General features: G+C 71.4%; 57 protein-coding genes (2 of these 57 cut by a window edge). 22 read left to right on the forward strand and 35 right to left on the reverse strand.

Annotated features, from left to right (window positions below; all coding sequences use genetic code 11):
* Positions 1 to 592, forward strand: partial view of an AraC family transcriptional regulator gene (locus tag BA062_RS12290; protein ID WP_110336170.1) — the 3' portion only. Its footprint begins 347 nt before the window's first position; the window shows 592 of its 939 coding nt (coding positions 348–939); the start codon falls outside the window, past its left edge; its stop codon occupies positions 590 to 592.
* A 7-nt stretch (positions 593 to 599) separates the two neighbouring features.
* Here BA062_RS12290 and BA062_RS12295 read toward each other — a convergent pair whose 3' ends face one another.
* The 9 genes from BA062_RS12295 to BA062_RS12335 form a co-directional block, all read right to left on the reverse strand.
* Positions 600 to 797 carry an antitoxin gene (locus BA062_RS12295; RefSeq protein WP_110336171.1) on the reverse strand — a complete coding sequence of 66 codons (198 nt, stop codon included), beginning with the start codon at positions 795 to 797 and terminating at the stop codon, positions 600 to 602.
* Positions 798 to 922: 125 nt separating this feature from the next.
* The gene (locus tag BA062_RS12300) at positions 923 to 2446 is read right to left on the reverse strand and encodes a catalase (protein ID WP_110336172.1); all 1524 of its coding nucleotides are present in this window, start codon (positions 2444 to 2446) and stop codon (positions 923 to 925) included.
* Positions 2443 to 2901 carry a Fur family transcriptional regulator gene (locus tag BA062_RS12305; RefSeq protein ID WP_110336173.1) on the reverse strand — a complete coding sequence of 153 codons (459 nt, stop codon included), beginning with the start codon at positions 2899 to 2901 and terminating at the stop codon, positions 2443 to 2445. The genes BA062_RS12300 and BA062_RS12305 overlap by 4 nt, the downstream gene beginning before the upstream one ends.
* A 242-nt stretch (positions 2902 to 3143) precedes the next feature.
* Complete coding sequence (locus tag BA062_RS12310) at positions 3144 to 3761, reverse strand: GNAT family N-acetyltransferase (RefSeq protein WP_110336174.1); 618 nt, start codon at positions 3759 to 3761, stop codon at positions 3144 to 3146.
* A 75-nt stretch (positions 3762 to 3836) separates the two neighbouring features.
* Positions 3837 to 5750 (reverse strand): N-acetylmuramoyl-L-alanine amidase, encoded by a 1914-nt coding sequence (locus BA062_RS12315; RefSeq protein WP_110336175.1) that lies wholly within the window; start codon positions 5748 to 5750, stop codon positions 3837 to 3839.
* 152 nt (positions 5751 to 5902) lie between these two features.
* The gene (locus tag BA062_RS12320) at positions 5903 to 7411 is read right to left on the reverse strand and encodes an FAD-dependent oxidoreductase (protein WP_110336176.1); all 1509 of its coding nucleotides are present in this window, start codon (positions 7409 to 7411) and stop codon (positions 5903 to 5905) included.
* Positions 7412 to 7414: 3 nt separating this feature from the next.
* Positions 7415 to 8332 carry an AurF N-oxygenase family protein gene (locus BA062_RS12325; RefSeq protein ID WP_110336177.1) on the reverse strand — a complete coding sequence of 306 codons (918 nt, stop codon included), beginning with the start codon at positions 8330 to 8332 and terminating at the stop codon, positions 7415 to 7417.
* Between the two features lie 81 nt (positions 8333 to 8413).
* Positions 8414 to 9271 carry an SMP-30/gluconolactonase/LRE family protein gene (locus tag BA062_RS12330; RefSeq protein WP_110336178.1) on the reverse strand — a complete coding sequence of 286 codons (858 nt, stop codon included), beginning with the start codon at positions 9269 to 9271 and terminating at the stop codon, positions 8414 to 8416.
* 71 nt (positions 9272 to 9342) lie between these two features.
* On the reverse strand, positions 9343 to 9951 hold the full coding sequence (locus BA062_RS12335) for a TetR/AcrR family transcriptional regulator (RefSeq protein ID WP_110336179.1): 609 nt from the start codon (positions 9949 to 9951) through the stop codon (positions 9343 to 9345).
* A 96-nt stretch (positions 9952 to 10047) separates the two neighbouring features.
* Between BA062_RS12335 and BA062_RS12340 the strand changes: the two genes are divergently transcribed.
* On the forward strand, positions 10048 to 11562 hold the full coding sequence (locus BA062_RS12340; RefSeq protein ID WP_110336180.1) for an MFS transporter: 1515 nt from the start codon (positions 10048 to 10050) through the stop codon (positions 11560 to 11562).
* A gap of 8 nt (positions 11563 to 11570) precedes the next feature.
* Here the strand turns inward: BA062_RS12340 and BA062_RS12345 are convergent, their stop codons facing one another.
* On the reverse strand, positions 11571 to 12356 hold the full coding sequence (locus BA062_RS12345; protein WP_425452897.1) for an HD domain-containing protein: 786 nt from the start codon (positions 12354 to 12356) through the stop codon (positions 11571 to 11573).
* A 178-nt stretch (positions 12357 to 12534) separates the two neighbouring features.
* On the opposite strand from BA062_RS12345, the gene BA062_RS12350 reads away from it, so the two are divergent.
* Positions 12535 to 13416 carry a LysR family transcriptional regulator gene (locus BA062_RS12350; protein WP_110336182.1) on the forward strand — a complete coding sequence of 294 codons (882 nt, stop codon included), beginning with the start codon at positions 12535 to 12537 and terminating at the stop codon, positions 13414 to 13416.
* 1 nt (position 13417) lies between these two features.
* On the opposite strand, the gene BA062_RS12355 is transcribed toward BA062_RS12350, so the two are convergent.
* Positions 13418 to 14278: a helix-turn-helix domain-containing GNAT family N-acetyltransferase gene (locus BA062_RS12355; protein WP_110336183.1), complete on the reverse strand. Its 861-nt coding sequence runs from the start codon at positions 14276 to 14278 to the stop codon at positions 13418 to 13420.
* A 103-nt stretch (positions 14279 to 14381) separates the two neighbouring features.
* Here BA062_RS12355 and BA062_RS12360 point away from each other — a divergent pair, with 103 nt between their 5' ends.
* The gene (locus BA062_RS12360) at positions 14382 to 15707 is read left to right on the forward strand and encodes an NAD(P)-binding domain-containing protein (RefSeq protein WP_110336184.1); all 1326 of its coding nucleotides are present in this window, start codon (positions 14382 to 14384) and stop codon (positions 15705 to 15707) included.
* A gap of 192 nt (positions 15708 to 15899) precedes the next feature.
* Here the strand turns inward: BA062_RS12360 and BA062_RS12365 are convergent, their stop codons facing one another.
* From BA062_RS12365 to BA062_RS12415, 11 genes are all read right to left on the reverse strand, one after another.
* Complete coding sequence (locus BA062_RS12365; RefSeq protein WP_110336185.1) at positions 15900 to 16694, reverse strand: IclR family transcriptional regulator; 795 nt, start codon at positions 16692 to 16694, stop codon at positions 15900 to 15902.
* Positions 16695 to 16734: 40 nt separating this feature from the next.
* Entirely contained in the window at positions 16735 to 17724 is a 990-nt protein-coding gene (locus BA062_RS12370; protein ID WP_245959792.1) for an ABC transporter substrate-binding protein, read from the reverse strand.
* Between the two features lie 15 nt (positions 17725 to 17739).
* Entirely contained in the window at positions 17740 to 18441 is a 702-nt protein-coding gene (locus BA062_RS12375; RefSeq protein ID WP_110336186.1) for a class II aldolase/adducin family protein, read from the reverse strand.
* A gap of 30 nt (positions 18442 to 18471) precedes the next feature.
* Complete coding sequence (locus BA062_RS12380) at positions 18472 to 19824, reverse strand: SLC13 family permease (RefSeq protein WP_110336187.1); 1353 nt, start codon at positions 19822 to 19824, stop codon at positions 18472 to 18474.
* 98 nt (positions 19825 to 19922) lie between these two features.
* Complete coding sequence (gene phtC / locus BA062_RS12385; RefSeq protein WP_110336188.1) at positions 19923 to 20672, reverse strand: 3,4-dihydroxyphthalate decarboxylase; 750 nt, start codon at positions 20670 to 20672, stop codon at positions 19923 to 19925.
* Positions 20669 to 21907 carry an NAD(P)/FAD-dependent oxidoreductase gene (locus BA062_RS12390; protein ID WP_110336189.1) on the reverse strand — a complete coding sequence of 413 codons (1239 nt, stop codon included), beginning with the start codon at positions 21905 to 21907 and terminating at the stop codon, positions 20669 to 20671. The genes phtC and BA062_RS12390 overlap by 4 nt, the downstream gene beginning before the upstream one ends.
* Complete coding sequence (locus tag BA062_RS12395; protein ID WP_110336190.1) at positions 21904 to 22101, reverse strand: ferredoxin; 198 nt, start codon at positions 22099 to 22101, stop codon at positions 21904 to 21906. Before BA062_RS12395 ends, BA062_RS12390 begins: the two co-directional genes overlap by 4 nt.
* 38 nt (positions 22102 to 22139) lie before the next feature.
* On the reverse strand, positions 22140 to 22925 hold the full coding sequence (gene hcaB, locus BA062_RS12400) for a 3-(cis-5,6-dihydroxycyclohexa-1,3-dien-1-yl)propanoate dehydrogenase (RefSeq protein WP_110336191.1): 786 nt from the start codon (positions 22923 to 22925) through the stop codon (positions 22140 to 22142).
* A complete protein-coding gene (locus BA062_RS12405; protein WP_110336192.1) occupies positions 22922 to 23236 on the reverse strand; it encodes a hypothetical protein in 315 nt (104 codons plus the stop codon). The genes hcaB and BA062_RS12405 overlap by 4 nt, the downstream gene beginning before the upstream one ends.
* Positions 23233 to 23853, reverse strand: a complete 621-nt coding sequence (locus BA062_RS12410) for a 3-phenylpropionate/cinnamic acid dioxygenase subunit beta (RefSeq protein ID WP_110336193.1) — start codon at positions 23851 to 23853, stop codon at positions 23233 to 23235. The genes BA062_RS12405 and BA062_RS12410 overlap by 4 nt, the downstream gene beginning before the upstream one ends.
* Positions 23850 to 25250 (reverse strand): Rieske 2Fe-2S domain-containing protein, encoded by a 1401-nt coding sequence (locus BA062_RS12415; protein ID WP_110336194.1) that lies wholly within the window; start codon positions 25248 to 25250, stop codon positions 23850 to 23852. Before BA062_RS12415 ends, BA062_RS12410 begins: the two co-directional genes overlap by 4 nt.
* Positions 25251 to 25428: 178 nt before the next feature.
* Between BA062_RS12415 and BA062_RS12420 the strand changes: the two genes are divergently transcribed.
* The 4 genes from BA062_RS12420 to BA062_RS12435 all read left to right on the forward strand — a co-directional run bounded on the left by BA062_RS12420 (position 25429) and on the right by BA062_RS12435 (position 30029).
* Positions 25429 to 26913: an aldehyde dehydrogenase family protein gene (locus BA062_RS12420; protein WP_245959793.1), complete on the forward strand. Its 1485-nt coding sequence runs from the start codon at positions 25429 to 25431 to the stop codon at positions 26911 to 26913.
* The gene (locus tag BA062_RS12425; RefSeq protein ID WP_110336195.1) at positions 26903 to 28576 is read left to right on the forward strand and encodes a thiamine pyrophosphate-binding protein; all 1674 of its coding nucleotides are present in this window, start codon (positions 26903 to 26905) and stop codon (positions 28574 to 28576) included. The genes BA062_RS12420 and BA062_RS12425 overlap by 11 nt, the downstream gene beginning before the upstream one ends.
* On the forward strand, positions 28576 to 29103 hold the full coding sequence (locus BA062_RS12430; RefSeq protein WP_110336196.1) for a putative antibiotic biosynthesis monooxygenase: 528 nt from the start codon (positions 28576 to 28578) through the stop codon (positions 29101 to 29103). Before BA062_RS12425 ends, BA062_RS12430 begins: the two co-directional genes overlap by 1 nt.
* 92 nt (positions 29104 to 29195) lie before the next feature.
* On the forward strand, positions 29196 to 30029 hold the full coding sequence (locus BA062_RS12435) for an SAM-dependent methyltransferase (protein WP_110336197.1): 834 nt from the start codon (positions 29196 to 29198) through the stop codon (positions 30027 to 30029).
* Between the two features lie 5 nt (positions 30030 to 30034).
* Here BA062_RS12435 and BA062_RS12440 read toward each other — a convergent pair whose 3' ends face one another.
* Both BA062_RS12440 and BA062_RS12445 read right to left on the reverse strand, forming a co-directional pair.
* On the reverse strand, positions 30035 to 30304 hold the full coding sequence (locus tag BA062_RS12440; protein ID WP_110336198.1) for a DUF1876 domain-containing protein: 270 nt from the start codon (positions 30302 to 30304) through the stop codon (positions 30035 to 30037).
* Between the two features lie 37 nt (positions 30305 to 30341).
* A complete protein-coding gene (locus BA062_RS12445) occupies positions 30342 to 31733 on the reverse strand; it encodes a GntP family permease (RefSeq protein ID WP_110336199.1) in 1392 nt (463 codons plus the stop codon).
* A 120-nt stretch (positions 31734 to 31853) separates the two neighbouring features.
* Between BA062_RS12445 and BA062_RS12450 the strand changes: the two genes are divergently transcribed.
* From BA062_RS12450 to BA062_RS12470, 5 genes are all read left to right on the forward strand, one after another.
* Entirely contained in the window at positions 31854 to 32732 is an 879-nt protein-coding gene (locus BA062_RS12450) for a LysR family transcriptional regulator (protein WP_110336200.1), read from the forward strand.
* Positions 32733 to 32800: 68 nt separating this feature from the next.
* Entirely contained in the window at positions 32801 to 33859 is a 1059-nt protein-coding gene (locus tag BA062_RS12455) for a tartrate dehydrogenase (RefSeq protein ID WP_110337285.1), read from the forward strand.
* A gap of 106 nt (positions 33860 to 33965) precedes the next feature.
* Complete coding sequence (locus BA062_RS12460) at positions 33966 to 35315, forward strand: FAD-dependent oxidoreductase (protein WP_110336201.1); 1350 nt, start codon at positions 33966 to 33968, stop codon at positions 35313 to 35315.
* 177 nt (positions 35316 to 35492) lie between these two features.
* Positions 35493 to 36302 carry a hypothetical protein gene (locus tag BA062_RS12465; protein ID WP_110336202.1) on the forward strand — a complete coding sequence of 270 codons (810 nt, stop codon included), beginning with the start codon at positions 35493 to 35495 and terminating at the stop codon, positions 36300 to 36302.
* A complete protein-coding gene (locus BA062_RS12470) occupies positions 36302 to 37759 on the forward strand; it encodes a radical SAM/SPASM domain-containing protein (protein ID WP_110336203.1) in 1458 nt (485 codons plus the stop codon). The genes BA062_RS12465 and BA062_RS12470 overlap by 1 nt, the downstream gene beginning before the upstream one ends.
* A 41-nt stretch (positions 37760 to 37800) precedes the next feature.
* On the opposite strand, the gene BA062_RS12475 is transcribed toward BA062_RS12470, so the two are convergent.
* The 7 genes from BA062_RS12475 to BA062_RS12505 all read right to left on the reverse strand — a co-directional run bounded on the left by BA062_RS12475 (position 37801) and on the right by BA062_RS12505 (position 45186).
* Positions 37801 to 39126 carry an MFS transporter gene (locus BA062_RS12475; protein WP_110336204.1) on the reverse strand — a complete coding sequence of 442 codons (1326 nt, stop codon included), beginning with the start codon at positions 39124 to 39126 and terminating at the stop codon, positions 37801 to 37803.
* A 169-nt stretch (positions 39127 to 39295) separates the two neighbouring features.
* Positions 39296 to 39727, reverse strand: coding sequence for a Zn-ribbon domain-containing OB-fold protein (locus BA062_RS12480; RefSeq protein WP_110336205.1), 432 nt, complete (start codon positions 39725 to 39727; stop codon positions 39296 to 39298).
* Positions 39724 to 40908 (reverse strand): thiolase C-terminal domain-containing protein, encoded by a 1185-nt coding sequence (locus BA062_RS12485; RefSeq protein ID WP_110336206.1) that lies wholly within the window; start codon positions 40906 to 40908, stop codon positions 39724 to 39726. The genes BA062_RS12480 and BA062_RS12485 overlap by 4 nt, the downstream gene beginning before the upstream one ends.
* Positions 40905 to 42080, reverse strand: a complete 1176-nt coding sequence (locus BA062_RS12490) for a CaiB/BaiF CoA transferase family protein (RefSeq protein WP_110336207.1) — start codon at positions 42078 to 42080, stop codon at positions 40905 to 40907. The genes BA062_RS12485 and BA062_RS12490 overlap by 4 nt, the downstream gene beginning before the upstream one ends.
* Positions 42077 to 43363, reverse strand: coding sequence for a CaiB/BaiF CoA transferase family protein (locus tag BA062_RS12495; RefSeq protein WP_210406825.1), 1287 nt, complete (start codon positions 43361 to 43363; stop codon positions 42077 to 42079). The genes BA062_RS12490 and BA062_RS12495 overlap by 4 nt, the downstream gene beginning before the upstream one ends.
* Before the next feature lies 1 nt (position 43364).
* On the reverse strand, positions 43365 to 44396 hold the full coding sequence (locus tag BA062_RS12500) for an NADP-dependent oxidoreductase (RefSeq protein WP_110336208.1): 1032 nt from the start codon (positions 44394 to 44396) through the stop codon (positions 43365 to 43367).
* 148 nt (positions 44397 to 44544) lie between these two features.
* Complete coding sequence (locus BA062_RS12505) at positions 44545 to 45186, reverse strand: TetR/AcrR family transcriptional regulator (protein ID WP_110336209.1); 642 nt, start codon at positions 45184 to 45186, stop codon at positions 44545 to 44547.
* A gap of 174 nt (positions 45187 to 45360) precedes the next feature.
* Here BA062_RS12505 and BA062_RS12510 point away from each other — a divergent pair, with 174 nt between their 5' ends.
* Both BA062_RS12510 and BA062_RS12515 read left to right on the forward strand, forming a co-directional pair.
* On the forward strand, positions 45361 to 46254 hold the full coding sequence (locus BA062_RS12510; protein WP_110336210.1) for a TIGR03619 family F420-dependent LLM class oxidoreductase: 894 nt from the start codon (positions 45361 to 45363) through the stop codon (positions 46252 to 46254).
* A gap of 26 nt (positions 46255 to 46280) precedes the next feature.
* Positions 46281 to 47102 (forward strand): FadR/GntR family transcriptional regulator, encoded by an 822-nt coding sequence (locus BA062_RS12515; protein ID WP_110336211.1) that lies wholly within the window; start codon positions 46281 to 46283, stop codon positions 47100 to 47102.
* Positions 47103 to 47109: 7 nt separating this feature from the next.
* Here BA062_RS12515 and BA062_RS12520 read toward each other — a convergent pair whose 3' ends face one another.
* Entirely contained in the window at positions 47110 to 47895 is a 786-nt protein-coding gene (locus tag BA062_RS12520) for an SDR family NAD(P)-dependent oxidoreductase (protein WP_110336212.1), read from the reverse strand.
* A 177-nt stretch (positions 47896 to 48072) separates the two neighbouring features.
* Here BA062_RS12520 and BA062_RS12525 point away from each other — a divergent pair, with 177 nt between their 5' ends.
* Genes BA062_RS12525 through BA062_RS12540 form a run of 4 tightly spaced genes read left to right on the forward strand, consistent with a single transcriptional unit; the run spans position 48073 to position 50724 of the window.
* Positions 48073 to 48903 carry a mycofactocin-coupled SDR family oxidoreductase gene (locus BA062_RS12525; protein WP_110336213.1) on the forward strand — a complete coding sequence of 277 codons (831 nt, stop codon included), beginning with the start codon at positions 48073 to 48075 and terminating at the stop codon, positions 48901 to 48903.
* Positions 48904 to 48922: 19 nt separating this feature from the next.
* Positions 48923 to 49120, forward strand: a complete 198-nt coding sequence (locus BA062_RS12530) for a ferredoxin (RefSeq protein WP_110336214.1) — start codon at positions 48923 to 48925, stop codon at positions 49118 to 49120.
* Positions 49117 to 50334: a cytochrome P450 gene (locus tag BA062_RS12535; RefSeq protein ID WP_110336215.1), complete on the forward strand. Its 1218-nt coding sequence runs from the start codon at positions 49117 to 49119 to the stop codon at positions 50332 to 50334. Before BA062_RS12530 ends, BA062_RS12535 begins: the two co-directional genes overlap by 4 nt.
* 3 nt (positions 50335 to 50337) lie before the next feature.
* Positions 50338 to 50724, forward strand: coding sequence for a nuclear transport factor 2 family protein (locus BA062_RS12540; protein WP_110336216.1), 387 nt, complete (start codon positions 50338 to 50340; stop codon positions 50722 to 50724).
* A 29-nt stretch (positions 50725 to 50753) separates the two neighbouring features.
* Here BA062_RS12540 and BA062_RS12545 read toward each other — a convergent pair whose 3' ends face one another.
* Genes BA062_RS12545 through BA062_RS12555 form a run of 3 tightly spaced genes read right to left on the reverse strand, consistent with a single transcriptional unit; the run spans position 50754 to position 53753 of the window.
* Entirely contained in the window at positions 50754 to 51521 is a 768-nt protein-coding gene (locus BA062_RS12545; RefSeq protein WP_110336217.1) for an SDR family NAD(P)-dependent oxidoreductase, read from the reverse strand.
* Positions 51522 to 51531: 10 nt separating this feature from the next.
* A complete protein-coding gene (locus BA062_RS12550; protein WP_110336218.1) occupies positions 51532 to 52563 on the reverse strand; it encodes a phosphotransferase family protein in 1032 nt (343 codons plus the stop codon).
* A complete protein-coding gene (locus BA062_RS12555) occupies positions 52560 to 53753 on the reverse strand; it encodes an acyl-CoA dehydrogenase family protein (RefSeq protein ID WP_110336219.1) in 1194 nt (397 codons plus the stop codon). Before BA062_RS12555 ends, BA062_RS12550 begins: the two co-directional genes overlap by 4 nt.
* Before the next feature lie 116 nt (positions 53754 to 53869).
* Between BA062_RS12555 and BA062_RS12560 the strand changes: the two genes are divergently transcribed.
* From BA062_RS12560 to BA062_RS12570, 3 genes are all read left to right on the forward strand, one after another.
* Entirely contained in the window at positions 53870 to 54466 is a 597-nt protein-coding gene (locus BA062_RS12560; protein WP_110336220.1) for a TetR/AcrR family transcriptional regulator, read from the forward strand.
* A gap of 66 nt (positions 54467 to 54532) precedes the next feature.
* Entirely contained in the window at positions 54533 to 54736 is a 204-nt protein-coding gene (locus BA062_RS12565) for a hypothetical protein (protein WP_110336221.1), read from the forward strand.
* 110 nt (positions 54737 to 54846) lie between these two features.
* A protein-coding gene (locus BA062_RS12570) for an acyl-CoA dehydrogenase family protein (RefSeq protein WP_110336222.1) crosses the window boundary here: on the forward strand, positions 54847 to 55733 show its 5' portion. The gene runs 394 nt beyond the window's last position; the window shows 887 of its 1281 coding nt (coding positions 1–887); it begins with the start codon at positions 54847 to 54849; the stop codon falls past the right edge of the window.

Genomic DNA, 55733 nt, shown 5'->3' on the forward strand with positions numbered 1-55733 from the left:
GCTCGGGGTGAAGTTCGACTGCGGCTGGCTCGAACGCGAGGCCGAGCGCGTGCTCGGCGGCGATCGCGTGACCGTCCGCGGCGGCCTGCCCGACCAGCTGGACCTTGCCGACGGCCGGGGCCGCGCGTGGCGGCAGCTCATCGGGAGCCTCGCGACGCACCTGCACGATCCCCAGCTCTTCGGCGACTGCGACCTGGTGCGCGAGCAGCTCGCCGGCGCGGTGGCCGCCGGTTTCCTGCTCGCTGGCTGCCCCGACGCGGGCGCCGGCCCCGTGCCCGCGCCACGCGCGATCAGGCGCGTCGTGGACCAGCTGCACGACGATCCGGCGCGGCCGTGGACCGCGGGCGAGATGGCCACCGTGGCGGGCACCAGCGTGCGGCGGCTGCAGGAGGGCTTCCGCCAGTGGCTCGGCCGCAGCCCGACCGAGTACCTGGTGGGGGTCCGCCTGCAGCGCGCCGACGCGGACCTGCGCGCCGATCCGTCGCTGACGGTCAGCGACGTGGCGGCCAGGTGGGGTTTCTCCAGCGCCAGCCGGTTCGCCGCGGCGTACCGGCGGCGCTACGGCGTCGCGCCCTCGCAGGCGCGACGCTGACCGACGGCTACTGCTGTTCTTGCTGGCCCTGCTGGTCGCCTCCGCCGCCGCGCAGGTAGTCCTTCGCCTTGTCGGCGCCCTGGTCGATCTTGTCGGCGTGGTCGCCGAACTTGCCCTTCGCCGCGTCGGAGGCCTTGTCGATGCCCTGCTCGGCCTTGTCCGGGTTCTTACCGAGAGCTTCCTTGGCCTTGTCGAACATGTTCACGGCGAACCTCCTCGTTGACAGCGGCCGCTGCTCGGCCGTCCACGCGGAGGGTGCGTCCACACCCGAGGCCGCCAAACGGCAGCCGGGGCAAGGCCACGCGTTCGAGCGAACCCACCCGGGTGAGGTCAGGCCTTCTCCTGCATCGCCCGGCGCGCCGGGTTGCTCTGCTCGGCGGCCTTGGGGTCCTTCTCGTCCTGCTTGGCCCGCACGCCTTCCCGGATCCGGTCGCCGATGTTCTTGTCGATGTTGTGCCAGTACTCGAAGGCGCGCTCCAGCACGGGTTCCGACACGCCGTTGAGCAGGTGCCCCACCACGTTGTCGACGAGCCGGTCGCGGGCGGCGTCGTCCAGCACCTCACGGACCATCGTGCCGGGCTGGCCCCAGTCGTCGTCCTCGGCGTGGTCGACGTAGGCGGAGCGGACGATGTGGCCGTCGGTCTCCCAGGTGGGCGGGCTGCCGTACCGCTCGGTGTCGGCCGCCGGACCGCCCTTGGAGTTCGGCGCGTACACCGGGTCCGTCGTCGTGCGGTACGCCATCGCCCCGTCCTTCGAGTAGGTGTTCACCGGCACGACCGGCGCGTTGACCGGAAGCTGCTGGTAGTTCCCGCCGATCCGGTAGCGGTGCGCATCGGCGTAGGAGAACAGGCGGGCGAGCAGCATCCGGTCCGGACTGGGCCCGATGCCGGGCACGAGGTTGTTCGGCTGGAACGCGGCCTGCTCGATCTCGGCGTGGTTGTCCGTGGGGTTGCGGTCCAGCGTCATGCGGCCGACCTCGGTCAGCGGGTAGTCGCCGTGCGGCCACACCTTGGTCAGGTCGAACGGGTTGAAGCGGTAGTTCGCGGCGTCCTCGTACGGCATGATCTGCACGTAGAGTGTCCAGCTCGGGAAGTCGCCGTCGGCGATGTGCTCGAACAGGTCGCGGGTGTGGTAGTCGGTGTCCGCAGCGGCCATCTGGTCGGCCTCGTGCTGGGTGAAGAACTCGATGCCCTGGTCGGTCTTGAAGTGGTACTTCACCCAGAACCGCTCGCCGTCGGCGTTCACCCACATGTACGTGTGCGAGCTGTAGCCGTTCATGTGCCGCCAGGTGCGCGGGATGCCGCGGTCGCCCATCAGCCACGTCACCTGGTGCGCCGACTCCGGCGACAGCGTCCAGAAGTCCCACTGCATGTCGTGGTCGCGGAGGTTGTTGTCGGCGCGGCGCTTCTGCGACCGGATGAAGTGCTGGAACTTCATCGGGTCCTTGACGAAGAAGACCGGCGTGTTGTTGCCGACCATGTCGTAGTTGCCCTCGGAGGTGTAGAACTTCAGCGCGAAGCCGCGAGGATCCCGCCACGTGTCCGGGCTGCCGCGCTCCCCCGCGACGGTGGAGAACCGGGCGACCAGGTCGGTCTTCGCGCCGGGCTGGAACAAGGCCGCCTTGGTGTACCGGCTGACGTCGTTCGTGACCTCGAAGCGGCCGAACGCACCGCTGCCCTTGGCGTGCGGCTGGCGCTCCGGGATGCGCTCGCGGTTGAACTGGGCCATCTGCTCGATCAGGTAGGCGTCCTGGAGCAGGATCGGACCGGCGGGCCCGGCGGTCAGGGAATGCTCGTCGCTCTCGGCGGGAATGCCGGCGTCCGTGGTGGTGAACGGGCGAGTCCGCTCGGTCATCGCTGTCTCTCCTTCTCCTCGGTGCAGGCGGGGCAGAGCCCCCAGAACACGACCTCGGCCTCCTCGATCCCGAAACCGCGGTCGTCGGCGGGTGCCAGGCAGGGCGCGGCACCGGTGACGCAGTCGACGTCCTCCGTGCGGCCGCACCCGTGGCAGACCAGGTGGTGGTGGTTGTCGCCGACGCGGCGTTCGAACCGGGCCGGGTGCCCGGCAGGCTGGATCGAGCGCACCAGCCCGGCCGTGACGCAGGCGTGCAGCACGTCGTAGACGGTCTGGTGAGACACCGAGCCCAGCTCGTCGCGTACGCCGGCGAGGATCGCGTCGGCGGTGGCGTGCGGATGTCGCTCGAGCCAGGTCAGCACCGCTCGCCGGGGAGCGGTCACCCGCAGTCCCGCGGCTCGCAGCAGCCCCGCCACGTCGTCGGTGGGCGCGGCGGCCTCTCGTCGAGTCGGCATTCGCGCGGCCTACCCAGAATGGACTGGCTCAAAACAGCGCGAGTCGTGCGTTCCCGCACGCGAGTCGTGCATTCCCGCACGCGAGTCGTGCGTTCGGGCACGCGAGTCGTGCGTTCGGGACGGGGCGCCCGCCGACCGGAGCGCACAACTCGCCGACCGGAGCGCACAACTCGCCGACCGGAGCGCACAACTCGCCGACCGGAGCGCACGACTCGCGAACCGGAGCGCACGACTCGCGGGAGCTAGTCGATTTCGGCTTCGCGCGGGCGTTCCGGGAGGAGGCTGCCGCGCACGGCCTGGTCGAGATCGGCGGGGCGGAGCCGGAAAACCTGCAGCGTGAGCCCGAAGTACTTACCGGTCTCCCCGACCCACTGCATGCCGTTGCGGCGGACGGTCGCGGCAGCGCGCGTGTTGCCTGGGCGCACGACGGCGAAGATCTCGTCGATGTCGTGGCTGAACGCCCACCGCGCCAGCGCGTGGGTGGTCTCGCTCGCGTAGCCCTGCCCCCAGTGGTCGGGACGCAGCTGCCAGCCGATCTCGAAGTCCTCATTGCCCGGCGGCAACGGCAGCAGGATCGCGCCGCCCACCACCAGGCCGTCTTCCCGGCGCTGGATGGCCCAGCGGCCCGCGGGCGGCGGCATCCTGTCGGCCTCCGCGATCCAGTGCTGCAGCAGCAGCCGCATCGCGGCAAGGTCGGGCACCAGGTCCATCGCCGGGCTCAGCCAGCGCGCCACCGCGGCCTGACCATAGATGGACAGCGCCGCCGGCGCGTCGTCCATCTGCCAGCCGCGCAGGACCAACCGTTCGGTCTCCAGCGTCGGCCGCGCCGTCGACGGCTCCGGATCGGGACTCCACGCCATACCGATGCTCCCGTCCCCAGGCCGGGCGTCACCCCGCCCGGCACCGCCGATGGTACGCCCGCGCCGGCCGCGAGGTCAGTACGAGCGCGCCGTGGTCACGCCGGTCGCGGCGTTCCACGTGATGTAGCCGTGCTCGAAGTTGCTGCGACGGCCACCGGAGATGGCGAACTCGTCACTCGTCGGGTAGCCGAGGAACGACCGCTCCCAGCCGAGCTGCGCCCACTTCGTCTTGATGGCGCCGCGGATCTCGTGGGCGCCCGTCGCGGACGTCCAGTAGATCGAGCCGCCCTCGAAGTGGTTGTAGCGGCCCCGGCCGTCGGGCGTCTGCTGCTCGCTGGTCTTCGGGTAGCCGAGCGGGCCACGTTCCCACCCGAGCTGCGCCCACTTGGATTTGATCGCACCGTAGATCGCCTGTGCGCCGGTGCCGGACGTCCAGTAGATCGAGCCGTTCTGGAAGTGGTTGTAGCGGCCCCGGCCGTCGGGGGTGCCGCGTTCGTCGGTGGTCGGGTACTTCAGCGGCCCGCGCTCCCAGCCGAGCTGGCCCCACGCGGTCTTGATGGAGCCGCGGATCTCGTGGGCTCCGGTCGACGGCGTCCAGTAGATCGAGCCGCCCGCCCCGGCGAAGTGGTTGTAGCGGCCGACGTTGTCCGGGGTGGCGAGCTCGTCGGTCCTCGGGTAGCCGAGGTGCCCGGCCTCGCTGCCGTACGCGGCCCAGGTGTCGCGGATCGCGCCGCCGATGATGCGGGCACCGGTGCCCTCGGACCAGTACACCGAGCCGGCTCCGCTCGCGAACGTGGTCCGCAGCCCGCCGTTCGCGGCGGACCGCTCCAGCTCGTACACGCCGCCGAGCGCCCCGGCGTCGGCGCCCGCGGCCTGCCAGCGCTGGTACACCGGGCTGGTGTCCCAGCCGGCCATCAGCTCGGTGACCCGCTGCCGGACGGCGGGCAGCTGCTGGTAGCCGAGCTCCCCCGGGCACTCGGTGTAGCCGACGTCGCGGTGCCCGTAGATGGTCGGTAGCTCGACCTCGGTGCCCTCCGGGTACCTCGCGGTTCCGCCGCCGCCCGACACGAGCGTGACCGTCCCGTTCGGATCGCGGTAGCCGCGGGCGAGTTTCCATGCCAGGAACCGGGACACCGACTCCAGCTGCTCGGGCGTGGGCGCCACGTCGGTGAACGTGCCGAGCATCGACATGCCCACGGTGAACTTGTTGAAACCGCCGGCGTGCGCGCCCCAGACGGGCTTGTCGAGGCCGCCGAAGCGGCCCTCGAAGATCTGGCCGTACTTGTCGACGAGGACGTTGTAGCCGATGTCGCACCAGCCGAGGTCCTGCGCGTGGTAGGCGTAGATTCCGCGCACGATGCGCGCCGAGTCGGCCGCGGTGTAGTCGTTCGTGCCCGCCGTGTGGTGGATCGTGGCGGCCTTGACCGTGGGGCTGTACTCGACGCCGATTCCCTGCTGCGCGAAGCAGTTGGTGCGGATCGTCTCGTCGGCGCCCCATGCGGCGCGGTTGATCACGGGAGGCTGTGCGACGTCCGCGGCGGCGGCACGCGTGGCGACCGTGCCGCCGTCACCCGGATCGATGAGCACAATGGACAGTTCGGCGGCGTCGACGGGGGCACCGCCCCGTTCGGCGCGCACCCGAAGCGCGGTCGAGTCGCCGAGCCACACCGGTTCGCTCGCCCGCACGCCGCCGCGTCCGTCCACGGCCTCCAGCGTCACCCAGTCACCCCACGTGCCGTCTGTGGCCTGGGCGCGTACGTCGAGCACGTCGGGCGCGGCGCCGCTCCAGCGGGCCGCGGCCAGCGCGAACGGGTTCTCACTGCGCAGTTCCCGCACGTCGGCGGCCCGGGTGAGGCCGCGAGCGGACGACAACGGCACCGTCTCGATCTCCGGCGTCACCGGCGCGGGGGCAGGCGCGGCGGCGGACGGAACGGGAACGAGCGCGAGCGCAGGCGCGGCGACGACAGCGATCACCCATCTCGGGCGCATGAGAAGACCCCCAGTAGCGGCGAAAACCGTGCTGTCACACGGCCGGGTGATGCTAACCCAGTGCCCGAGGGCGCTGATCATCGCCTGGACCATCCCGTGTGGACACCACGGAATGTGCGTCAGGACGGAAAATCACCGCCGCCGCACGACGTTCAGCCGCGACGAAGGAGCCGGGCGAGCGGCGACGCCCGCCTGCGGGCCGGGCGCAACCTGCCGGCCACCACATCGTCGAGCAGCGTCCCCACGGTCTCGTTCGCGCACGCCTTGTTGGCGCCGATGCCCCCGGAGGGACCGCGCTTGATCCAGCCGACGACATAGGTTCCCGGCCGCCCCTCCACGCGCCCGCCGGAATGCGGGATCGTGCCGCTGCCGGTGTCGAAGGGCAGTCCGGGCACCGGCGTTCCCCGGTAGCCGACCGCCCGCACGACGTGTCCCGTCGCGATCTCCACGTCGTCGCCCGGTCCGGTGACGCGAAGCCCGCGCACCTGGGCGTCGCCGACGATCTCCATCGGGGCGGAGTGGAACCGGAACACGATGCGCCGCCGTCCGTCCGGCGGCGCGGCGGACCAGTCGACGGCCTCCCGCGTGGCCGCCCGCAGCAGGCCGGCCTTGCCGGAGGGCTCCGCCGCGTCGATCGCCTCCGCCGTGCGCGCGTCGTGGTCGTCGACGACGAGGTCGAGATCGTCCCGCTCGGTCAGCGCGAGCAGCTCCGGCCGGGTGAAAGCGGCCGCGTCGGGCCCCCTGCGCCCGAGCAGCACGACTTCACGGACCTTGCTCGACCGCAGCCGGTCCAGCGCCTCCGATGCGATCGAGGTGCCCGCCAGCTCGTCCGGGTCCGTGGTCAGTATCCGGGCCACGTCGAGCGCCACATTGCCGTTGCCGATCACCACGACGCGCTCGGCCGCGAGGTCGAGCACGTCCGGCGGCGCGTCGGGATGCCCGTTGTACCAGGCGACCACCGAGGTCGCCGCGACGCTGCCGGGGAGGTCCTCGCCGGGAAGGCCGAGGCTGCGCGCCGACGAGGCGCCCACGGCGTAGATCACCGCGTCGTGCCGCGAGGCCAGCTCGTCGGCGGTGACGTCCCTGCCCACCTCGACCCCGAGGCGCAGCCGCAGCCGCGGGTGCGGGTGGAACCGCGCGAAGGTCTCGCCGATCTTCTTCGTCGACGGATGGTCGGGCGCGACGCCGTACCGGATCAGGCCACCGGCGACGGGCAGGCGGTCGATCAGCGTCACGTGCGCGTTGGTGTGCAGCAGCAGGTCCTCGACGGCGTACATCCCCGCGGGCCCGGTGCCCACCACCGCGATGTCGAGCGGCGCCAGGTCGCTCGGGATGGTGCGGGTGAACACCCGCGGGTTCCACGCGTGGAAGTTCGGCGCCGGATCGGCGGCCTCGGCGACCGGGTGGCGGTCCGCATAGTAGCCGGCGTTGATCCCGGCGTACGCCGTGAACGGGCCGGTCAGCGCGTCCACCGGGAAGATCGCGTCGACCGGGCACGCGTCGGCACAGGCACCGCAGTCGATGCAGGCGCGCGGGTCGACGTACAGCATCTCGGTGTTGCCGAAGTCCGGCTCGTCCGGCGTCGGGTGGATGCAGTTGACGGGGCAGACCGCCACACACGAGGCGTCGTTGCAGCACGTCTGGGTGATCGCGAAGGCCATGATTCAGATGAGGTTGGCGCGCTGGTACCAGCGCATCGACGCCTTGGTGAGCAGCCCGGCGGAATCGAGGAACTCCATCAGCCCGGAGCAGCTCGACCGCAGCATCGACTTGTGGTGCTCGTTGGCCTTCGCCTCGCGCAGCGCCCGCTTCGTGTCGAGCCCCGCGTTGGCGTAGACCCTGGGATTCACCATGCTGCTGACGATGAAGTACGCGGCGATGGAGACCACGAGCGCGTTGTACTGCCTGCGCAGCCTGCCGACGCCCTTCAGCCGCTCGCGGGTCTCCTCGCGCGCGAACTTCATGTGCCGCGACTCCTCCACCACGTGGATGTTGTTGATGGTGCGCACGAACGGCACCACGCGCTCGTCACGCATCCAGTCGCGCTGCATGACGTCGAGGACCTCCTCCGCGACGAGGATCGCGGCGTAGGCGGCCTCTCCCGTGGCGGTGGTCTTGAAGAAGCGGCCGAGCTCCACGGCCAGGCGGCGCGGCCGGTAGGCGGGCGCGCGCAGCTTCGCGGCGCCGCGCGCGAACATGATCGAGTGGCGGCACTCGTCGGCGATCTCGGTGAGCGCCCACTGGAACGCGGGGTCGGTCGGGTCCTTCGCATAGAAGTCCCTGAGCACCATCTGCTGCAGGATCATCTCGAACCAGATGCCGGTGCTCGCCACCGACGCGGCCTCCTGGCGGGTGAGCTCACGCTGCTGCTCGGGCGTCATCTCCGCCCAGTAGGACGTGCCGTACAGCGTGCTCCACTCCGGGCTCGCGCCGTGGTAGCTCGTGTCGAGCGGGGTCTCCCAGTCGACCTCCGTCACGGGGTCGTAGGACAACGTCTCCGACGAGTCCAGCAACCGCCGGGCGACCGCCTGGCGGCCGGCGTCGGGCGTGTCGGCGTGCTGGGTGGTGTCGACGCTGGTCATCGTTGCTCCCTGGCGACGTTTTCCTGTTACCGCGATTTACAGTTACCAACGGTAACACGAACTTGGCCGGGGACGCGAGCGTCAGGGGTGCCCCGCGTGCGGCGCCGGCGCGCGGGCGGTGAGCACGCGGCCGGTCGCGGGGCCGGTGAGCAGCCGTTCGAGGTTCTCCTCGAACCCGTCGGTCATGCGCCAGTCCGCCGTGAGCACGAACAGCGTGCGACCGTCCTCGCCGCCGAGCGCGCACGCGAACCCGGCGTGTTCGAGCGGGACAGTCTCCAGCACCGCACCCCCTTCGGCGACCCGCACGCAGGCGGGTCCGCTCGCGCCCCAGCCCGGGGTCCAGATCGCCCCCTCGGCATCGAGCACCATGCCGTCACCGGGCACCGGGGCCCACACCCGCCGGTTCGCCAGTCCGCCGTCCTCGCCGATGTCGAACGCGGTCAGCGTGCCGGCGAAGGACTCCGCGATGACCAGCGTCCCGCCGTCCGGGGTGACCACCATCCCGTTGGGGAACGCGATCCCGTCGGCCACCTCGCGCACCTCCCCCTCCGGCGTGACCAGCGCGATGAACCCGGGCGCCTCGCCCTCCGCGGGGTGGAAGTCCGCGCCGCCGTTGACGTAGCCGCGGCCCCGGCCGTCCACGACGATCTCGTTGAGCCCGCCGGGAAGCCCGCTCAGATCGGCGTGGTCCACGAGCGAACCGTCCGGCTCCTGGCGCAGCAACCGCTGCTCGGGCCCGGCGACCACCAGCAGGCGCCCGTCGGGCAGCCAGTCGATCGAGAACGGCAGCGTGGTCGGCACCGTGGCCATCACCTCGGCCGCGCCGTCCAGGCCGACGGCCAGCACCTCGCCGGTGCCCCAGTTGGACAGCCACAGCCTGCCCTCGTGCCAGCGTGCCGACTCGCCGATCCGCAGGCCGCTCAGCAGTACCTCGGTCATCGTGTCCGCTCCTTCGGTATCGGGGAACCCCGTTCACCTCCGATACGAACGGGCACCGGCCGGATCGACACTCAGCCGTGATTCACAAGGAAATCGTCCACAAGGCGGGCGCAGAACGCCGGGTCGTTGGGCCGCCTGGTGATGAGCGTGTTGAACAACAGCGGGCCGACGAGCTGGGCGGCCGCGGCGTCGATCTCGTCGTCGTCCGGCCGGCCCCCGGCTCCGAGGCATGCGGTGAGCACCGTGTCGAACGGGCTGCGGTAGTTGGTCACGATGTGCTCGCGCAGCGCGGCGAGCCGCGTGCGCTCGGCGGCGTCGGCCGGCGTGTCGGCGGAAAGCCCGATCGTCGTCATCCACACCACGGCCGCGAGCGTCGGCGCCTGCTCGATCTGCCGGGCCTGCGCTCGCACGAGCCGCAGCAGGCGCTCGCGCGGGGATCCGTTCGCCGATGGCGGCCGCAGCGGGGGCAGCAGCTGCTGGAACGCCGCCGCGAGCAGCTCGGTGTTGTTCGGGAAGTGGCGGTACAGCGTGGACCGGGCGACGCCGCTGCGGGCCGTGACGGCGTCGATCGTCACCTGTCGCACCCCGCCCTCGGACAGCAGCGCCACGGCCGCGGCCAGGATCGCCGCGCGGGACCGGTCGAGCCGGGGGTCCCGGTGCTCGGTGTGGTGGGTGGTCACGGACGCATTCTCCTGGTAGTCACCGACGACGCTCTACAGAACCGCTGGTCCTGCTACGATACCGGCAGTTTCGTTTCTCGCCCGAAACGAGGTGCGATGACGGTAGGTACCGCCGGGGTTCCCGCACTGTCCGCCGGGCGCCGGGCATGGACGGTCGGCCTGATGTGCTCGGCCGTGGGCCTGGTCATCGCGATGGTCACGATCGTCAACACCGCGCTGCCCGCCCTCGCCGCCGACACCGGCGTGAGCCAGGCGCAGCAGACCTGGATCGTCGACGTCTACACGCTGGTGCTGGCGGCGCTCGTGCTCCCGGCGGGGGCGCTCGGCGACCGCTACGGCCGCCGGGGCGTGCTGATCATCGGCCTGGTCGTGTTCGCACTGGGTTGCGCCGCACCGCTGGTCGGCGACTCACCCGCGTGGCTGATCGCGGCCAGGGCCGTCACCGGGCTGGGCGCGGCGATGATCATGCCCGCGACGCTCTCGATCATCAACGCGAGCTTCCGGGCGGACCGCCGCGGGCGGGCCATCGGCATCTGGGCCGCCGTCGCGGGCATCGGCGGCCTCGGCGGGCTGATCGTCGCGGGCCTGCTGCTCCAGCACTTCTCGTGGCAGTCCGTATTCCTCGGGCCCGCGGTGCTGGCCGTGCTGATGGCGGTCGCGTCAGCCACGGTGCCGACGTCACGCGAGGAGGTCACGCACACCTTCGACACGGTCGGCGCCGTGCTCAGCGCCCTCGCGGTGGGGTCGCTGGTCTTCGGCATCCTGCGCGCGGCGGACCTCGGCTGGGCGCACGCCGAGGTGCACGTCGCCCTGGCGGCCGGGCTCCTGCTGGGGGTGCTGTTCGCGTGGTTCGAGACACGGCACCCAGCTCCGCTGCTGGACGTCAGGCTCTTCACCAACCGCGCCTTCGCCACCGGCTCGGTGTCGGTGACCGTGCAGTTCACGGCCGCGTTCGGCGCCCTGTTCGCGCTGGCGCAGTACCTGCAGCTCGTACAGGGCTACTCGCCGCTGGACTCGGGACTGGTGCTGTGGCCGATCGCGGTGTCGCTGTTCCCGCTGTCGCTCGCGTCGGCCCACCTGGCCCGCCGGTTCGGGCTGCTCGCCGTGACCTGCGTCGGGCTCTCGATCGTGGTCGCCGGGATGGTGCTGCTCGGCAGGCTCGGGCCGGACAGCGGCTACCCGGCACTGGCGGTGGCGGTGTGCGTGTTGGGCGGTGGTCTCGGGCTCACCGCACCGGCCGCCACGAGCGCGATCCTGGACAACGTGCCGCCCGGCAAGTACGGCGTGGCCTCGGCGGTGAACGACGCGACACGGGAGGTCGGCGCGGCGCTGGGCATCGCGCTCGCCGGGAGCGTGCTGTCGGCGACCTACACCTCGTCGGTGCGGCCGTCGACGGAGGCGCTGCCCGAGGCCGCGCGGCAGGCGGCGGACGGCTCGCTCGCGGGCGCGCTGGCCGTCGCGGAACGGTCCGGCCCGGAGGGCGGACGGCTCGTCGACGCCGCGCAGGAGGCGTTCTCCCACGGCATGTGGTTGAGCCTGCTCGCGCTGGGCGGGATCGTGGCGGCCGGCATCGTCGCCGTCGCGTGCCTCCGCGTGCCGCGCTCCGGGTGATCGAGGAGTTACGCCGGTACCGCGTAGCGGCTCAGCAGCTGCTCGGTCCTGCGCACCGCCGCCGCGCGCTCGGCGCCGTTGACGGCGAGCGCCCGCACCACCGGGTCCTCCGGGCCCCTGCGTCCACGCAACTCGGCCATCCGCTCGGCGAACGACACCCGCGCACCGTCCGGGCCCGTGGTCATGTCCGCGTACCACAGCGCGTCGCGCACCGGCCCCTGCTCGTCGTCGAACTCCGCGAGCCGCGGGCCCAGGCCCACGAGCTCAGCCACCGCGGCGGCTCCCGCGTGGTGCGCCACCAGTGCGCACACCCGCCGGGGCACTCCGTGCTCGGCCAGGAACCGGGCGCCGTCGAGCTGGTGGAACCCCAGCACGTTCAGCGCGCTCGCGTAGCCGATGTCATGCAGCCACGCCGACGCCACGAGCACGTCGGCCTCGTCGGAGGGCAGCACACGCGCGACCTCCTCGGCGCGTTCGGCAACGCCTTGCGTGTGGGCCCAGCGGCGGGGCAGCTCGACGGCGAGGATGTCCCTGGCAGTCCGCCGCGCCCAGACCGCGAGCCGTTCTCCCGAGGAAGCCCCCGGCGCGACAGCTCTGAACTCCGCGCGCACGGCTCGTTCGACCAGGATCGGCACGAACGTCAGGACACGGGCCCGCGCGAACCGCGCCCGCGCCCGTTCCACCCAGTCGTGCACCACCTGAGCGGGCACCCGGTCCTGTTCCCGCACCAGCCGCGCTTCCAGGTCCCGGATCTGCTGCTCGACCTGCGACTGCCGCAGGCGGCTCCCCCTCAACGCCTCCACCATGGCACCCGACCCGCTCCCTCCCCCCGGCGGCCACACGCGAAGCCCGAGTCTCGCGGCCCGCCCGGCCCGCCGCAAGGGCTGGAAGTCCCGAGAGAAAGACCTCACAGCCGCCACCCCGACGTCCGGCGTTCACCGGCTGCTCGCCCACCGGGGATACCGTGCGCGCGTGGAGTTGCGGCATCTGATCTCCTTCCTCGCTCTCGCCGAGGAACTGCACTTCGGCCGAGCCGCGGCCCGGCTGCACCTGGCGCAGCCCTCGCTGTCCCAGCACCTGCGCAGGCTTGAACGTTCCGTCGGCGCAGAGCTGGTGGCCCGCAACTCCCACGAGGTCCGCCTCACCCCCGCGGGCCACGCCTTCCTCGACCTCGCGCGGGACATCATCGCCAAGGTCGAGCAGGCGGGACAGGCAGCACGCGCCGCCGCCGCGGGCAGGGCGGGAACCCTGCGGGTCGGCTACAACTTCCCCGCCGGCCAGCGCGTCCTGCCCGCCGCGCTCGCCGAGCTGGACCGCCGCCATCCCGCGATCGACGTGGAGATGCGCGAGCTGCGCACCGGCCCGCAACTCGCCGCGCTCACGGAGGGCAGGCTCGACCTCGCCATGGTCTACGGCAAACCGAGCTCCACCTCGCTGCACAGCCGGAGGCTCCTGCGCGTGCCGCTGGTGGCGGTCGTCGGCCACCAGCACCGCTGGGCCGGCCGGGACCGGGTGCCGTTCAGCGAGCTGGCCGGGGAACCGTGTGTGCTGTTCCGCCGCGCGCAGTCGGCCGCGATGTACGACACGATCGTCACCGCCGCCCGGGCGAGCGGCATCCGGCTCACGATCGCCGAGGAGGTCGACGATCCGGGCGCCACCGCGATCCTCGCCGCGGTCAGGCCCGTCGTCGGGTTCGCCTCGGCGGCGCGGGGCGGACTCGGCGGGACGCGGACGACAGCGGTGGCCCTCTACGACCCGGTCCCCGTACTGGACGTCCACGCCGTGTGGTCCGACGAGGCCAACCCGCTTGTCGCCGCGTTCCTCGACTGCCTGCCGGCCACGTCCTCGGTCTGACTCAGGCGCAGTCCTCGCACCGGGCGACCGCTCCCGCGCGCCGCTCGAGCAGCACGGTGTCGTGCCAGGTGTCGCCGACCTTGGCGATGCGCTCGCGGATGCCCACCGTGCGATAGCCCGCGGAGTGGTGCAGCCCGATGCCGGTGCGGTTGTCCGCGAGGATCGACGCCTGCAGCGTCCACAGCCCCGCGTTGTCGGCTTCGATCACCTGCTGCCGCAGCAGTGCCTTGCCCACGCCGCGGCCCCGCTGTCCGGCCCCGACGTAGACGGAGCTCTCGGCGACCCCCGTGTAGCAGTCGCGCGCCGAAACGGGGCTCAGCGCCGCCCAGCCCGCGACCCGTCCGTCGAGCTCGGCGACCCAGCGGTGCCCGGGCAGCCAGCGCGCGTCGAGGGAGGCGCGGCTCGGCACGTTCGTCTCGAACGTCGCGACCCCCGTGGCGATGCCCTCGCCGTAGATGCGCCGGACGTCGGCCCAGTCCCCTGGCTCGAGCGCGCGCACGCGCACGTCGGCGGGCGGGTCCGCGGGACAGCACGGCGGCGCGGTGACGGTGCCCATCACGACGTCGGCGGCGTGTGGCAGTCCGGTGCAGCAGGCCTCGTTCACGACGACCTTGGTGGCGGTGCCTTCCTTGTGCAGCCGCACGAAACCGAGGTCGGCGAGCTTGCGCACGTGGTGGGAGCAGGTGGACTGGCTGATGCCGAGTCGCCCGGTCAGCGCGCCGACCGTGCTGCCGCCGGGCGTCGTGGCGACGGCGTGCAGGAGCCTCACTCGCGTCGGGTCGGCGAGGCAGGAGAACCAGTCCGCGTAGGTCGCGGCCTCCTGGTCGGCGAGCAGCCGCGGCACGGGCGCCGTGATCGTCATACCGCTGATTATCGGCGAGGCACGACTCTTGCGTCAATCGAGCTCCATCGATAGATTCCCTCACAACTTCATCGAGAGTCATCGATGGAAAGGGGATCCGGATATGAGTGGCACATTGCCGGTCGTGGTGGTCGGCGCCGGCCCGGTCGGGCTCGCCGCGGCAGCCGAGTTGCGGGAACGCGGCCTCGAACCGCTGGTGCTGGAACGGGGCCTCTCGGCGGGCGAGGCGGTCGCGGAGTGGCAGCACGTGCGGCTGTTCTCGCCGTGGCCGGAACTCCTCGCCCCCGCCGCCCTGAGACTGCTCGAGCCCACGGGCTGGCAGCGGCCGGACGGCACCTATCCGACCGGACGGGAGTGGGCCGAGCGGTACCTGCGCCCGCTGGCCGCGGCGCTCGGCGGGCGGGTGCGCTTCGGCACCGAGGTGACCGGCGTGGCACGGCGTGGCCGCGACCGCCTGGTCGACGCCGGGCGGGAGACCGAGCCGCTCACGGTCCACGTCCGCCGGTCCGACGGTCGCGAGCAGCGGATCACCGCGCGAGCCCTCGTCGACGCCTCGGGTACGTGGGGAAGCCCGAACCCGCTCGGCGGCGACGGATTGCCGGCGCTCGGCGAACGCGCCGCGGCAGGCCGGATCGCCTACCGCGTACCGGATCTCACCGACACGGCCCTGCGGGACCGCTACGCGGGCAGGCACGTCGTCGTGGCCGGAAGCGGGCATTCGGCGCTCACCGCGCTGGTCGCGTTCGCCGGGCTCGCCGGGGAGCACCCGGCCACACGGGTCAGCTGGGCGCTGCGGCGCGGCACGGTGGGCGACGCCTTCGGCGGCGGTGCGGCCGACCAGCTGCCCGCCCGCGGCGCGCTGGGCATGCGCGCCCGCGAGGCCGTGGCCGGCGGCGCGATCCGCGTGGTCACCGGCTTCCGCACCGCAGCCGTGGAGTCCGGTTCGGACGGCACACTCACGCTGGTCTCGGAGGCGGGTCACCGGATCGAGGCCGTCGACGAGGTGGTCGCGCTCACCGGCTTCCGCCCCGATCTGTCGTGGCTGTCGGAGCTGCGGCTCGACCTCGACGCGACGCTGCAGGCCCCGGTCGCGCTGGCTCCGCTGATCGACCCGAACGTGCATTCGTGCGGCACGGTGTACCCGCACGGTGTCAGGGAACTGGCGCAGCCCGAGCCCGGCGTGTACCTGGCCGGGATGAAGAGCTACGGCCGGGCGCCGACGTTCCTCGCGCTGACCGGGTACGAGCAGGTGCGCAGCATCGCCGCCGCGCTCGCGGGCGACCGGGAGGCCGCCGAACGCGTCGAGCTGGTGCTGCCGGAGACCGGGGTCTGCGGCGGCGCGGGCGTGTTCGACGAGCCGGCCGAGGAGGGCGGCTGCTGTGGCGCGCCCACGGGCGCGGAGCCGATCTCGCTGTCGGCCCGGTCCTGACGACCCGCGAGTCGTGCACTCAGGACCGCGAGTCGTGCACTCAGAACTGCGAGTCGTGCACTCGAGAGCACGACTCGCGGTCGGGAACGCACGACTCGCGGTCGGGAACGCACGACTCGCGAGCGCGGCGGCCGTCGAGCGCGGCGCTGCGGATCGTCGGCGTCCCGCTCGATGACTCCACTGTGGATGCTGCTAGTGCAGTAGTGCCGCCGCCCGGTCGACCGTGGACCGCATGAGCTCGGCGATACGCTTGATGTCGGCCCGCTTGACGCGGCTCACCGGCATCGCCGTGTTGAACGACAGCCGCAGCGCCGAATGCTCGGCGGGGAACGCCACGGACACCGACGACACGCCCTCCTCGCTCTCCTCGGAGCTCGTCGCGTAGCCGCGGCGCCGGATCCCGGCGATCTCACGCTCCAGCGCGGCCCTGCTGCGGATCGAGTGCTCGGTCAGGCCGGGCAACTCCTCCTCCGGGTAGAGCTGGTGCAGGCGCTCGGTGGACAGCGACGCCAGCATCGCCTTGCCCGTCGACGTGCAGTTGGCGGGCATCGACCTTCCCAGCCTCGAGGCGACACGCACCGCGCGGGGACTCTCGATGGCGTCGATGAACCGCACCGTGGTGCCGTCGAGCGTGGCGACGTGGACGGTCTCCCCGGTCTCGTCGCGGAGCTCCTCCAGGAACGGCCGGAGCGTCTGCCGCACGTCGAACTGCTGCAGGATCGAGAACGCGACCCCGGTCAGCGCGGTACCCGGCACGTACGCCTTGGAGCGGCGGTCCTGCCGGATGAAGCCACGGTAGTGCAGCATCGCGAGCAGCCGGTGGGCCGTCGACGAGGCGACGCCGAGGTACTCGGCGACCTCCGTGAGCCGTAGCTCACTGCGCTCCCCCAGCAGCAGCAATATCCTCAGCGCGTTGTCGACGGACTCGATGGGGTACTGGGGCCGCGGGCCCAGCACCACCGAGTCGGCCGCAGAAGAGTTCTTCACAGCAGAAAGCCTAGCCGACCCGGCGCCACATCCCCCACTGTCACACGATGACCTCCTCCAGTGTCTCCGGCGCGAACAGCTCCTCTGGTTCGTACCGGCGCTCGGCCAGCCCCTGCGCGTGGGAGTAGCGCAGGAACGTGTCCAGCGTGGCGCGGTTCGGCTCGAACCCGTACGGCCACCACTCCTCGCCCAGCGCCGCCCGGGTGCGCTCCACCTCTGCCCACAGCCACGGCAGCCCGTACCGCAGCGCCGCCGTCTCGCCGAGCCCGGACAGCGCTGCCGCCTTGGCCCGCTCACACGCCTTCACCAGCTCACGGGCCAGCCACCGGTGTCGTTCGTAGACGTCGCGCCGCAGCACGAGCGTGTGCATGATCGGGAAGATGCCCGTGCGGTCGTGGTAGCCGCGCTCGGCGGCCTCCGGATCCGGGAACAGCCGCCTGAGCCCGCCACCGTCGGGGGTGTTGAACGGTCCGGGGTTGCGGGCGCTGTAGACGGCGTCGAGCGCGCCGTCGAGCAGCAGCCGCGACAGCGTCTCCTTCTTGCCGATCGGCCGCACGTCGATCGCGGGCGGCAGGCTCAGCTCCAGCTTCTCCTCGCGACCGGGCGTATCAAGGCCGCCCGTGCGGTAGCGCACGGACTCCACCGGCAGCCCGTAGTGTTCCGCCAGGATGCCGCGCACCCACACCGCCGCGGTGATCTGGTACTCGGGAACGCCTACCGTGCCGCCCGCAAGGTCCGCCGGGTCGGTGATCGGCGAGTCTCTCCGGACGTACACGGCGCTGTGCCGGAACGCCCGCGAGGGGAAGACGGGCACCGCGACGAACGGTGCTCCCTTGGCCAGGGTCAGCACGTAGGTCGAGAGCGACATCTCGGCGATGTCGAACTCCGCGAACCTCAGCATCCGGAAGAACGTCTCCTCCACCGGCAGGTCGAGGAAGTTCAGCTGCGCACCAGCGACGCGGACCTCTCCGGTGCGCAGCGGCTCTATCCGGTCGTACGCCTGGCAGGCCATCGTGAACAGAGGCGGCACGGCGACGGGCTCCCTTCAGCGCGGTTCGAGGGCGGGCAGCTGCCGCACCAGGTACTCCCACACGGCCGAGACGGCCTTGTCGTGGTAGATGTGCTCTCGTTTGGCCCGCGACTCCTCCGGAGGGGACCAGGTCGGCCAGCCGCCCGCCGCGTGGGTCAGCAACTGTTGCTCGCACGCGCGTTCCAGCAGGATCGCCGCCACGGTCGCCTCCTCGACATCCCTGCCGACGGCCACGATGCCGTGGTTGACGAGGAATGCCGCGCTCGCGCTGCCGAGCACGCCGGCCAATGAGCGACCCAGCTCGGCGGTGAGCACGAGGTCGGCGGTGTCGGTGAAGCGGGGCACCTGCGGCGGAACGAAGTAGTTCGCCGCGTGGCTCACGGGCCGGAGCGAGTCGCCCGCCGCAGCCAGTGCGACGGCATGCGGCGGGTGCGTGTGCACCACCGCGCCGACGTCCGGCCGGGCGGCCATGATCTCGGTGTGGATGGGGTACTCGCTGTGCCGGGTACCGTCGCCGCTGCGAACCATGCCGTCGCCATCGACGAGGTGCACGCGCTCGGGGGTCACCTCGTCGAGGCCCCACTCCGCCGACTTCAGCCACACGCCCCTGCCCTCGGGGTCACGCGCCGACACGTGGCCCCAGATCAGGTCTCCGTGGCCGGAGGCCGCCAGCATCCGCGACGAGGTCGCCACGATCTCACGGACGTCACCGCTCATGTTTCTCGCTTTCCGTTCGGGAGGGGACTGTCAAGGTGCGGTCGGCAGGACGAAGATGAGCCACGTGAGCACGGGCGCGGTGAGGGCCATCGCGATGCCCCACGTGAGCATCGTGCGAAAGAGCGGCCTGCGCTCCGGCTCGGGCGCGTTGGCCAGTGTCAGTGCGCCGACGGACGAGAACGGCGTCGAGTCCACCACCGTGGCCGAGATCGCGAGCGCGATGATCATCGCGGTGGCGCCGACCTCGCCCTGCACCAGGAACGGCACCGCGAGCGGGATCAGCACGCCGAGCAGACCCGCGCTGGAACCGAACGCCGAGGTGAAGGCACCGACGAGGCAGAGCAGGAAGGCTGTCAGCAGCGGCGCGCCCAGGCTCGCGATGCCGTTGCCGACCGCGTCCACCGTGCCATAACGCTCCATCGCGCCGACGAGCGTCGTGACACCGCAGATCAACAGCACGACCGACCACACGATGCGCTTGTCGGCCTTGTCGAACCGCTTCGGGAACACGGCGTGCAGCGCCACGGCCGCGATGAGCGCGAGGAAGCCGATCTCGATGTCGAACACGAGCGCGCCGACGCCGACCCCGAGCATGACGGCGAGCGTGATCGTCTGGTCGGCACGCAGCGGTGTGGATCCACCGCGAGTCTCCGTGCGGTCGTGGTCCACTGTGGTCACGGCCGCACTGCCCGGCACCGGATCGGAAGCGCCCGTGGCCGTGGCACTCACGCTCGCGCCGACGGTCGCGGCGGCCGTCGCGACGCGCAGTCGCCGTTCCCGCAACAGGGTGCGGCCACCGAAGCAGAGGTAGATCACCACGGCGAGGCCGATGTTGTAGGCCGCGTTGCCGAAGAACAGCGCCGAGGAGGAGATCGAGACACCGCTCGCACCGGCGGCCTTCTGCACGATGATCGCGAGGCCGTTGAGGGGCGAGAAGTTGCCGAGGCAGGACCCGTGCATCACCATCAGCGCGGACATGCGCCGGTCGATGGCGTAGCGCTCACCCAGCCGCAGGCACAGCGGCGCGAGCATCGCCACACCCGCGGGACCGAGTGCTCCCGCCGTGGTCGGCACGGCGGAGAAGACGAAGATCAGCCAGGGCACGAGTGCGGGACGGTCACCGAACAACCGCACCGCCCTGTCGATGATCCATTCGATCGTGCCGTTCGAGGCGGCGAGACCGAACAGATAGGTCACACCGACAAGAAGGACGAACAAGTCGGGGGGAAAACCCGCCAGTACCTCGTCGGGCGTTTCGTTCGCGACCAGCGTTCCGATGAGGAACGTGGCCACGAGCGCGAGAGCACCGATGCTGACGGGCCTCGCGGTGCCGATGACGAACACCAGCACGAGTGCCACGACTCCGATGACGTGGATGGACACACCAATTCCTCTCCGCGCGCTTCGTTGGGCACGCCCACAGAGTGGGAGCAGGACCGTTCGGGACACTGTCTCTGCGATGCAGAATTACCTTCTTCTATTCACCCGTTCGTGTCAACTGCCGCGCGGGCGAGCTCATGCCGCCACGCCGTCGCGGTGTTGAACGCCGCCCCGAGATCGGGCAGCTCGGCCAGATCGGCCGCGGGCAGGTCGGTGAGCGTCCCGCCCGCACCCACGACGCGCAGGGACAACGTCGCCAGCCGGTCGACACCGACGGACTGGAGCACGGCCTGTTCCACGCTCGCCGCGGCGCTGGTCAGGCCGTGACCTCGCAGCACGACGACGGGCCGCTCCCCCATCGCGGCCACCATCTCACCCGCCAGGCGCCGGTCACGCACCAGCACGCCACGAAGGTAGACGGGCACCCCTCCGGCGGCGAGCCGCGTGCCGGGAATGTCGAAGGCGCCGACGATCGGCCGGATGGCGATGCCCGCGAGATCGGCCGCGACGACGGCGGGCGGATGTGCGTGCACCACAGCGTCCACATCGGACCGTCTGCGCAGGACCTCGGCGTGCAGGGGCAGCTCGTTCGGCGGGGAGTAGCCGCCGTCCAGCTCCCCTGCCGCGCCTGGTTCTCCCGACAGGTCCACGAGCCGGATGTCCGCGTCGGTGGTGAAGGCGAGGCCACGTTCCTCGGGGCCACGGCAGCGGACGAGCATCCTGCCCACGTCGACCCGGAGGCTGACGTGCCCGAGGATCCCGTCGGCGAGGCCACGCGCCGCGAGCACGCGGCAGGCGTCGGCGAGCAGTGTCCGCAGTGGAGCGAGCTCGGCGCTCGGCGGTGCGTTCATGGTCGTGCTCCCGTCGTCGTACGCGGCCTGGCCGCGGTCACGCGATCCCGGACCTCCGCTGCCGGCGCTTCCGTGCCGACGGCTTGCCGGCAAGCGACCAGCGCTCGAGGCCAGTTCACCGTGACCGCACCGGTGAACGTTCCCTCGGCGTCCGCGTAGAGCACCGCGAACGAGCGGTCCGGATCAGGGCCGGGCACGGTCAGGTGGCCGAGTCTTCCTCCGGTGCGGCCCGTGAGCTGGATCGTGTGGTCGTACTGGTCGCTCCACACGTACTCGACCGGCGCGTGCGCCCTCGGCTGCCGAGGCCGGGTGATGTTGTGCGCCACGCACGCCGCCTGCTCGACCGCGTTGGTCCAGTGCTCCGCCCTGACGAGCTCGCCCGCGCGGGGGTGCGGCCACCTGGCGACGTCGCCGACGGCGTGCACGTGCTCCGTCCCCACCGCCCGGCTGTACCGGTCGCACACCACCCCGTCGTCGATCCGCAGTCCCGACGACCGCAGCCAGCCGTCCTGGGGAACGGCCCCGATGCCGACCACCACCGTCGCCGCGGGCAACCGTGCCCCGTCGGCGAGGCGCACGACGAGGCCGTCACGGGCCCGGTCGATGCCCTCGACGCCCACGCCGAACCGGGTCGTCACGCCGTGTCCGGCGTGCAGGCCCGCGAACCAGCGGGCCACCTCGGGGTCGAGTACCCGGCTCAGCGGCACCGGAGCGGGATCGACCATCGTCACGTCGGCGGCGCCCAGCCCTCGCGCGGTGGCGGCAACCTCGGCGCCGATGAACCCCGCGCCGACGACCACGAGCGGTCCGCCCCGGCGCAGGTCCACGGCCAGCCGCTGCGCGTCGCCGAGTGTGCGCACCACGTGCACCCCTCGCGGCTCGCCCCACGGGGACGGTCTGGCGCGCGCGCCCGTAGCGATCACCACGTCGTCGTACCGCAGCCGCTCGCCGTCGGCCAGCGTGACGGTGTTCGTCCCGATGTCCAGTCCGGTGGCGGCCCTGCCGAGCAGCAGCCGGATACCGGCCTCGCGGGCGGCGCGCTCGGTCAGCAGGGTGAGGTCCTCGATGCTCGAGGTCCCGGCCAGCAGGCCCTTCGACAGCGGCGGTTTGTCGTAGGGCAGGGCGGTCTCCTCGCCGACGAGCAACACCTCGCCGTCGTAGCCGGCAGCGCGCAGGCCCTGCGCCGTGCGCACGCCGCCGATCGACGTGCCCACGATCACCGTCACCGGGCTCACGAGTCCGCCACCTCGAGCGCCGAGACCGGGCAGGTACGGGCCGCGTCCACGATCCGGGGCCGCTCGGACTCCGGGACCTCGCCGCGCAGCACCAGTACCACGCCGTCGTCGTCGATGTCGAACACGTCGTCCGCGGCCACCACGCAGTTCGCGTAACCCTGGCACAGCGCCAGGTCGGCCTTCACCACCGCCATGTCGGTTCCTCCTCGTCGTCGCCACCTCGGTGGCACGCTCATGCCTTGACGGCGATCCCGCCGTCGGGGTGGACCACGCCACCTGTGATGCCCCGGGAACGATCCGAGGCCAGGAAGACGTAGCTCCACGCGTGGTCCTTTCCGGACAGTGCGACCCGCAGTGGTACGCGCCCGGCCAGCTCGGCCTCCCGACCCGGGGCGGAGCCGAGGCTGCGGGACTCGAGGCCGAGGCTGCCGAGCCCGCGCAGGTCCGTGCCGACCGTGCCGCCGGGCGCGACACCGTTGACCCTGATCCCGGGCGCCAGCTCGTGCGCGAGCGCGGTCACCAGGCCCCGCACCGCGAACTTCGACGAGACGTAGAGCACCCCGCCCCGCCCCGGGTAGTACGCCGAGGTCGACTCGGTGAGCACCACGCTGCCGCCGCTCTCCCGCAGCGCGGGCAGCGCGGCCTTGACGGCGTGCAGCTGGCTCTTGACGTTGACGGCGAACATCTCCGCGAACGCGTCGTCGATCCGCTCGGCGTCGAGTTCTCCGAGGCCGCGGTAGAAGTCGAACACGCCGACGCAGCTGACCAGCACGTCGAGCCCGCCTAACGACCCCAGCGCCGCCGCCACGGCCTCCTCGTTGGCCGCTCGCGTGGTCGCGTCGCCCACCACGACCGGCAATCCCGGGATCTCCTCGGCCAGTCGCGCGCACTTGGCCGCGTCCCGTTCGAGCACGGCCACCTGAGCTCCCTCGCCGAGGAAGGCGTCGACCACGGCCCGGCCGATGCCCGAGCCCGCGCCGACGACCAGGGCCCTGCGGCCCTCCAGCCAGCCCGTCACGTGTCCTCCTCGTCGTGGCCCAGCAACGGCCCGAACGGCCGGCCGATCATCGCGGAAAAGGTCCTCGGGTTCTGCCAGGTAAGCGCCTCGAGCTCGAACGGGCACAGCGCGACCCACTGGCCCGACTTCGGCGACTCGATCAGCAGCCGCGAGCCGTTGCGCGTCTCCACGCGGCACACCCGGATCTCCGCGAACTCGTTGGCCAGCACGATCTCCGGGCCGTGCTGGTGGTCGAGCAGTGCGCGCCGCTCGGCCGCCGCGCGGGCGGCCGCCCTCGCGTCCTCGTCCTCCCCGTCCCAGCGCACGGTCATAGGAAGATCGCCAGGTTCTGGGTGCGCAGCACCGAGTCGTCGACCAGGATCGTCCGGCGGGCCAGTGCCCAGCCCGCCTCGCCGGGCATGCGGCGCAGCAGGTCCTCGCGCCCGGCCGAGACGATCGCGGCCTCGCGCACGTCGCCGCGGCTGCGGTACAGCAGCACCGCGGAGTCCACGACGACGTGGTCGGGATCGTCGGTGGCGAACGTCCGCACGTTGGTGACGTAGTGCCGCAGCCGCGACGGCGGGTCCTCGGTCCACGCGTGCTCGGTACGAAACCGCGCGACCCGCCGCGACAGCGAGTACTTGTTCTCGTCGAAGTGCGCCATCCCCGGCGCGGAGTCGAAGCCCGCGCCGAGAGCGGTGCTGACCCGCACCGGCATGAGGTAGTGGATGTCGTCGGTGAGCAGGTCCAGCCACTCGTCGTAGCGCTGGGCGTCGAGCAGGTACGCCTCCTCGACCAGCCAGTGGTGGGCTTGCAGGTGCCGTTCGTCGGAGAACGGCAGCGACCGGCCCGTGCGCTGTGTCCTCGGCGCGTGCCCGCCCAGTGCGGACTCGGCCGAGTACGGTCCGCCGTTGCCGCTCTCGCGCTCCCGCGTCCGCACCCTCCTCATGCCCGCACCACCTTCCCGGCGGCGCCGGCCGCCTCCACGCCGTTGACCTGGATCCGCTCGGCCGGGCTCGCGGGCCGCTCCAGGTAGTCGGCCCAGCGCCGCAGCAGGTGGCGCTGGTTGTACTCGCCGTAGCCGACGTAGGCCTCCCCCGGTCCGGAGAACTGCCCGGCCGACAGTGGGGGCACCACCGTGGCGTCGTCCTCGAGCAGGCCCATCCGGCTGTTCAGCGCGAGCCGCCGCGCCATCGACCCCGCGGCCGTGTTCGTGAGCGACACCCAGTTCTCCACGTCGTCCTGCTCGAACATCCCGGTGCTGCCGAAGCACATCAGGTATGCCTTGTACGACAGGGCCTTGAACTCCTCAGGGGCCTCGGCGTCGACCGCGAACCACGACAGGACCTCGGTCTCGTCCGGCCCCACCGGCTGCCACGTCCGGATCGAGATGAACGGCAGCACGTCCTCGGAGTCCTCGACCCTCGGCCAGTTGTGCACGAAGCTCAGGTTCGGAAACGCCGAGGCCGCGGAGACCATGAACCCGTCCCGGCCGACGACGTCGAGCTGTTCCCGTGACCAGGTGCGCTTCATGCGCTCGACCATCACGTCGGGATAGCCGACGTAACGCAGCCGTTCCTCCAGCGTGCCCGGCGGCAGCTTGTAGGTCGTGCCACCACCGTTGCCCGCCCAGTACGTGCAGCCGTCCTTGCGTTTCTCCGCCTTCGGTTCCCGGAACAGCCCGATCTCCACCACGCTCGTGTGCGTCTGCGGCGTGTGGTACATGTCGCCGGCGAAGTTCTCCGCGCCGATCTTCCAGTTCGCCTTGATCCGCCAGCGTTGCGGTCCGCGCAACTCGATTCCGCTCGGGGACTGCTTGGTGTAGTAGTCCAGGTAGAACGCGAAGTCTCCGAGATACTCCCGCAACGGCGGCGCGTCCGGATCCATGCTCACGAAGATCAGGCCGTTATAGGTGTCGAGCGCCGGAGCGGGCAGCAGCGTCTGGCCCTTGCGCCGGAACCCGGCCTCCCCGCCGTAGGCCTCCTTGTGGAACGGCAGCCCCACCAGCCTGCCGTCGTTGCGGTAGGACCAGCCGTGGTACGGGCAGCGGAAGTGCGAGGCGTTGCCCATCTCCGCGCGGCACACCTGCATGCCGCGATGCAGGCACATGTTGAACAGCGCCCGCACCTCGTGGTCCTCGCCCCTCGCCACGATGAACGAGTCCTCCAGCACGCGGCGCACCACGTAGTCGCCCGGCTGCGGGATCTCAGACTCGTGCCCCACGAAAACCCATGCGCGGCTGAACAGCCGTTCCCGTTCGAGCCGGAACACCTCCTCGTCGTTGTAGATGTGTGCAGGAATCATGCCCCGCCGCACGTCCTCGAGGAGATGCGACTGTTCGGTCATCACTGGCTCCCACTCGCCGTAGCTTCTCTGTTCTGCAGAGTTGGAATCTTATAAGCAGAGAGCTTCTCCGGAAGCCGCCCGCCTGTCAACCGTCACAACCATCTCGTTGACCGCGCGACCGGACCGGGGCTATCTTCTGCATCGCAGAGACTCTTTCCACATACTGGAGGTTGCTCGCGTGTCTGTGGTGGATGACCCGATCCGGGCGGCCGCGGTCGCCGCGGATCGCGACTGGCGGCTCGCGGTCGGCGGGCACGCGCTTGCCGGAAGCGGCGGAACGTACACAGTGGAGTGTCCCGCGACGGAGGAGGCCCTCGCCGAGGCGCCGGACGCCACGGCGGAGGACGTCGACGCCGCCGTGCGCTCCGCCGCCGACGCCGCGGTGGGCTGGCGGAACCTGGAGCCGCGCGAACGCGGCCGCAGGCTGCGCGCGCTCGCCGAGGCGCTCCGGGCGCACACCGACGAGCTGGCGATGCTCGACGCACTCGACTCGGGCAACCCGGTCACCGCCATGCGCACCGACGTGGAGTGGGGCGCCGAGGTATTGGAGCTGTTCGCCGACTACACCGCCCAGCTCGGCGGCGAGACGATTCCCGCCAGCGTCGAGAACCTGCACTTCACGCGCCGCGCGCCGTACGGTGTGGTCGCCCGGATCGTCCCGTTCAACCACCCGGCCATGTTCGCGGCGGCCAAGATCGCCGCGCCCCTCATGGCGGGCAACGCGGTGGTGCTCAAGCCCTCCGAGATCACCCCGCTGTCCGCACTGCGCATCGCCGAGATCGCGGCCGGAATCCTTCCCCCCGGCACCCTTTCGGTGATCACCGGCAACGGACCGGACGCGAGCCGCGCGCTGGTGCGGCACCCCCTCGTGCGCCGCATCGGCTTCATCGGCAGCGACCGCGTGGGCCGGCTCATCCAGCGCGACGCCGCGGAAGTCGGTGTCAAGGACATCAGCCTGGAACTGGGCGGCAAGAACGCGCTCATCGTGTGTCCCGACGCCGATCTGGACGCCGCCGCGACCGGCATCGTCAACGGCATGAACTTCGCCTGGTCCGCGGGCCAGTCCTGCGGCTCGACCTCACGCGTGCTGCTGCACACCGAGATCGCCGGCGAGGTGCTGCGGCTGGTCCGCGAGCGGGTCGCGGCCATCACGATCGGCTCGCCCGTCGACCCCGCCACGCGGATGGGCCCGCTCGCCTCCCGCGCCCAGTACGACAAGTCGCGGCGGTACATCAAGGCGGCCACGGACGAGGGCGCCACCCTCTTCCACGGTGGCGCGCGGCCGAGCGGGCCGGGCCTCGACCGCGGCTACTACCTCGAGCCGACGATCTTCACCGGCGTCGAACCGCGGATGCGCATCGCCACCGAGGAGATCTTCGGGCCGGTGCTGTCGGTGCTCACCTTCTCCGACCTGGACGACGCGGTGACCATCGCCAACGGCGTCGACTACGGCCTCACCGCCAGCATCTGGACGCGCGACGTCTCCACCGCGCTGCGGCTGGCCGAGCGGGTGGAGGCCGGATACGTGTGGATCAACGGCTCCTCGCGGCACTACTGGGGCGTGCCCTTCGGCGGCACCAAGTCCTCCGGCCTCGGACGCGAGGAGAGCGTCGAGGAGCTCGTGAGCTACACCGAGCTCAAGGCGGTGAACGTTGTCGTCTGACACCCCACGGCTGGGCGCCGGCCTGGTCGCCGACACCCTCGCGGCCGAAGGCATCACCCATGTGTTCGGCCTTCCGGGCACCACGGTCATGGAGCTCATCGACGCGCTCGGCGAGCACGGCACCGTCCGGTACCTGTCGACGCGGCACGAGCAGGTCGCCGGGTTCATGGCCGACGGCTTCTCCCGCGCGGGCGGGCTCGGGGTCTGCCTCGCGTCCCGCGGGCCCGGCGCCGCGAACCTCGCCATCGCCGTGCAGAACGCGCATGACGAGTCCGTCCCGCTGCTCGCGCTCATCGGCCAGGTGCCCCGGTCGATCACGCATCGCCGCTCGTTCGAGGACATGGACGTGGTCTCCGCGTTCCGGCCGATGTGCAAGTGGGCGGTCGAGATCACCGAGCCCGACCGCATCCCCGAGCTGCTGCAGCGGGCGGTCCGTACCGCCGTCGGCGGCAGGCCGGGCCCCGTCGTCGTCTCGCTGCCGCTGGACGTGCTGCAGGCTCCGGCGCACGCGAGCATCGGGCCCCGGGTGCGCACCTACCCGCCCGCGCCGGACCCCGCCGGCATCGCGGAGGCGGCCCGGCTGCTCGCCGGGGCGCGGCGCCCGGCGGTGATCGTCGGCGGTGGAGGTGCGGGCGACCCGGAGGCCGTACTGGCGCTCGCGGAGACGGCGGGCGCGCCCGTGGTGAGCACCTGGCTGCGCAAGAACGCGCTGCCAGGCGGCCATCCCGCGTTCCTCGGCTCGCTGGGCTACGGCGCGCACGACGTGACCGACCAGCTCGTCCGCGACGCGGACGTGGTCGTGGCGCTCGGCTGCCGGTTCTCCGAGTTCACGACCAAGCGGTGGACCCTCCTGCCCCCGGCGGCGAAGCTCGTCCACGCCGACGTCGACCCCGAGGAGCTGGGCCGCGTCCACCCCCCGGCCGTCGGTCTCGTGTCCGACGCCGCGGCCGCCGCCCGCGCCCTCACCAGGGCGCTCACCCCGCTTATCGCCGCCGACCGGGCCCGCGCGGCCTCCCGGACGGCTCGGCGCGTGGCGCTGCGCAAGGCCTTCGAGGAGGCGGCGGCACTACCGGTCACGCCGGCCTCGGAGGGCACCGTGAGCTCCTCGGCACTCGTCCGCGCCGTCCAGGGGCTGGCCGACCGGGACGGCGTCGTGCTCGTCCAGGATGTCCACACGTTCGGGCCGTGGGTGCAACGGTACGTGCACGTCGAACGCCCCCGCAGCTACTACGGCTCCGCGGGCGGGGCGATGGCCTGGGGTTTCCCCGCCGCGATGGGCATGGCGCTCGCGCGGCCCGGCGAGCGGATGGTCACGCTCAGCGGCGACGGCAGCTTCTGGATGGTCGCGCAGGACTTCGAGACCTGCGTGCGCGAGGGCATCGACGTGGTCACGGTCGTGGTCAACAACCACGCATACGGCAACACACGCGACCGCCAGCGCTTCGCCCACGACGGGCGCTACCACGGCGTCTTCCTCGGCAACCCCGACTTCGCCGAGTACGCGCGGATCCTGGGTGGTCACGGCATCCGCGTCACCTCGGACGCGGAGCTGGGCCCCGCCATCGAGGAGGCGCTCGCCCAGGAGGGGCCGTGCATCGTCGACGTGGTGCAGGACCGGATGGAGGGCCTGCCCTCCGGGCTCACCCCGCCCCGGGCGCGCTGATGACGGCCGCGCTGCCGGTGACCGTGCTCGTGTCCCGTACCGCGCGCACCGACGGCGCCGCCCTGCTGCGGTGGGCGCACGGCCTGTGTCAGGACGCCGCGCGGTTCCCCGGCCACCTGGCGTCCCACGTCGGCACGGCCGAGACCGGCGGGTCCGTGACCGTCCACATCGGAGTCTCCTTCGCCTGCTCCGCCGACCTGGCCCGCTGGGAACGCAGCGACGCGCGGGCGAGACGCCTCGCCGAGGGCGACCGGCTCACCAGGGGCGAGCCGGTCGCCCTGTCGCTCGCCGACCTCGGCCCCGCGGGGGCACCGCCCGCCGGCGGCAGGCTGCGGTCGGCCATCCTCATCTGGGTCGCCCTGTTCCCGCCGGCCGCCGCGGTCAACGCCCTGCTGATCCCGTACCTCGACGCCTGGCCCGGGCTCGCGCGCACCCTCGTGCTGACGCTCGTGCTCGTCCCGGTGGTCGTCTTCGGCACACTGCCGCCCCTGCAACGTGCCCTCGCCCGCCGGTCCCGCCCGCGCTAGCGCATGCGCCGATCGCCGATTGACCACACCGGTGTTCACACCGCGCCGTGGAACGGGCAGACTGTTCTCGATCTCCACGGTCGATACGGAGGATGCGGTTGAACGAGGCGGAGCGGCTCGGCGAGTCGGTGAACAAGGTCTCGGTCGGGCGGGTGTACGACTACCTGCTGGGCGGTGTGCACAACTACGCGGTGGACCAGCAGTTCGCCGAGGAGCAGCTCAAGCGGCTGCCGGAGATGCGCAACTTCGCGCGCTCCAACAGAGCCTTCCTCGGCCGGGCCGTGCGGTTCGCCGTCGACCAGGGTGTGCGGCAGTTCGTCGACATCGGGTCGGGGCTGCCGACGCAGGGCAATGTGCACGAGGTCGCCGAGGAGGCCGCGCCCGGCGAATGCAGCGTCGTCTACATCGACAACGAGCCGATCGCCCAGGCGCACGCGCACATCCTGCTCGAGCGCACCGCGGACCCGGAGCGGCACCGCGCGCTCGACGCGGACTTCTTCGACGGGCCGAAGCTGTGGGAGCGCGTACTCGAGACCGGCGTCATCGACCCCGAGCGGCCGATCGCGCTGCTCGCCGTGGCGCTGCTGCACTTCATGCCGCCGGAGACCGAGCCGGAACGACTGCTGGCCTACTACCGCGACCAGCTCGCCCCCGGCAGCTTCGTGGCGCTGTCGCACATCCACGTGCCGCCGGAGGACGCCGAAACCCTCGCCGCCGCGGAGAAGGTCATCGACTCCTACCGCAGGCAGGCCAACAGCGTCGCCAGGCCGAGGCCCCGCGAGGACATCGCCGCCTTCTTCGAGGGCCTGGAGCTCGTGGAACCCGGCCTGGTGTGGGTGCCCGAGTGGCGCCCCGACGGTGACGACCCGTACCAGAACGAGCCCGCCCGCTCCCGCGGCCTGGCGGGGGTCGGCCGCAAGGCCTGACCCCGCTACTCGGTCAGGTGCGCGGGCCGCCGGGTGACGGCCTCGATGTCGGCCGCGGTCGCCTCGATCAGCTGATGTGACAGATCGGCCATCGCCCTGGCGACCGCGAGCTCGTCACCAATCGCCGGAACGTTGGCGTCGTGCGGGTGTTTGCGGGCGGTTCCGGTGCCGGTCCGCTCGGTGCCCGCGCCGGTGCTCAGCCGAGCCTCGGCGCGCGTGCGGTCGTCGTACTCGTGGATGTCGATGTCGACGGTCCACCTGGTCTCGTGTTCCATCGCGCACCTCCTGCCGTACCCCTTGATGGTCCCTCGCTCAGACCACCACGTCGAGCAGGAGGATGAGCGGGAGCGAGAGCACCGACGACAGGGTCATCGCCACGCTGTGCGTCTTGAGCGTTCCCCTGGTCGTGAAGCCGAGCAGTGACTGGAACATCCAGAAGAAGTTGCTGCTCACGTGGGGCACGAACAGCGCGCCCGATCCGGCCGCGAGCGCGATGAGCACCGGTTCGACACCGAGCCCGCCCGCGAGCGGGGCGAGCAGGCCTGCGGCGGTGATCGCGGCGACCGAGATCGAGCCCAGCGCGATGTGCAGGATCGCCGCGACCAGCCAGACCAGCAACAGCGGCGGCAGGAATCCCACGGAGAAGTACCCGGCCAGCACGTCCTCGAGCCCGGACTCGCCGATCACCGCCGCGAGCGACCCGCTGACGCCGGTGAGCACGAGGATGGGGCCCGCGGTCGTCAGCGCCGAGGAGACCGCGGCGCCGACCTCCGTGCCGGGCAGGTGGCGGCGGGCCACCGCGTAGGCCGCCGTGGCGCCGAGGAACATCGCGATCACCGGGTCACCGACGAAGCCCACGACGGCCGGGGTCCACCCGAACGCCTCGGCGAGCGCACCGGCCGAGATGAGCAGCAGTGTGAGCACCACCGGCGCCACGCACAGCGCCAGCGGGGGTGGCGTCCGCTCCGGTTCGCCCGTGGCCTCACCGCTCTCGCCGGAACCCGCAGCGGGCACCGCCGAGGCCCGGACCCGGTCGTCGTCCGCCGTCTCGGCGGCGGCGAGCTCGTCCAGCTCGGCGTTCCAGCGCAGGGCCCCGCGGCTGAGCCAGCTGAACACGAGCATCGTGAGCAGCGCCGTCGGGAGTGCGACGACGAGGCCCAGTACGAACATCGTGCCCAGCGGCACGTGCAGGAGGCCGGCCACCGCGACGGCGGCCACGCCGGGGACCACGAAGACGAGACCCACCTCGATGCCCGCCGTCAGCGCCCCGCCCATCAGCGCGAGGCCCTGGGGGCCGAGCTTCGGCGCGAGCCTGCGCGCCAGCGGAGCGGTGAGCACCAGCAGCACATCGGAGTAGATGGACGTGAAGAGGCTGCTCAGTGTCGCGCTGAACACGTAGGGCACACCCTGCGGAGGCACCCTGCGCGTGATGGCCTCGGTCACCCTTTGCATCGTGCTGGTCGCCGTCAGCATGGACCCGAGCAGCACCCCGAACGTGATCAGCAGCCCGATCTCCGTCATCAGCTCCCCGAAGCCCTCGGCGACGACCTTCGTCGTGTCGTCGAGGCCGAGTCCGGTGACCAGTCCGAAGTAGAGGGACCCGGCCAGGAGCGCGATGATGGGCGGAACCCGGAGCCAGGTGATGATCACCACGATGCCCGCGATCGTGATGCCGGTGTGGAGCAGGAGCATGCTGTCGGCCATGTGCCTCTTCCTTGAGGTCGGCGGTTCGCACTCAGTGAAGGCCGCGCTCCCGGCCACGTCCAAGACGGGTTTCCTCCCAGTCAGATAGGGTGCGCCTATCGACAGCGGTGAGGAGGCGCGATGGACGCGCGGCAGCTCAGGTACTTTCTCGCCGTCGTCGACCACGGCACGGTGCACCGGGCGGCGGCGGAGTTGTTCGTCGCGCAGCCCTCGATCTCCCAGGCGTTGCGGGCCCTCGAACGGGACCTCGGGACGCTGCTGTTCCACCGTGCGGGGCGCAAGCTCGTCCTCAGCCCCGCGGGCGAGGCGCTGATCGACCCGGCCCGGCAGGTGATGCGCTGGCTCGATCTCGCCAGGGCGAGCGTGGACGCGGCGGAGGGACTCGAGGCGGGTCAGCTCGTGGTGGCGGCGATGCCGTCCCAGTCGGTGGATCCGCTGACCACGCTCATCGCCGGCTTCAGCGCGCGCCATCCCCGGGTGCGGATCTCCGTGCGGACCGCGGCGACCCCCGCCGACGTCACCGCGTCGCTGCGCACGGGTGACGCCGAGCTGGGCCTGGTGGCGGCGCGGGAACGCGCGGGCCACGGCGACCTGGTGAGCCACCCGCTCGAGACGCAGCGGTTCATCGTGGTCGCCCCGCCGGACGACGCGCTGCCCGCGCACACCCCGCTGCGGTTCGCCGACCTCGCGGGAAGGCGGCTGGTGGTCGGCCAGCCGGGAACCGGGATGCGCCGGGTCGCCGACGCCGTCGTGGCCGCCGCACCCGGCAGCTACGCGGCCGTGGAGACCGAACACAGGGCCGCGATCCTGCCGCTGGTTCTCGCCGGGGTCGGCGTCGCGGTGCTGAGCGAGTCGTGGCGCCAGCTCGCCGCGACCGCCGGGGCGCTGGTGCGCGACCTCGACTGCGACGAGGCGCTCCACGTCGCGCTGGTGCACCGGAGCGGCCCGGTCAGCCCGGCCGCCGCGGCGTTCCTCGCGGTCGCGAACGCACTGAGATAGGTATGCCCTATCAACTCGTGAGGAACGCGGTCTTGGACAGCGGGCTCGCCCACCGGTCCACTGGGCCCATGACCCAGCATCGCATCGCACTGATTCCCGGAGACGGCATCGGCGCGGAGGTCCTGCCTCCCGCGTGCGCCGTGCTCGACCTCGTCGGCAAGCGGCACGGCCTCACCTTCGGCTACGACGAGTTCGACTGGTCCTGCGCGCGATACCTGAACGAGGGCGCGATGATGCCCGCCGACGGGCTCGACCGGATCCGGCGGCACGACGCGATCCTGCTGGGCGCGGTCGGCTGGCCGTGCGTACCCGACCACGTCTCGCTGTGGGGACTGCTGATCCCCATCCGCCGCCTGTTTCGCCAGTACGTGAACCTGCGGCCGATCACGGTGCTGGACGGTGTGCCCAGTCCGCTGAGGCACGCCGCCTCCGGTGCGGTCGATTTCGTGGTGGTCCGGGAGAACGTCGAGGGCGAGTACTCCGAGATCGGCGGCCGCCTCAACCGCGGCTTCCCCGAGGAGATGGCCGTCCAGGAAGCCGTGTTCACGCGCGCGGGCGTGAGCAGGGTGCTCGACCACGCCTTCCGCCTCGCCGCATCGCGCCGGGGCGGGATCACCTCCGCGACGAAGTCCAACGGGATCGTGCACACGATGCCGTTCTGGGACGAGCTCGTCGCCGAGTATGCCGCCCGTTACCCCGAGGTCGACTGCGGGCAGGAGCACATCGACGCGCTGGTCGCCAAGATCGTCCTCGATCCCGGACGCTTCGACGTCATCGTGGGCTCGAACCTGTTCGGCGACATCCTCAGCGACCTCGCGGCCGCGGTCGCCGGAAGCATCGGCATCGCGCCTGCCGCGAACCTCAACCCGGAGGGCGAGTTCCCGTCCATGTTCGAACCCGTGCACGGGTCGGCGCCCGACATCGCGGGCCAGGGCATCGCCAACCCCATCGGCGCGATCTGGTCGGCGTCGATGATGCTCGACCACCTCGGCCATCCCGAGGCCGCCGGCGAGGTCATGGCCGCGGTCCGGACCGTGCTCGCCGACACCGCCGTCCGTACCCCCGACCTCGGCGGGACGGCGTCCACCGACGACTTCACGCGCGCGGTGCTCGACGCGCTGCCGTAACCGGAACAGCCGCCGCGCCCCCTCCCGGGTCACACGGATCACAGTGCGAGTTAGGCAAGCCTTGCCTTAGCGTGATGGCGGTCGGTAGTCGAGGAGAGGGTGTTCTGTGAGTCGTTCCCTGCGGGTCGCCATCGTCGGGGCGGGACCGGCCGGCATCTACGCGGCCGACTTCCTGCGCAAGTCCGGCACGGACGTCGAGGTGGACATCTTCGAGCGGATGCCGGCGCCGTTCGGGCTGATCCGTTACGGCGTGGCCCCCGATCATCCGCGCATCAAGGGAATCGTCGACGCGCTGCACCGCGTGCTCGACAAGCCGGGCGTGCGGCTGTTCGGCAATGTCGGCTACGGCACGGATCTCAAGCTGGACGACCTCCGCCAGTTCTACGACGCCGTGATCTTCGCGACCGGTGCGGCGAAAGACCGCCCGCTCGACATCCCCGGCATCGAGCTCGACGGCAACTACGGCGCCGCCGACTTCGTGTCGTGGTACGACGGACATCCGGACGCGCCGCGCGCCTGGCCACTGCACGCGAGGAGCGTCGCCGTGCTCGGCGTCGGCAACGTGGCGCTCGACCTCGCCAGGGTGCTGGCCAAGTCGCCCGCCGAGCTGCTGTCCACGGAGATTCCCGACAACGTCCATAGTGGACTTCTCGGCAACGCGGTGACCGATGTGCACGTGTTCGGCAGGCGCGGCCCGGCGCAGGCGAAGTTCACGCCGATGGAGCTGCGCGAACTGGACCACTCGCCACACTTCGAGGTCGTCGTCGACCCCGAGGACATCGACTTCGACGAGGGCTCGATGGCGGCGATCCGCGGCTCCAAGCAGGTCGACATGGTGGTGAAGACCCTGCAGGACTGGGCCATCCGCGACCGCGTGGAGCATCCACGGCGCCTGCACCTGCACTTCTTCCACTCCCCGGTCGAGGTGCTCGGCCCCGACGGCACGGTCACCGGGCTGCGCACCGAGCGGACCGAGCTGACCGGTGACGGCAGCGTGCGGGGCACGGGCACGTACCACGACTGGGAGGTCCAGGCCGTGTACCGCGCCGTCGGCTACCTGTCCTCGCACCTGGCCGACGTGCCGTTCGACCACGAGTCGGGCACGGTGCCCCACAAGTCGGGGCGCGTGCTCGACATCGACGAGAACCAGCTCGAAGGCGTCTACGTCACCGGCTGGATCAAGCGCGGCCCCGTCGGCCTGATCGGGCACACCAAGGGCGACGCCACGGAGACCGTCACGAGCCTGCTCACCGACGCGCCGAACCTGCCGTCCGCACCGCAGCGTGACCCGCTCGCGATCGAGGAGTACCTCACCGAACGCGGCATCGCCTACACCACGTGGGGCGGCTGGCTGCGGCTCGACGCCCACGAGCGCGAGCTGGGCAGGCTGCGGGGCCGTGAGCGTCTGAAGGTCGTGGAGCGCGACGAGATGGTGCGGGTCTCCCGCCGGGACTGAGCATGATCGCCGGGAGTCCGGTGTGGACGCCGTGGGCGGAAAGTTTCCTTTCCATAAGGCGAAGTCCACGCCGGATTCCCACGTGTGACCCGAGTGGACGATTGTGTCTTGACTCGCTCGCCGTCCCGGGGAGACCCTGAGCGAACGACTCCTCACCCCACGCGAACGGGGGCGGCCATGAGCCAGTTCCTCACGCTCGACGCACCAGTCATGGTCTTCACCGACCACACGTTCACGGCGGGCGGGGTCACCGACGGCTCCGTGCCTGCCGCGATTCTGACCAGGGGCACCACCCTGCTCCTGCGAGATTTGTTCTTTCCCGAGGCGGGCACCGAACAGGCCGAGGCGCCACCGTTGTCGGTCGACGCGCTCGAGAGTCAGCTGCAGGAGCGCGTGCCCGGCCGCAGCCAGGAAGCGGCGTCCGGCCTGGTGGCGATGTTCCTCGAACAGATCCCGCACCTGGCCACGCGCGAAGGTCCGACCACGCTCGGGCCCGTCGAGATCCAGGAGTTCTCCGAGGACGGTCTGGTCGAGCTCGCACCGGGCACGAGGGCGTTCCGGCCCGCCGGCAGGCTCTACCGGAGGGCCGTCAACGACCGGACGATGTGGTTCGCGGTGGCCGAGGAGTCCCTGGCGGGGGTCGTGGAGCCGAACTCGTCCATCACGTCGTTGACCACGGACTACTCGGGCGTCACGATCTCGGACCTCAGCGTCGTCCGCAGCGGCAGCGGCTGCGGGTCCTGTGGCGCGTGCGGGGCGTGCGGACTGTGCACCTTCTGCGGCGAGCTGAACCTCGGCTCTGGCGTCTCGGCCGCGATCGCCGTCACAGCATTCGCGGCGCTCGGCGAGGCGAAGACGGAACGCCCGGTGTTCGAGGTGGACCTGCGGGCCAGGCCCACCCCCACTCCGATCCTCACCGAGGTGGACCGGCGACTCCGGGAACTGGGCACCGTGGCCAGGACCCTGGACGACGACTGGGGCCGGTGATGACCACGGCACGCGATCGCGCCGGCGTCCTGTCTCAGGAGTACCCGCTGGCCAGTGACCGGCTGGAGATCCACCGCACCGCCGCGGGCGGAACCCTGTTCACCTACTCCGCGCGGGAGCGGTCCACGCCTTCGATGCTGCTGGACCAGTTCGAGACCGAGGGCTACTTCCTGCGGTTCCTGGAGCTGGCCGACGGCACGCGGTCCTTCGGTGACATCCAGGCCGCGTTCGGCACCGAGTTCGGCGAGTTGTTCGGTGCCGCGCTCGCCGACAAGGCCGCCCGGGTCGCGATGGAGGCCGGCATCTGCACCGCGCTCCGCGAACCCGCCGGGGCCCCGTCCGGGGTCCGGCGCGTCACGGGCTCGACCCGCGGTTTCTTCCCGCTGCACGCCACGGTCGAGATTATCGAGACGTGCAACTTCACCTGCACCCACTGCTACTACTCGTCGTCTCCCGCGAAGAAGGGCCGCCTGTCCCTCGACCAGTTCCGGCAGGTCGTCGACAACCTCGTCGAGCACGGGGTGCGCATCATCGAGATCACCGGCGGTGAGTGCACGATCCACCCCGACTTCCGCGAGATCCTCCGCTACGCCGCGGCGCGGTTCGGCCTGTTCGCGATCATCACCAACGGATACCTCCTCGGTAAACGCCCGGATCTGCTGGCGGAGGTGGCGTCGTATCCGAACATCATCGCGCAGATCAGCATCGACGGACTCGAGGAACACCACGACCGGTGGCGCAGGCAGCGTGGCTCGTTCCGGGCGGCGGTCGCCGCGGCGGGCGCGCTCGCGCGGCGCGGTGTGCCGGTCCGGATGGCGTGCACGATCTCGAGCGCGAACGTCGCCGAGGTGGTGCCGCTGTACGAGCTCGCCAAGTCGCTCGGCGTGTCGGCCGTGTCGTTCGCCCCGGTCGCGGCGCTCGGCCGGGGGTGCAACCTCACCGAACCCGGGCTCGGCGCGCGGGAGCTCATCGAGGCCATCAACTCGCAGCTGACACCCTTCTCCGGCGACCCGTTGCTGAGCTGGGGCGACCCGAGTGGCCGGGCGGGCACCCGCCAGAGCCACAACTGCGGGGCGGGCTCGCGTACCTACGCCGTCGACTACGACGGCAACGTCCGCGCCTGCAACTTCTCCCGGGACTCCAAGAAGTTCGGCAACGTTCTCGCCGAGAGCTACGAGACCGTCTTCGGTCAGCAGGCCAACTACCTGTTCCGCAACGCTCCGTCCCCGGGCGGACCGGAGTGCGCCGGGTGCCGGTACTACTTCTACTGCAACGGGTGCTTCGTGAAGGCGTTCATGACCTCCGAGTCCGAGTACCCGGAATGCCCGTGGCGGCGCAAGTGGTTCCCCGGCATGTCGCTGGACCGTGACGAGGTCCGGCGGCCACCGGAACGGAAGCTCCTGCCGCTGCTGCTGAACAACGGTGGCGCCTCCGGCTGCGGATGCGGGCACGGCTGAGAAGGCCCAACGGAGACCCTGGAGTCCCGTTGGGCCGCCCGTCACGGCGCCGACGCGCGGAGGTTGTCCCCCGCCGTCTCGGGCACCGTCCACAGGGTCAGCAGGGTGACCACCGACGCGAAGATCATGTAGAAGGCGGGGCTGAGCGTGCTGCCGGTGGTGGCGACGAGCCATGTCGCGATGAGCTGGTACGGCGCGGCACCGATGACGCCGGCGAGGTTGAAGCCCAGTGAGATCCCGCTGTAGCGCACGCGGGTCGGGAACAGCTCCGCGAAGATCGTGTACGCGACGCCCTGCACCACGCCGTACGGCACGTTCAGGACGAGCCCGGCCACGAGCGCGAGTGCCAGGTTTCCCTGCTGCATCAACCAGAAGCACGGTACGGCGAGCACCGCGAAGCCCGCGAAGCCGAACGCGAGGACACGGCGCCTGCCGAGCCGGTCGGACAGGCTTCCCGACCACGGCATGAGCGCCACCGGCATGATCGCGATCACCGCGATCAGCCACGTGGTACCAGAGAGCGCGTAGTCCAGCTGCGCGAAGTGCACCACGAGGTACACCGAGCCGAGCCCGCCGGCGACCATCTGCCCGAAGGCGATCCCGATCACCTGGAACACCGCCTTCGGGTGGCGGCGCACCACCTCGGTCACGGGCGCCTTCGGTGGCTCGTTCTCGGCGACGAGCTCCTTGAAGATCGGCGAGTCCTCGATCCGCATGCGGTACACGAGGCACAGCACGAGCAGCGGGAACGCCACGAGGAACGGAATCCGCCACGCCCACGTGGTCATGGCGGAGCCGGCGAAGAGACTGACGAGCCCCACCACCACGGCCGCCGACGACATGCCCACCGCGATACCGATCGACGTCGCGGAGCCGAACAGGCCGCGGCGCTTGCGTGGCGCGGACTCGGCGACCAGTGCGGCCGCGCCGCCGATCTCCCCGCCGGCCGAGAAACCCTGCAGCACGCGCAGCACCGCCAGCAGGATCGGCGCGGCGACACCGAGCGCGGCGTAGGTGGGCAGGAGTCCCGTGAGGACGGTCGCCACGCCCATCATGACCACGGTGATGAGCAGCACCCGCCGCCTGCCGACGCGGTCGCCGAGCCTGCCGAACACCAGCCCGCCGACCGGGCGGGCGAGAAAGCCGCTGCCGAACACGGCGAGCGTCGACAGCAGGCCCGCGGCGCTGCTCTCGCCTGGGAAGAACAGCGGCGCGAGCACGACCGTCAGGTAGCCGTACACGGCGAAGTCGTAGTACTCGACAGCGGTTCCGGCCGCTGCGGCGATGCTCGCCCGGCGGCCGACGGCCGCCAGTTCGGCTTCCGTGTACTTGGCTGAAGTCGCGTCTGTCCGATCGGTAGTCACCATTGACCGTCCCCGGAGGTTGACTGCGGGCGCCGCCCTCCGGCTGCCCGCGTGTGTCACTAGGATGAGTGAACACGAATCCGACGTCAAGTTCTTGTCTGAGCCTCGCGGAGAATGATTACCGAGCTGTGACCGTCACCTCGGGGCGGAGCGCGCCGGCGCGAGCGGTCGCTCAGTCGCCCGGCTCCCAGTTGGGCACCACGGTGCCGTCCTCGGCCCGGTCGAAGCGCACCCGCATGGGCTGCCCCGCGGTCAGGACCGGCTCCCCGGCCAGGCGCCCCACGAGCCGCGTGCCGTCCGGCTGACCGTCCACGTCGACCACCACCACGGTGTACGGGACCGCGAACGCCGGGTGAACCTGGTGCGTCACCACCGTCCACGCGTACAGGTGGCCCCGGCCCGGGACCGGTCGCCACTCGCTCTCGTTGCCACCACACGCGAAGCACGCCTGCCGGGGCAGGTGCAGCACCTGGTCGCACGCCGTGCAGAACCTGAGTACCAGCTCACCCCTGCGGGCCGCGGCGAAGAACCCGGCGGTGTCACGGTCGTGCTCGGCCGGCAGCAGCGGGTGGGCCACGATGTCGGTGAACGCCACGGACGTCATCCCTTCACCAGCAGCAACGCGGAGGTTCCCGGTGGCGGCGCCGAGGTCACGAGGCTCACCTCGGCGCCCTCCACCTGCGAGGTCGACGTGCCCCGCAATTGCCGCACGCCTTCCAGCACGTGGTTCATCCCGTGGACGTAGCCCTCGGACATGTTGCCGCCCGCGGTATTGCTCGGCAGCGAACCGCCCCGCCGCAGCGCTCCGCTCTCGGCGAACGGTCCACCCTCGCCCTTGGCGCAGAACCCGAAGTCCTCCAGCTGCAGCAGGACCGTGATCGTGAAGCAGTCGTAGAACTGCGCGACATCCACATCGGACGGACCGAGCCCCGCCCGGGAGAACAGCGTCCGCGCGGCCGTCGCCGACGGCGTGACCGTGACGTCGGGCCGCTGGAGCATCGGGTACATGACCCCGGGCTGCACCCGTGGCCCGGTGGACTGCGTGACCGCGCGGACCAGTACCGCCGGGTGCGGCGAGTCGGCCGCCCGCTCCGCCGCGGTGACGATCACCGCGCACGCACCGTCGGTCTCCAGGCAGAAGTCGAACAGGCGCAGCGGCAGCGAGATGGGCCGCGCGATCGCGCACTCCTCCAGCGTCAGCACCCGGTCGTGCATCTGCGCCGCCGGGTTGCGGTTCGCCGCCTCCCGGCAGGCGACCGCGATGTGCGCGAGCGCCTCGTGTCTCGTTCCGTATGTCGCCATATGTCGCTGGGCGAGCAGCGCGAAGAACTGCCCCGGTGTCACGAGTCCGTAGGGCGCGAAGAACTCCTCGTAGCCACCCTGCCCGCCGACCCTCGCCGCCGGGTCGGGAGTGCCCTGGCCGAAGCGGCGCCCGGAGCGGCCGTTGAGCGCGCGGTACACGAGCACGGTGGTGGCCTGGCCCGACAGGATGGCCGCGACGGCCTGGCCGACCATCGCGCAGGGGCCCGATCCGCCGGGCCCCGTCTGCCCCCAGTAGGTCAGGTCGGGGATGCCGAGCGACTCCGCGATTCCGCTGTAGGACACCAAGTCGTGGTCGCACGAGACCACGCCGTCGACGTCGGCGACGGTGAGCCCGGCGTCGGCGAGCGCCGCCCGCGCCGCCTCGGTGGCGAGCGTCAGCTCGCTGCGCCCGCTGTCCTTGGAGAACTCGGTGGCCCCGATGCCGGTGATCGCGCAGCGGTCCCGGTGCGAGTAGCCGGTCATCGGCCCAGCACCGCCTCGGTGTGCTCGCCGAGCCGGGGCGCGCGGCGGGGTCCCTCGGCGGAGAACGCGCTGAACCAGAACGGGCTTCCCGGCTGGAGCGCGGGCTCACCGCCGTCCTGCTCCACCTCGACGAAGAAGCCCCGCGCGGCCAGGTGCTCGTCACCGAACAGCTCCTCCGGCGCGTTGGTGATGCCGATGGGCAGACCGCGCCGCTGTCCCTCGTGGTAGGCCGTGTCGCCGTCCAGCAGCAGGAAGAATACCTCGACCAGTTCCTGCACGTGGGAGAAGTTGGCCTGCCGGTGCGCGAGGTCGGCGTACTCGGGCTCCACGAGGTCCGCGGCGAGCCCCAGCGAGTCCATCCAGTCGACCAGCGCCTGCCACGGCTTCTGGTCCGCGAGGATGAGTGCGAAGTAGACCCACCGCCCGTCGGCGCACTGGAACAGTGCGGGCTGTGTCGGTGAGGGCTGTGCGTGCCGGCACGTCTGCCGTCGCACGATCGCCCTGGGGTAGAACCAGAAGGGGTTGGCCAGTTCCCCGCTCACCGCGAGCGCGGAGTGCATCGACACGTCCACGACCTGTCCCCTGCCGTCCCGCGTCCGCTGGAGCAGGGCCAGCAGCAGCCCGGTGTGGGCGAAACTCGCGGCGGTGGCGTAGCCCTGGTTGCCGCCCGGCCGGATCGGCGGAATGGAATGGTCGTCGTAGCCGCAGGAGTTGAGCGGCCCGCCCAGCGCGAGCCCCACCAGATCGCTGGACCGGTACGACGCCCACGGGCCGTCCAGCCCGAACGGCGTCACCGCCAGCACGATCAGCCGGGGATGGGCCTCCGCGAGCGCGTGCGGGCCGAGCCCGCACACCGTCGACCGCCCGGTGATCAGCACGTCCGCATCCGCGATGAGCGCGGCGAGGGCGGCTCGTCCGTCCGCTGTGGACTCGTCGAGCACCACGCTGCGCTTGCTCGTGTTGTACCAGCGGAAATTCAGGCTCGCCTCGGCGTCGTCGCGCCCGCGTACGAAGGGCCCGGTCCGCCTGCTGGCGGCGCCGCCCGGCGGCTCCACCTTCACCACGTCGGCACCCTGGTCGGCCAGCAGCTTGCCGGTGTACTCCCCGGCCGGGTCCTCGGACAGCTCGACGACCGTGAGCGCCGCGTACGGGTTGGTGCCCGCTGTCGTCACAGGATCCCCTCCTCGGTCAGTTCGGCGACCTCGTCCGCAGGCATCCCGAGCAGCGTGGTGAACACGTACTCGTTGTCCTCGCCCAGCAGCGGTGCGGAGCGCCAGTTGTCCTGCTCGGTGCGCGAGAACAGCACCGGGCTGCCCTCGAAGCGGGCCTCGCCGATCACGGGGTGGTCGAGGTCGAAGAACGTCCCCCGGTGGGCCAGCTGGGGGTCCCGCTCGTCGAGGTCCCGGGAGTTCTGCACCGCGCCTGCGGCGACACCCGCGGCCTGCAGCCGGTGCATGGTCTCGTGCGCGTCGCGCTCCCGGGTCCACGCCGAGAGGTGCTCGTCGAGCGCGTCCTGGCTGGCGAAGCGGCCCGCCTGTGTGGCGAACCGGGGGTCGGCCGTCCATTCCGGCGATCCCAGTTCGGCGACGAGGGCTTTCCAGTCGGCGTCGTCGAACACGGCGATGGCGATCCACCGGTCGTCGCCCGCGGCCGGGTACACGCCGTGCGGCGCGGCCCGCGGATGCTCGAGGCGGTTGCCCGTTGGGAAGTCCGGCCGCCGGGTGACCGCGCCGTTCGCCGCGACGTCGAGCAGGTCCGGCCCGAGCAGGTTGATGCCGACCTCCACCGCCGACACGTCGATGAGAGTCCCCGCTCCGGTCAGCTCGCGGTGGAGCACGGCCATCATGATCGCCGCCGAGTTGTAGTAGGCGGCCTGGTTGTCCATGTAGGAGAAGCCCCAGCCGCTGGGCTCGCGTCCCGGCAGCCCGCTGATGTGGGTCAGGCCGCTGACGGCCTGGATCACGGGGCCGTAGCTGCGGTACTCCGTGTGCGGGCCGCGGTGGCCGTACCCGCTCATGCGCGCGAAGATCACGTCGGGGCGCAGTTCGCACAGGTGCTCGTAGGTCAGGCCCCAGCGCTCCATCACGCCGGGCGCGAAGTTCTCGGTGACCACCGACGACGCCGCGATCAGCCGTTCGGCGACCTCGCGCCCGCGCTCGGTGCGCATGTTGATGGTGACGCCGAGCTTGTTGCGGTTGTAGTTGTTGAACAGCCCGCCCTTGTCGGGGTCCGGGTTGGGGTCCTCCTCGCCGTAGGTGCGCACGTCGCCCTTGTAGAACGGGAGCCTCCGCGGCATGTCGAGCCGGGTCCGGTCCTCGATCTTGATGACGTCGGCGCCGAAGTCGGCGAGCATGCGCGTCGCGACGGCACCCACACCCATCCAGCAGAAGTCGGCCACCACGAGTCCGGCGAGCGGGCCTCGCCGCTGCCGCGGCCTGCGATCCACGGTCACCACCTCAGCCCTCCGTCCTGTCCGTCAGCGACACCACCGTCTTCCCGACGTTGCCGCCGCCGAGCATGTCCAGGAACGCGGGCCACGCCTGGGTGATCCCACCCCGCACCGTCGTCTCCACGGAGCGGATCGCGCCGGAGCACAGCCAGCCGGCCATGTCCCGCTCGAAGTCCGGCCGCAGGTCGAGGTGCCGGGTGACGAGGAAGCCCTCCATGCGCAGGCGCCGCCAGATCATGAGCAGCAGGTTGCGCGGCCCGGGTACGGGCTCCGTCGCGTTGTAGGTGGAGATGGCCCCGCACAGCGCGATGCGGCCCTCCTCCCGCATACACCGGATGGCGCATTCCAGCTGCTCGCCACCGACGTTGTCGAAGTACACGTCGATCCCGGCGGCACCCGCCCGCTCCAGCGCGGCGGCGAGCAGATCGCGCACCGCCCCGTCGTGGTAGTCGAAGGCCGCGTCGGCACCCAGTTCCCGGGTCAGGAACGCCACTTTCTCCGCCGATCCCGCACTGCCGATCACCGTGCAGCCCTTGGCCTTGGCGATCTGCACCGCCGTGGCACCGACGGCACCAGCCGCGGCGGACACGAACACCGTCTCGCCGGGCTTCAGCGACGCGATGCGCAGGAGCCCGGCGTAGGCCGTCAGGCCGGTCTGGCCGAGCACGCCCAGGTGCAGGGCGGGGTCGAAACCGCGCACATCGACCGGTTCGGCCTCGGCGGCCTTCACCAGCGCGACCTCCCGCCAGCCCAGTTCGTGCCGTACCCAGCTACCCTCGGGCAACACCGGATCAGCGGAGGCGATGACCTCGCCCACCGCATGTCCGCTCATGGGCTCGCCGAGCGCGTAGGGCTCCACATAGGACCTGGCCTCACTCATCCGGCCGCGCATGTACGGCTCCACCGACATGACGGCGTTGCGGACGAGCACCTCGCCGGGCCCGGGATCGGGAACGTCGACCGGCACCAGGGCCACGTCGTCGTCGGTGGGCTCACCGACCGGCCTGCGCACCAGCTGCCATTGCCTGCTCGAGGTCACGGTGCCGCGGTCCTTTCGCCATTGACGGACGTCCCTCAGCGAGCGAATTGCTCATGAGGAATAGACCGAGATTATGGCGCACCTCACCCCCTGTCAACCCTCATGAGGAATAGGGGCGCGGACGGCCTCGGTCAGCGGCGCCGCGTGCTCATGGGTTCGCCGACGGCCTGCGGACACCCAGGGCGTTGGCCCACAACACCGACAGCTGCTCGGCGGCGGTGTCGAGGTCGTAGTCCGCGTCGCGGGCGGACCAGCGGTACACGAAGTTGCTGACCATTCCGGTGAGCGCCACCGCGGCGTACTCGGGATCGAGCGCGGGGTCGGCGATTCCCTTCTGCTGCCAGTGTTCGATCGCGACCGCGATCCGGTGGGCGAACCGGTCGGCGGCGTCCCGGCGCAGCCGCTCCACCTCGGGATTGAGCGTCGCCACCTGCTCCCACACGATCATGATCGCGCGGTCCTGCCGGTACGCCTTCAGATAGGCGCGGTTGGCACGGAGGATCTGCCCGTACGGGTCGGCGGCGCTGGGCTCGTCCGAGGAGCGCTCGGCGGGGTGCCACAGCTCCTCCTCGAGTTCCCTCAGCAGCGCCACGAAGATCTCTTCCTTCGAGTCGAAGTAGGTGTAGAACGACCCGTGGGCGGCGCCGGCCGTGTCGGCGATGTCGGTGATCCGCGCGTCGGCGAAGCCATCGCGGGCGAAGACCGTCTTCGCCGCGTCCAGCAGCGCCTGCCTGCTCCGCCTGCCCCTGGCGGTCGCTGGCAACGGACGGACGGCGTCGATGTCGGTCATGGCGTGAGTCCCCGTGTTCGGTGTCGGCGCGCTGGCAAACCGGATGCTATCGCCGCGAAGGGCGCGGGCGTGGGAGATCGGCCCGGGCTCCACTCCCCCGTCGGAGCCGCGCGCGCGTCGGCGACTTCGACGTCAGGTTCATATTACGTGAGATTCGCCGTAAGGTGCATGCGCATGACGGACTCTTTTCGGGTCGGCATCAGCGCCTACGACGTCGACGCGGCCGATTTCACCGAACTGGCCGCCGCCGCGGACGGGCTCGGCTTCGACACACTGTGGCTCGGCGAGCACGTGCTCGCGCCGGAATCGGCGAACGAGACCGCCCACCCGGCCACCGAAGGCCAGCCACGGCACCACACCGGAGGCCTGCTCGACCCGGCCGTGCGCCTCGTCGACCCGCTCACCACGCTCGCCGCAGCCGCTGCCCGCACGCGCCGGATCACGCTCGCGACGGGGGTGTACCTGCTGCCGCTGCGGCATCCGCTGGCCACGGCCCGCGTGGTGAGCACCGTGCAGCAACTGGCGGGCGGCAGGTTCCACCTCGGCATCGGCGCCGGCTGGCTGGAGGCCGAGTTCGCCGCGCTCGGCATCGACTTCCGCACGCGGTTCAGCCGCATGGAGGAATGCGTCGACGTCCTCAGGGCGGCCTGGCGTGGTGGCTGGTTCTCCCACTCCGGCAAGCATTTCCGCTTCGGGCGGGTGCACCTTTCGGAGCACCCGGTGCGCGTTCCGCTGGTTCTCGGCGGCAACTCCGGGCCCGCGCTGCGCCGCGCCGCGCGGCTTGCCGACGGCTGGCTCAGCTCCGGCACACTGGACTACGACACCGCGGCCCGGCTGCGTGACCAGCTCGCCGCCGCGGATGCCGCAGAGGGCCGCACGACGCCGTTGCGGTGCTGGTTCCGCATCGAACGGCCCGATCCGGTGCTGGCCGGGCGGTTCGCCGCGGAGGGGATGACCGATCTGGTGGTGTGGGCCGACCAGGTCTGGAAAGGGCCCGGCCAGGACGATCGCCGGAATTCCCTGGCACGGGCCGCCGCTGAACTGGGGGTCGCGCCATCCGGTCCCTAAGCTCATGAGCAATGTAGGATCGTTCGATGAGCAAAGCGGTGGACACGGCCTTCCCCCGACCCGGAATCCCCATCCTCTACCGCCCGGGATCGCAGTACCGCCAGGCGCACGCCAGGAACGGCACCACCGCTCAGCGCGGCCCCAAGTCCTCCGAGCTGGCGGCCGCCGCGATCGTGCGCGACATCGTCGACGACCGGCTGCAGGTGGGTGACCGGCTGCCTTCTGAGGCGGAGATGCTCGCCCACTACAACGTCAGCAGGGAGACCCTGCGTGAGGCGCTGCGACTGCTGGAGGTCCAGGGCCTGATCGTCATCCGCCGCGGACCCGGCGGCGGGCCGATGGTCGAACCACTCAACGCCGCCTACCTCGCGCGCACGGCGACGCTCTACTTCAAGCTGAGCGGGGCGACCTACGGCGAGCTGTTCGACACCTGGGAGATTCTGGAGCCACCGCTGTCGGCCAAGGTCGCCCGCCTGCCCGACCGCGCCCGCAAGGCCGAGGCGTTCGCCCCTTTCCTGGACTACGACCGCGAGCAGCACCAGCGCGACGAGGTCTTCGAGGACCTCAACAACTTCCACGCGGTGATCGCGCTGCTGAGCGGCAACCGCGTCCTGACCCTGCTCACGCAGGCGGTGACCCACATCGTCACCGACCACGTGCTGGAGAGCATCGACCCGGTCGCCGAAAGCGATCACATGCTCCACGCCCACACGGCGGTCGCCGAGGCGATCATCGCCGGGCGGCCGAGGAAGGCTTCGACCCTCATGGAGGAGCACATCGTCACCGTGACGACGAGCTACCGGGAGCGCTTTCCCGAGTTGCTCGACAAGACCATCGAGTGGCGCTAGAGCCCTTTCACCACAACGACTCTCCCCCATCCACGACCACGTTGGTACCCGTCACGAACGACGCCGCCGGGTCCGCGACGTAGAGCACGCCCTGCGCGACGTCGGCGGGCAGTCCGGCCCTGCCCAGCGGGGCCAGTTCGGCACCCAGTTCCTCGGCCTTCGGGTTGTTGGCCAGCGCCATCGGCGTCACCACGAGGCCGGGTGACACCGCGTTGACGCGGATGCCCAGTGGCGCGAGCTCGTACGCGGCCACACGCACCAGCTGGTTGAGCCCGGCCTTCGTGCTGGAGTAGGGCAGCGTGCCGGGCCGCGCCCCCTGAGCGCGAATCGAGGAGACCACCACGATCGAGCGGTTCTCCGCCGGCCGGTCGCGCATGAGCTTCGCGGCGGCCTGCGTGCAGCGGAACGTACCGGTGAGGTTGGTGTCCACGATGCCGCGCCAGTCCTCATCGGACACCTCGAGAAACGGCCGGAAGATCCCGTAACCGACGTTGGCCACGAAAACGTTGAGCACGGACAGCTCGGCCGCGAGGTAGCCGAACAGGTCGGCCACGCCCGCGCGATCGGCCGTGTCGGCCACGACCGTCTCGACCCGCTGCCCCTCCCCCGCGTGCGCGCGCAGCCGCCCTGCGGCGTCATCGAGCGCCTGTTTGTCGCGCGCGGCGAGCACCACGTCGGCTCCCTCCGCGACGAACAGCTCCGCGATGCCGAAGCCGATGCCCTTGCTGCCACCGGTGACCACGGCTTGCTGCCCACGCATCCGGCCGGTGCCGTTACCCCTGGCTACTGACATGTGCGACCTCCATCGGCTCACCTGGCAGAGGACGGTAATCCTCATGAGGAAGTTCTCGCAAGCCAGCGAAACATCATGAGGAATATTGACAGCCTGTGGCGTGGGCCACTACCGTCTCGCCGCAATCGTGGTTTCGGAAATCACGCCGACATCGGCGTCGGAATGAAATGAGGGACTATGGGACGGGTATCCGGGCGCGTCGCGCTGATCACCGGGGCCGCTCGCGGGCAGGGCCGGTCCCACGCCGTGCGGCTCGCGCAGGAGGGTGCCGACATCGTCGCCGTCGACCTGTGTCGAGACCAGCCGGAGCTGCTGTACGGCCAGGGCACGCCGGACGACCTGGCCGAGACGGTACGGCTGGTCGAGAAAGAGGGCCGCCGCGTCATCGCCAGGGCGGGCGACGTGCGCGACCAGACCACTATGGACGCCGTGGTCGCCGAGGCGCTCGGCGAGTTCGGCAAGATCGACATCCTGGTCTCGAACGCCGGGATCGCCAACCAGAGCGCGGCACACGAGCTCACCGACAAGCAGTGGGACGACATCCTCGGCACCAACCTCGTGGGGGCGTTCCACGCGGCGAAGGCCGTGATCCCGGGAATGCTGGAGCGGCGCAGCGGCTCCATCGTCTTCGTCAGCTCCACCGTCGGCCTCCGCGGCGTGCCGGGCATGGCCCACTACGGCGCGTCCAAGCACGGTCTGCAGGGGCTGATGCTGAGCCTCGCCAACGAGCTCGGCCCGAGCGGGATCCGGGTCAACTCCGTCAACCCCGGCACCGTCAACACGCCGATGGCGATGAACGACACGTTGCTCAAGATGTTCATCCCCGACGTCGAGAACCCCACCGAAGAGGATGCGGCGAAGGCGTACGGCACGCTCACGCTGCTGCCCGCCCCGTGGGTCGAGCCCGAGGACGTCAGCAACGCCGTGCTGTGGCTCGCCTCCGACGAGGCCCGGTACGTCTCGGGCGTCGCCATTCCCATCGACTGCGGGCAGCTCGCCCGCGCCTGACCCAGTACAGGAGCCAGCCATGCGCGCACAACTTCGAATCGACCTCGGCATGTGCCAGGGGCACGGGCGCTGCTACGAGATCGCGCCCGATGTCATCGACGCTGACGACGACGGGCTCGCGGTGCTCACCAGCACCGAGCCCATGGACGCCGCCAGGGCCAAGGAGATCGCGGGCACCTGCCCCGAGTTCGCCATCGAGGTGGAGGACGCATCGTGACCACCGAGCAGCCGAGCACCGGGAAGAAGCTCTGCCCGGTCGACGTCTGGTCGCCCGAGTTCAACGCCGAGTTCTGGCAGACCATCGGACACCTCCAGCAGAACGCCTCGCTCGGGGTGCACACCCAGGGCAGCACGCCGTGCTACTTCGCGACGCGGTTCGCGGACGTGTTCTCGGTGCTGCGCGACACCACGACGTACTCGTCCGAGCACGGCGTCGCGATCCTCGGCGGCGACAACCGTGCAGAGCCGCCGAAGAACGAGGGCCGGTTCCTGCCCGAGGACCTCGACCCGCCGGTGCAGACCGACTGGCGGAAGCTGATCGACCCGTACCTGACCACGAAACGTGTATCGGAGTACGAGCCCACGATCCGCGCGGTCACCGACGAGCTGCTCGACGCGGCACTGTCCGCCGGCCGCTTCCATGTGATGGCCGACTTCCTCCGGCCGCTGCAGCTGAAGGTCGTCTTCTCCGAGATCCTGCACCTGCCGGGCAGCGAGATCGACGACTGGATGCACTGGAGCCACGACCTATTCGTCGGTGAGACACCGGAGATCGCCGGTGCGGCGTTCGTGAGCATCAACAAGGCGGCCGAGGACCTGGTTCGCGAGCGCATGGCCAACCCGCTGCCCGACGACCTGGTGAGCGCGGTCTGCGCGGTCACCGAGATCGGTGGCAGGGAGCCGACGCTGGCCGAGCGTACGGCCGTGGTGGTCCCGCTGGCCATCGCGGGCACCGAGTCGGTCGGCACCGTGCTCGGCGGCATCGTGCATCATCTCGCGAGCCATCCGGACGACCTGGCCGAACTGGCCGGCGACCGGAGTCTCGTGCCGGCCGCCGTCGAGGAGGGCCTGCGCATGTTCGCGAACGTCACGGCGCTGCAGCGAACGGCCACCGTGGACACCGAGCTGGCCGGGGTGCCGCTGGAGGCCGGGGCGAAGGTGTGGACGAGCTACAACGGCGCCAACCGCGACCCGGAGCGCTTCCCCGACCCGCACACGTGGAACCTGCACCGCGACGAGGTGCGGCACGTCGCGTTCAGTGTCGGCCCGCACCGCTGCCTCGGCGCCAACCACGCGCGGCTGATGATGCGCACCGCACTGGACCGGCTGCTGGAGCGGGCTCCGCGCTTCCGGCTCGCGCCCGGCCAGGACATCCAGCATTTCTCCATGCCGACCCGGGGCATCCACGAGTTCTCGATCGAGGTGAGCTGACCCATGACAGCACCGGACCAGGCCCTGCTCGACCGCGCACACGCGGTGGTGGCCGCGTGGAACGCGCTCGACTACGACGCCCTGCGGGAGCTCGTGCACGAGGACGTGACCGTCGTTCACCAGAACCGCGGCGTCGGCGCGCAGGGCCGCGAGAAGATGTTCGCGACGATCGACGCGATGGGCAAGGCGTTTCCTGACCGCTCGATCGGCAAGACCACGCGCTGGGCGGTCAGCGGCCGCACGGTCTTCCGCGAGACCGTGTGGCAGGGCACGGCGGCCGTCGACGTGCCCGGCTTCGGCAAGGCGGGCGAACACTGCTCGCTCAACGTCGCCTCGCTGATGACCTTCGGCGACGACGGCCGGCTCGTGGAGTGGTGCGACTACGGCTGACGCACCGGGCACTGGGCCGCTGCGGCGGCTCAGTGCCCGGACATGCCACCGTCCACGGCGAGCGTGACGCCGGTGATGTAGGACGACGCCGGGCTCGCCAGGAACACCACGGCCGCGTCCAGCTCGTGCTGCACCCCGAGCCTGCCCAGCGGACTGGTCTGCTTGAGGAAGGGCAGCAGGACGTCGTCGGGGATCTCCTCCGTCATCTCGCTGGCGAAGTATCCCGGCGCGATGGCATTGACCCGGATTCCCTTACGGCCGGACCACTGCTGCGCGAGGTCGCGGGTGAGCCCGAGCACGCCCGCCTTGCTCGCGGCGTAGGCGGCCTGCGGCGCATACGACTTGACCAGTGCCAGCACACTGCTGATGTTCACGATGCTCGAACCGGGCCCCATCACCCGGCCGCAGGCCTGGGCGGCCCAGTAGGCACCATTGAGGTTGACGTCGATCACGCGGCGGAACTCGTCGGGAGACTCGCGCAGCGCCGGCACGGCGGTGCCCACCCCCGCGTTGTTCACGAGTACGTCGACGCGGCCGAACTCCGCGGTCGCCGCCTCGGCCAGCGCGGTGCAGCTGTCCGGGTCGGTGACGTCGGCGGCGACCGCCAGCGCACGCCTTCCCTCCGCGCGCACCTTCCCGGCGACCTCCGACAGCCGGTCGGTCCGCCGCGCCGCGAGCACCACGTCGGCGCCCGCCTGGGCGAGCGCCACCGCGAACCCGGCGCCCAGTCCCGAGCTGGCACCCGTGACCACGGCGACCTTGCCGTCGAGGCGGAAGAGGTCGAGTACGTTCGGCACGGCATCTCCTTCAGGAATTCGTTGCCAGCACGCGGAGTCCGGCGGCGGCCAGCGGGGCCACCGCCTCGCCCACGCGCTCGAAGCCCGACCCCCTGGTCAGGCCCTGCTGGAACCGGGCGTGGATACCCTCGGCGATCACGGCGATCTTGAAGTAGCCGAGCCCGAGGTAGAAGTCGAGGCGGCCGATGTCCCGTCCGGCCACCTCCGCGTACCGCTGCGCGAGCTGGTCCACCGGTGGCAGGCGGTCGCTCGTGGACGGTGCGGAGCCCGCGAGCACGGGCGCGAACGCGGGGTCGGCGTAGACGAGGTGCAGGCCGAGGTCGGCCAGCGGATCGCCGAGCGTCGCCATCTCCCAGTCCACGATCGCCAGCACGCGTCCCGGGTCACCGGGGTCGAGAATGGCGTTGTCGATCCGGAAGTCGCCGTGCACGATCGACGCGCCGCTCTCGGGCGGGCACCGGTCGGCGAGCCGGGCGTGGAGGGTCTCGATGTCGGCGAGCGGGCGAGTGCGCACGCGTTCCCACTGATCGCGCCAGCGCCGCACCTGGCGCCCCAGGTAGCCCTCCGGGCGCCCGAAGTCGCCGAGACCCACCTCGTCCGGCGCCACGGCGTGCAGGCGGGCCAGCGCGTCCACGAGACCATGTGCGCAGCGCGCGATGTCCGCATCGGAGAGTGCGTGCAGCTGCTCGGTGGTGCGCAGCACGGTGCCCTCGACGTACTCGACGATCGAGCACGGCACCCCGAGCACGTCCGCCTCGGCGAACGCGACGGCACGCGCGACCGGCACGTCGCTCGCCCCCAATGCGGCGACCACCCGGTACTCGCGGCCCATGTCGTGCGCCGACGGCGTGAGCCCGCCCAGCGGCGGGCGGCGCAGCACCCAGCGCCGCCGTCCGTCGGAGAGCAGGTAGGTGAGGTTCGACCGCCCGCCCTGCAGCAGCCGGCCGTTCAACGTGCCGCCGAAGCCGGGGACGTGCTCGGCGAAGAACGCCTCCAGCGCGGGCAGGTCGAGTCCGTCCAGTGTGGACTGGTCGGCGCTCATCGGGCCGCCTTCGCGTCGTGGCGCCGCAGGACCCGCCGGGCGATGGCCCAGCGATGCGTCTCGGAAGGCCCGTCGTAGATCCGGAAGGGCCGCACCTCCCGCAGGAACCGGCCCAGCAGCAGGTCGCCCGAGATGCCCAGCGATCCGCAGATCTGCACCGCGCGGTCGACCACGCGCCAGATCGCCTCGGCACAGAACGTCTTGGCGATCGACGTGGACTGCGACGCCGAGCGACCCTGGTCCAACTCCCAGCAGGCCTGCAGGATGAGCCCCCTGCACGCGGCGATGTCGATCTCGCTGTCGGCGATCAGCTGCTGCACCATCCCCAGCTCACCGAGGCGGGAGCCGAACAGCTCGCGCTCCGCGGCGCGCGCGACCGCGATGTCCTGAGCGCGCCTGGCGATGCCCAGCCAGCGCATGCAGTGCGTCATCCGCGCGGGCCCGAGCCGCACCTGGGCGTAGCGGAAGCCTTCGTCGACCTCGCCGAGCACCGCCTCATCCGGCACCACGCAGTTGTCGAAGACGAGCTCGATGTGCCCGCCGTACAGGCTCTCGTCCAGCGTGTCGATGTGCCGCACCGACGTCATCCCGGGGTTGTCGGCGTCGACGAGGAACATGGTCGCTCCCCCAGTCTCGCCAGGCTCACCGGATGTCCTGGCCATGCAGATGGCGAACCCGGCGCCGTCCGCGCCGGTGATGAACCACTTGCGGCCGTCGATGCGCCAGCCACCCGGCACGCGGGTGGCGCGGGTGGTGAGGGCGCCCGGGTCGGAGCCCGCCCCGGGCGCGGGCTCGGTCATCGCGAAGCACGACCGGATGTCCCCCGTCGCGAGCGGCCGGAGGTAGCGCTCCTTCTGCTCGCCGGTCGCGATCGCCTCGAGCATGTGCATGTTGCCCTCGTCCGGCGCGGCGATGTTGAGGGCGAGCGGGCCCAGCAGCGAGTAGCCGGCTTCCTCGAACACGGCGGCCCGGCCACGCATGTCGAGCCCATGCCCGCCGTACTCGGTGCCGACGTGCGGGGCGAAGACCCCGGCGTCCTTCGCACCGGACTGCAGCGCCGCCCGGATCTCCTCCGACCGCGCGACGCCGTCGTTCGCCTCCTCGACGGGGATCACCACCTCGCGGACGAACTCGGCGGTGCGCCGCGCGAGCTCGGCGACGTCCGGGCTGGGGGTGAGGTCGACGGCCATGACGCCTCCACGCTAGCTAATGGATATTAGCCGTGACGGTAGTGGCCTTCTCTGACGGAATCAAACACAGCTCCGGAGTCCGCTAACATGAATTAGCTCGCGGAGAGGGAGATGACGTGGACCGGTTCGCCGACATCCGGACGGCGGCGCTCGAGCTGTTCACCCGCAAGGGATACGAAGCCACGACGATGGCCGACATCGGCGCGGCGGTCGGGATGCGCGCCCCGAGCCTGTACAAGCACGTCGACTCCAAGCAGGACGTCCTCGCGCGGCTCATGACCGCCACGATGACGGAATTGCTCACCGCGCACCGCGCGGCCGTCGGCACCACCACCGACCCCGTGGAACGCCTGCGGCGCGCCACCGAGGCCCACGTCCGCTACCACGCGCGGCACCGGCTCGAGGCGTTCGTCGGCAACCGGGAGATCCGCGCGCTGGTGGAGCCCCATCGCGGCCGGGTGCTGGCCCTGCGTTCCGAGTACGAGGCCGCGTTCCGCGAGCTCGTCGAGGCGGGCGTCGCCACGGGTGCCTTCCAGGTCGCCTCGGTCAAGCTCGCCTCCTACGCGATCCTCGACCTCGGCATGGGCGTCGCCGTCTGGTACCGCGAAGACGGCGAATACAGCGAGGACACGCTGGTGTGGCAGTACAGCGCCTTCGCGCTGAGCATCGTCGGCGCTGCCGGCGCGGCAACCCGTCAGGTGGAACCTTCTTGAGTTCCCGCATGCGGCGAGTGACATTTAGGTCACGCAGTGTCGCCAGTCGCATGGAGGAGACCGGAGATGGGAATCTGGGCCGGGGTCGCACGCGCGCTCGACAAGTCCGCCGACAAGGTCGCCACCCGCAAGGGCAAGGTGGTGCGGACGACGAAGAAGGTGGTCGACGGGCTCTGTGTGGGGTGCCTGCGCCCGACCGGCAAGCAGCAGTGCGGGGTTCCGTGCTGCGGCCGGACCCAGTGCATGCGCGTGGTGATCGAGCGCATCTGACCCCCGCTGTGGGAGTCCACAAAGCCCGCCACCGCGAGTGGTGGCCTCCGGGCCTGCGACGTTCCTAGCGTTGATCCGCATTCATCGACAGCGGATCGAGAGGGCGGCAGATGACCTGGGACTTCTCCACCGAACCGGAGTTCGCGGCGAAGCTGGACTGGGCGCGGGACTTCGTGCGCGAGGAGATCTACCCGCTCGAGGTGCTCGACCTGGACCACGCCGGGTTCCGGAGGCTCGCCGCTCCGTTGCAGCAGCGGGTCAAGGAGCACGGCCTGTGGGCCGCCCACCTCGGTCCCGAGCTCGGCGGCCAGGGGTACGGGCAGCTGAAGCTCGGTCTGCTGCACGAGATCCTGGGCACGAGCGAGCTGGCGCCGTACGTCTTCGGCTGCCAGGCGCCGGACTCGGGCAACGCCGAGCTGCTCGCGCTCGCCGGCACCGACGAGCAGCGTGCCCGCTGGATGCACCCGCTGCTCGACGGGACGCTGCTGAGCGCGTTCTCGATGACCGAGCAGGGCACCGGCTCGGACCCCCGGCAATTCACCACCTCGGCAAGGCTCGACGGTGACGAGTGGGTGCTGAACGGGCGCAAGTGGTTCGTCGGCAACGCCTCGCGCGCCGACTTCCACATCGTCATGGCGGTCACCGAGCCCGACGCGCCGCCGCACCACCGCATGTCGATGCTCATCGTGCCGACCGGCGTTGCCGGCATCGAGACGCGCGAGCTCGGCCTCATGAACGACCCGGAGCATCGCAACCCCGTGTGGTCGCACTGCGAGGTCGGCTACCACGACGTGCGGGTGCCCGCGGAGAACCTGCTCGGCGGGCGCGGCGAGGCGTTCGCGCTCGCCCAGAAGCGGCTCGGTCCCGGACGCATCCACCACTGCATGCGCTGGATCGGCGTCTGCCGCAGGGCCTTCGACATGCTGTGCGAGCGTGCCGTGAGCATCGACGTGCACGGCAGCCTGCTCTCCGAGAAGCAGACCGTGCAGAACTGGGT

Source organism: Prauserella flavalba (genome assembly GCF_003202235.1).
GTDB lineage: Bacteria > Actinomycetota > Actinomycetes > Mycobacteriales > Pseudonocardiaceae > Prauserella_A > Prauserella_A flavalba.

Bases quoted from the DNA above. Each gene is read 5' to 3' on its own strand.
- BA062_RS12300 (WP_110336172.1), bottom strand. From the start codon at position 2,446: ATGACCGAGCGGACTCGCCCGTTCACCACCACGGACGCCGGCATTCCC.
- BA062_RS12305 (WP_110336173.1), bottom strand. From the start codon at position 2,901: ATGCCGACTCGACGAGAGGCCGCCGCGCCCACCGACGACGTGGCGGGG.
- BA062_RS12310 (WP_110336174.1), bottom strand. From the start codon at position 3,761: ATGGCGTGGAGTCCCGATCCGGAGCCGTCGACGGCGCGGCCGACGCTG.
- BA062_RS12315 (WP_110336175.1), bottom strand. From the start codon at position 5,750: ATGCGCCCGAGATGGGTGATCGCTGTCGTCGCCGCGCCTGCGCTCGCG.
- BA062_RS12320 (WP_110336176.1), bottom strand. From the start codon at position 7,411: ATGGCCTTCGCGATCACCCAGACGTGCTGCAACGACGCCTCGTGTGTG.
- BA062_RS12325 (WP_110336177.1), bottom strand. From the start codon at position 8,332: ATGACCAGCGTCGACACCACCCAGCACGCCGACACGCCCGACGCCGGC.
- BA062_RS12330 (WP_110336178.1), bottom strand. From the start codon at position 9,271: ATGACCGAGGTACTGCTGAGCGGCCTGCGGATCGGCGAGTCGGCACGC.
- BA062_RS12340 (WP_110336180.1), top strand. From the start codon at position 10,048: ATGACGGTAGGTACCGCCGGGGTTCCCGCACTGTCCGCCGGGCGCCGG.
- BA062_RS12355 (WP_110336183.1), bottom strand. From the start codon at position 14,278: ATGACGATCACGGCGCCCGTGCCGCGGCTGCTCGCCGACCAGGAGGCC.
- BA062_RS12360 (WP_110336184.1), top strand. From the start codon at position 14,382: ATGAGTGGCACATTGCCGGTCGTGGTGGTCGGCGCCGGCCCGGTCGGG.
- BA062_RS12375 (WP_110336186.1), bottom strand. From the start codon at position 18,441: ATGAGCGGTGACGTCCGTGAGATCGTGGCGACCTCGTCGCGGATGCTG.
- phtC (WP_110336188.1), bottom strand. From the start codon at position 20,672: ATGAACGCACCGCCGAGCGCCGAGCTCGCTCCACTGCGGACACTGCTC.
- BA062_RS12395 (WP_110336190.1), bottom strand. From the start codon at position 22,101: ATGGCGGTGGTGAAGGCCGACCTGGCGCTGTGCCAGGGTTACGCGAAC.
- BA062_RS12405 (WP_110336192.1), bottom strand. From the start codon at position 23,236: ATGACCGTGCGCTGGGACGGGGAGGACGAGGACGCGAGGGCGGCCGCC.
- BA062_RS12410 (WP_110336193.1), bottom strand. From the start codon at position 23,853: ATGAGGAGGGTGCGGACGCGGGAGCGCGAGAGCGGCAACGGCGGACCG.
- BA062_RS12415 (WP_110336194.1), bottom strand. From the start codon at position 25,250: ATGACCGAACAGTCGCATCTCCTCGAGGACGTGCGGCGGGGCATGATT.
- BA062_RS12430 (WP_110336196.1), top strand. From the start codon at position 28,576: ATGACGGCCGCGCTGCCGGTGACCGTGCTCGTGTCCCGTACCGCGCGC.
- BA062_RS12435 (WP_110336197.1), top strand. From the start codon at position 29,196: ATGCGGTTGAACGAGGCGGAGCGGCTCGGCGAGTCGGTGAACAAGGTC.
- BA062_RS12440 (WP_110336198.1), bottom strand. From the start codon at position 30,304: ATGGAACACGAGACCAGGTGGACCGTCGACATCGACATCCACGAGTAC.
- BA062_RS12445 (WP_110336199.1), bottom strand. From the start codon at position 31,733: ATGGCCGACAGCATGCTCCTGCTCCACACCGGCATCACGATCGCGGGC.
- BA062_RS12450 (WP_110336200.1), top strand. From the start codon at position 31,854: ATGGACGCGCGGCAGCTCAGGTACTTTCTCGCCGTCGTCGACCACGGC.
- BA062_RS12455 (WP_110337285.1), top strand. From the start codon at position 32,801: ATGACCCAGCATCGCATCGCACTGATTCCCGGAGACGGCATCGGCGCG.
- BA062_RS12465 (WP_110336202.1), top strand. From the start codon at position 35,493: ATGAGCCAGTTCCTCACGCTCGACGCACCAGTCATGGTCTTCACCGAC.
- BA062_RS12470 (WP_110336203.1), top strand. From the start codon at position 36,302: ATGACCACGGCACGCGATCGCGCCGGCGTCCTGTCTCAGGAGTACCCG.
- BA062_RS12475 (WP_110336204.1), bottom strand. From the start codon at position 39,126: ATGGTGACTACCGATCGGACAGACGCGACTTCAGCCAAGTACACGGAA.
- BA062_RS12480 (WP_110336205.1), bottom strand. From the start codon at position 39,727: ATGACGTCCGTGGCGTTCACCGACATCGTGGCCCACCCGCTGCTGCCG.
- BA062_RS12485 (WP_110336206.1), bottom strand. From the start codon at position 40,908: ATGACCGGCTACTCGCACCGGGACCGCTGCGCGATCACCGGCATCGGG.
- BA062_RS12505 (WP_110336209.1), bottom strand. From the start codon at position 45,186: ATGACCGACATCGACGCCGTCCGTCCGTTGCCAGCGACCGCCAGGGGC.
- BA062_RS12510 (WP_110336210.1), top strand. From the start codon at position 45,361: ATGACGGACTCTTTTCGGGTCGGCATCAGCGCCTACGACGTCGACGCG.
- BA062_RS12515 (WP_110336211.1), top strand. From the start codon at position 46,281: ATGAGCAAAGCGGTGGACACGGCCTTCCCCCGACCCGGAATCCCCATC.
- BA062_RS12520 (WP_110336212.1), bottom strand. From the start codon at position 47,895: ATGTCAGTAGCCAGGGGTAACGGCACCGGCCGGATGCGTGGGCAGCAA.
- BA062_RS12525 (WP_110336213.1), top strand. From the start codon at position 48,073: ATGGGACGGGTATCCGGGCGCGTCGCGCTGATCACCGGGGCCGCTCGC.
- BA062_RS12530 (WP_110336214.1), top strand. From the start codon at position 48,923: ATGCGCGCACAACTTCGAATCGACCTCGGCATGTGCCAGGGGCACGGG.
- BA062_RS12540 (WP_110336216.1), top strand. From the start codon at position 50,338: ATGACAGCACCGGACCAGGCCCTGCTCGACCGCGCACACGCGGTGGTG.
- BA062_RS12550 (WP_110336218.1), bottom strand. From the start codon at position 52,563: ATGAGCGCCGACCAGTCCACACTGGACGGACTCGACCTGCCCGCGCTG.
- BA062_RS12555 (WP_110336219.1), bottom strand. From the start codon at position 53,753: ATGGCCGTCGACCTCACCCCCAGCCCGGACGTCGCCGAGCTCGCGCGG.
- BA062_RS12565 (WP_110336221.1), top strand. From the start codon at position 54,533: ATGGGAATCTGGGCCGGGGTCGCACGCGCGCTCGACAAGTCCGCCGAC.